Annotated in this window: 40 protein-coding genes (1 of these 40 running past the window's edge); 17 read left to right on the forward strand and 23 right to left on the reverse strand. The window is 59.2% G+C overall.

Annotated features, from left to right (window positions below):
• The 6 genes from BKD70_RS05520 to BKD70_RS05540 all read right to left on the reverse strand — a co-directional run.
• Positions 1-2615 (reverse strand): DUF6531 domain-containing protein (locus tag BKD70_RS05520; protein WP_139145776.1); only part of this gene is annotated, 2615 nt, incomplete at its 3' end.
• The gene (locus BKD70_RS25005; protein ID WP_156466849.1) at positions 2612-2764 is read right to left on the reverse strand and encodes a hypothetical protein; all 153 of its coding nucleotides are present in this window, start codon (positions 2762-2764) and stop codon (positions 2612-2614) included. The genes BKD70_RS05520 and BKD70_RS25005, both read right to left, overlap by 4 nt.
• A gap of 126 nt (positions 2765-2890) precedes the next feature.
• On the reverse strand, positions 2891-3409 hold the full coding sequence (locus tag BKD70_RS05525; RefSeq protein ID WP_047274249.1) for an Hcp family type VI secretion system effector: 519 nt from the start codon (positions 3407-3409) through the stop codon (positions 2891-2893).
• 769 nt (positions 3410-4178) lie between these two features.
• Positions 4179-5513, reverse strand: a complete 1335-nt coding sequence (locus tag BKD70_RS05530) for a dicarboxylate/amino acid:cation symporter (protein ID WP_047274246.1) — start codon at positions 5511-5513, stop codon at positions 4179-4181.
• A gap of 285 nt (positions 5514-5798) precedes the next feature.
• On the reverse strand, positions 5799-7145 hold the full coding sequence (locus BKD70_RS05535; protein ID WP_047274244.1) for an ATP-binding protein: 1347 nt from the start codon (positions 7143-7145) through the stop codon (positions 5799-5801).
• Positions 7142-7819 carry a response regulator gene (locus BKD70_RS05540; RefSeq protein WP_047274242.1) on the reverse strand — a complete coding sequence of 226 codons (678 nt, stop codon included), beginning with the start codon at positions 7817-7819 and terminating at the stop codon, positions 7142-7144. The genes BKD70_RS05535 and BKD70_RS05540 overlap by 4 nt, the downstream gene beginning before the upstream one ends.
• Positions 7820-7963: 144 nt before the next feature.
• Here BKD70_RS05540 and BKD70_RS05545 point away from each other — a divergent pair, with 144 nt between their 5' ends.
• Positions 7964-8689, forward strand: a complete 726-nt coding sequence (locus BKD70_RS05545; RefSeq protein ID WP_047274323.1) for a 4'-phosphopantetheinyl transferase — start codon at positions 7964-7966, stop codon at positions 8687-8689.
• A gap of 58 nt (positions 8690-8747) precedes the next feature.
• Here the strand turns inward: BKD70_RS05545 and BKD70_RS05550 are convergent, their stop codons facing one another.
• A complete protein-coding gene (locus tag BKD70_RS05550) occupies positions 8748-15275 on the reverse strand; it encodes an NEL-type E3 ubiquitin ligase domain-containing protein (protein WP_047274239.1) in 6528 nt (2175 codons plus the stop codon).
• A gap of 201 nt (positions 15276-15476) precedes the next feature.
• Complete coding sequence (locus BKD70_RS05555; protein WP_047274237.1) at positions 15477-22010, reverse strand: NEL-type E3 ubiquitin ligase domain-containing protein; 6534 nt, start codon at positions 22008-22010, stop codon at positions 15477-15479.
• Between the two features lie 247 nt (positions 22011-22257).
• Here BKD70_RS05555 and BKD70_RS05560 point away from each other — a divergent pair, with 247 nt between their 5' ends.
• The 5 genes from BKD70_RS05560 to BKD70_RS05585 all read left to right on the forward strand — a co-directional run bounded on the left by BKD70_RS05560 (position 22258) and on the right by BKD70_RS05585 (position 28475).
• Entirely contained in the window at positions 22258-24012 is a 1755-nt protein-coding gene (locus tag BKD70_RS05560) for an ATP-binding protein (RefSeq protein ID WP_047274321.1), read from the forward strand.
• Positions 24013-24015: 3 nt separating this feature from the next.
• The gene (locus tag BKD70_RS05565; protein ID WP_047274235.1) at positions 24016-25350 is read left to right on the forward strand and encodes a sigma-54 dependent transcriptional regulator; all 1335 of its coding nucleotides are present in this window, start codon (positions 24016-24018) and stop codon (positions 25348-25350) included.
• A gap of 217 nt (positions 25351-25567) precedes the next feature.
• A complete protein-coding gene (locus BKD70_RS05570) occupies positions 25568-26890 on the forward strand; it encodes an MFS transporter (protein ID WP_047274233.1) in 1323 nt (440 codons plus the stop codon).
• Positions 26891-27326: 436 nt separating this feature from the next.
• Positions 27327-27623 (forward strand): hypothetical protein, encoded by a 297-nt coding sequence (locus BKD70_RS05575; RefSeq protein ID WP_047274231.1) that lies wholly within the window; start codon positions 27327-27329, stop codon positions 27621-27623.
• 231 nt (positions 27624-27854) lie between these two features.
• Positions 27855-28475 carry a flavin reductase family protein gene (locus BKD70_RS05585; RefSeq protein ID WP_047274227.1) on the forward strand — a complete coding sequence of 207 codons (621 nt, stop codon included), beginning with the start codon at positions 27855-27857 and terminating at the stop codon, positions 28473-28475.
• On the opposite strand, the gene BKD70_RS05590 is transcribed toward BKD70_RS05585, so the two are convergent.
• Together BKD70_RS05590 and BKD70_RS05595 are read right to left on the reverse strand one after the other, a co-directional pair.
• Entirely contained in the window at positions 28476-28709 is a 234-nt protein-coding gene (locus tag BKD70_RS05590; RefSeq protein ID WP_047274225.1) for a hypothetical protein, read from the reverse strand.
• 41 nt (positions 28710-28750) lie between these two features.
• A complete protein-coding gene (locus BKD70_RS05595) occupies positions 28751-29080 on the reverse strand; it encodes a putative quinol monooxygenase (RefSeq protein WP_047274224.1) in 330 nt (109 codons plus the stop codon).
• Positions 29081-29401: 321 nt separating this feature from the next.
• On the opposite strand from BKD70_RS05595, the gene BKD70_RS05600 reads away from it, so the two are divergent.
• The gene (locus tag BKD70_RS05600) at positions 29402-30331 is read left to right on the forward strand and encodes an AraC family transcriptional regulator (protein WP_047274222.1); all 930 of its coding nucleotides are present in this window, start codon (positions 29402-29404) and stop codon (positions 30329-30331) included.
• A 41-nt stretch (positions 30332-30372) separates the two neighbouring features.
• Here the strand turns inward: BKD70_RS05600 and BKD70_RS05605 are convergent, their stop codons facing one another.
• Both BKD70_RS05605 and BKD70_RS05610 read right to left on the reverse strand, forming a co-directional pair.
• Positions 30373-30987 (reverse strand): NAD(P)-dependent oxidoreductase, encoded by a 615-nt coding sequence (locus BKD70_RS05605; protein WP_047274221.1) that lies wholly within the window; start codon positions 30985-30987, stop codon positions 30373-30375.
• 43 nt (positions 30988-31030) lie between these two features.
• Positions 31031-31915, reverse strand: a complete 885-nt coding sequence (locus tag BKD70_RS05610; RefSeq protein ID WP_047274220.1) for an MBL fold metallo-hydrolase — start codon at positions 31913-31915, stop codon at positions 31031-31033.
• A 114-nt stretch (positions 31916-32029) separates the two neighbouring features.
• On the opposite strand from BKD70_RS05610, the gene BKD70_RS05615 reads away from it, so the two are divergent.
• Positions 32030-32935: a LysR family transcriptional regulator gene (locus BKD70_RS05615; protein WP_047274217.1), complete on the forward strand. Its 906-nt coding sequence runs from the start codon at positions 32030-32032 to the stop codon at positions 32933-32935.
• A gap of 430 nt (positions 32936-33365) precedes the next feature.
• The gene (locus BKD70_RS05620) at positions 33366-34883 is read left to right on the forward strand and encodes an MDR family MFS transporter (RefSeq protein WP_047274216.1); all 1518 of its coding nucleotides are present in this window, start codon (positions 33366-33368) and stop codon (positions 34881-34883) included.
• A 17-nt stretch (positions 34884-34900) separates the two neighbouring features.
• Here BKD70_RS05620 and BKD70_RS05625 read toward each other — a convergent pair whose 3' ends face one another.
• The 3 genes from BKD70_RS05625 to BKD70_RS05635 all read right to left on the reverse strand — a co-directional run bounded on the left by BKD70_RS05625 (position 34901) and on the right by BKD70_RS05635 (position 37806).
• Entirely contained in the window at positions 34901-35752 is an 852-nt protein-coding gene (locus BKD70_RS05625; RefSeq protein ID WP_047274214.1) for a hypothetical protein, read from the reverse strand.
• A gap of 110 nt (positions 35753-35862) precedes the next feature.
• On the reverse strand, positions 35863-36861 hold the full coding sequence (locus tag BKD70_RS05630) for an NAD(P)-dependent oxidoreductase (RefSeq protein ID WP_047274212.1): 999 nt from the start codon (positions 36859-36861) through the stop codon (positions 35863-35865).
• A 51-nt stretch (positions 36862-36912) separates the two neighbouring features.
• Positions 36913-37806 (reverse strand): LysR family transcriptional regulator ArgP, encoded by an 894-nt coding sequence (locus tag BKD70_RS05635; RefSeq protein ID WP_047274210.1) that lies wholly within the window; start codon positions 37804-37806, stop codon positions 36913-36915.
• Between the two features lie 110 nt (positions 37807-37916).
• On the opposite strand from BKD70_RS05635, the gene BKD70_RS05640 reads away from it, so the two are divergent.
• The 7 genes from BKD70_RS05640 to BKD70_RS05670 all read left to right on the forward strand — a co-directional run bounded on the left by BKD70_RS05640 (position 37917) and on the right by BKD70_RS05670 (position 46948).
• The gene (locus BKD70_RS05640; RefSeq protein ID WP_047274208.1) at positions 37917-38519 is read left to right on the forward strand and encodes a LysE/ArgO family amino acid transporter; all 603 of its coding nucleotides are present in this window, start codon (positions 37917-37919) and stop codon (positions 38517-38519) included.
• A 217-nt stretch (positions 38520-38736) separates the two neighbouring features.
• Positions 38737-39333 (forward strand): superoxide dismutase, encoded by a 597-nt coding sequence (locus BKD70_RS05645; protein WP_047274206.1) that lies wholly within the window; start codon positions 38737-38739, stop codon positions 39331-39333.
• 264 nt (positions 39334-39597) lie between these two features.
• On the forward strand, positions 39598-41649 hold the full coding sequence (locus BKD70_RS05650; protein ID WP_047274204.1) for a bifunctional diguanylate cyclase/phosphodiesterase: 2052 nt from the start codon (positions 39598-39600) through the stop codon (positions 41647-41649).
• Between the two features lie 161 nt (positions 41650-41810).
• Entirely contained in the window at positions 41811-43157 is a 1347-nt protein-coding gene (locus BKD70_RS05655) for an imelysin family protein (RefSeq protein WP_047274202.1), read from the forward strand.
• A gap of 166 nt (positions 43158-43323) precedes the next feature.
• Entirely contained in the window at positions 43324-44745 is a 1422-nt protein-coding gene (locus tag BKD70_RS05660) for a di-heme oxidoredictase family protein (protein WP_047274200.1), read from the forward strand.
• A gap of 26 nt (positions 44746-44771) precedes the next feature.
• Positions 44772-45836 (forward strand): imelysin family protein, encoded by a 1065-nt coding sequence (locus BKD70_RS05665; protein WP_047274198.1) that lies wholly within the window; start codon positions 44772-44774, stop codon positions 45834-45836.
• Between the two features lie 14 nt (positions 45837-45850).
• Positions 45851-46948 carry a DUF1513 domain-containing protein gene (locus BKD70_RS05670; RefSeq protein WP_047274196.1) on the forward strand — a complete coding sequence of 366 codons (1098 nt, stop codon included), beginning with the start codon at positions 45851-45853 and terminating at the stop codon, positions 46946-46948.
• An 85-nt stretch (positions 46949-47033) separates the two neighbouring features.
• Here BKD70_RS05670 and BKD70_RS05675 read toward each other — a convergent pair whose 3' ends face one another.
• The 5 genes from BKD70_RS05675 to colR form a co-directional block, all read right to left on the reverse strand.
• Entirely contained in the window at positions 47034-47261 is a 228-nt protein-coding gene (locus BKD70_RS05675) for a hypothetical protein (protein ID WP_047274194.1), read from the reverse strand.
• A complete protein-coding gene (locus tag BKD70_RS05680) occupies positions 47261-47974 on the reverse strand; it encodes a lipopolysaccharide kinase InaA family protein (RefSeq protein ID WP_047274191.1) in 714 nt (237 codons plus the stop codon). The genes BKD70_RS05675 and BKD70_RS05680 overlap by 1 nt, the downstream gene beginning before the upstream one ends.
• Positions 47975-47977: 3 nt before the next feature.
• Positions 47978-48658, reverse strand: coding sequence for a class I SAM-dependent methyltransferase (locus tag BKD70_RS05685; protein WP_047274189.1), 681 nt, complete (start codon positions 48656-48658; stop codon positions 47978-47980).
• A 202-nt stretch (positions 48659-48860) separates the two neighbouring features.
• Complete coding sequence (locus BKD70_RS05690) at positions 48861-50138, reverse strand: HAMP domain-containing sensor histidine kinase (protein ID WP_047274187.1); 1278 nt, start codon at positions 50136-50138, stop codon at positions 48861-48863.
• Positions 50128-50811: a two-component system response regulator ColR gene (gene colR, locus BKD70_RS05695; RefSeq protein ID WP_047274185.1), complete on the reverse strand. Its 684-nt coding sequence runs from the start codon at positions 50809-50811 to the stop codon at positions 50128-50130. The genes BKD70_RS05690 and colR overlap by 11 nt, the downstream gene beginning before the upstream one ends.
• Positions 50812-51014: 203 nt before the next feature.
• On the opposite strand from colR, the gene BKD70_RS05700 reads away from it, so the two are divergent.
• The gene (locus BKD70_RS05700) at positions 51015-52964 is read left to right on the forward strand and encodes an LTA synthase family protein (protein WP_047274183.1); all 1950 of its coding nucleotides are present in this window, start codon (positions 51015-51017) and stop codon (positions 52962-52964) included.
• A gap of 268 nt (positions 52965-53232) precedes the next feature.
• Here the strand turns inward: BKD70_RS05700 and ltrA are convergent, their stop codons facing one another.
• The 3 genes from ltrA to BKD70_RS05715 all read right to left on the reverse strand — a co-directional run.
• Entirely contained in the window at positions 53233-54924 is a 1692-nt protein-coding gene (gene ltrA, locus BKD70_RS05705; protein ID WP_080960308.1) for a group II intron reverse transcriptase/maturase, read from the reverse strand.
• Between the two features lie 1034 nt (positions 54925-55958).
• Positions 55959-57602: a chaperonin GroEL gene (gene groL / locus BKD70_RS05710; RefSeq protein ID WP_047274181.1), complete on the reverse strand. Its 1644-nt coding sequence runs from the start codon at positions 57600-57602 to the stop codon at positions 55959-55961.
• 49 nt (positions 57603-57651) lie between these two features.
• Positions 57652-57671 carry the 3' portion of a co-chaperone GroES gene (locus BKD70_RS05715; RefSeq protein ID WP_016779794.1) on the reverse strand. The gene runs 274 nt beyond the window's last position, so only the last 20 of its 294 coding nucleotides appear in the window; its start codon lies beyond the right edge, outside the window — the gene reads right to left on this strand; the stop codon is at positions 57652-57654.

The raw sequence follows: 57671 nt of genomic DNA on the forward strand, positions 1-57671 counted from the left end.
GCGAGCAGTTGCCCGAGGCGGTCCCAGCGGTAGCGCAGGGTCTGTTCGGCGGCGTCGATACGTTCGTCGATCAAACCGGCGGCGGTGTAGCGCCAGGTGGTGCAGCGGTTGAGGCCATCGGTGTGGGCCAGCAGTCGGCCTTCGGCGTCGCGGCTGAAGCGTTCTTCGGTGTTATCGGGGTGCTTGATATGGATCAGTTGACCGGCTTTGTAGATGTACTCGGTTGTGTTGCCCGCCGCATCGGTGAAGCAGACCATCTGGCCGAAGTCGTTGTACTCCCAAACGCTGGTTTTGCCGGAGCAGTCGGTGTACTCGATAAGTTGCCCGGCATCGTTGTAAGCAAGGGTCTTTTCGTTGCCGTTGGCGTCTTTGATGGCGCTCGGCAAGCCCGCTGCGGTGTAGGCGTATTCGGTTGTGTTGCCCAACGGGTCGACGGCTTCGATCAGGTTGCCCTGATCGTCGTAATCACGCAGCCACAGGCCACCTTCGGCGTCGCTGATTTTGATCAGTTGATCGTGATCGTCGTAGGCGTAGTGCATGACGCTGTGGTCGGCGCGGGTATGTTCGAGCAGGTTGCTGCGATCGTCGTAGGCGTAGCGGTCGGTGCTGCCGTCGGGATGCACGTGGCGCACGATGTTTTTCGCGTCGTCACGGAACAGCCATTCCGAGCGCCCGTCGGCATGGCGGATGCGGTAGGTGTAGCCGAGGATGTCGTAGTAGTGCCAGGTCTCGTGGCCGTGGGCATCGGTGACGTAGGTCAGGCGGATGTTTTCGTCCCACTCCAGCCGCGTGTCGAAGCTGCCGTCGTCGGCCCATTCACGGACTGCTTTCGCGTCCGGGCCGGTGCCTTGCCATTGCAGGTTCATGCCGCGATTCGTGCGGTCGGTGTAGCGGGTGATCAGGTGGTGCTGGTATTCGTACGTCCAGGCTGCGCCGTTTTCGTCCTGGGCGTTGATCAGGTCGCCGTGGGCATCGTAGTAATAAGCCGCCAGTTGGCGCACCGGCACGCTGTCGCGGATTTCCCACAGGCCTGTGAGGCGCCCGTGTTCGTCCATCATCGTGCCCAGGTGCAGATGGACGTTGTCGAGGTCGCCCTGGTAGGTGATGAGGTCGGACAACACCGGCTGGTCAGCGTGGCGGTATTCGTGGTGCAGCATGACGCCTGCGCCGTTGCGCAGTTCGATTTGCGCGAGCAGGAAGCAGTCGCCGTGGCGCACGTAGCTTTCCTTGCGCTCAAAGCCGCGGCACAGCAACAAGGTGTTTTCCGTGACGCGCACCAGCGTCAGGTTTTCGATGGCGTCGTAGTGCGCCTGGCCGACGGGTTTGAGTGCGTATTTATGCTCACGGCCGTCAGAATCGTGGAACACCAGCCCCTTGTCGTGAAGGTCAAAGCGGGTGGTGAATTCGGTGAGCCAGCGCGCGCCCAGGGCGCCTTGGTCGTAGGCACTCAGGCGTGAGTAATAGGTGCGTGTCCAGTCAATCGGGAACGGGCCGGGCAAGCTGAAATCCGTGTGGCTGAACGTTTCCGCCCCTAAAGAGAAAAGGATGCTGTTACAAGACCCAACACACGGTCCATTTTTCACCGGGTTGGCCGTCTTTTGGGCAGGCACCTCTTTTTTCCGGACTTCCAGCTCACCTTTTCCCTGTATGTAGCGGGCTTTGCTCGTCGTCCCCGTTTTGATGCTACTGCTCAGTGCGTGCGGGTTGCGCAAACGCCATAACTGAACAGCTTTGTTGAGCACGACCAAAAGCGATCCGATGGATCCCTTAAGGGCTGGATCGCTAAGTTTTCTGAGCTGGACGCGCAGCTCGGGCGCCATCGCTATCAAATGCTCAGTCTGCTCGTACACCCGCTTTTTGGCCTGAGCAGGCATCAGAAGTTTGGCCGCCGAGTTGGCCACGCTGGTGCCCGCAGCGACCTGAACATCCCGCAAAGCGCCATAGACATTCGTGAAGATGTGAAACGGGTTGCGCTTGAGCTGCTCGGTGTTGATGGACGTGATGTGTTGCTGCGCGCTGGCAAGACGCCCCTTCACGTCCATGTCACCGTCTACCAGCGCCCTCATTCCTTTGGCGAGGTCCAACACAAGCTCTTCGCCCACCCGCCCTGCCTGCTCCAGCAAATCCGGTAGCTGGCTTTGGGCAATGGTCAGAAAGTGCTCAAGCCGGCCCACAATCGTTGCATTCAGGTGCCCAACCATGACTTCAATCAATGCATCGCCGAGCACTATCTTGCCGGTATGGGCAAGCTCACTACGGGCCAAAGACAAGATTGAGCGCAAGCTCACGCGCGCCGCGGTGGTGCCTGGAAAAGGGGCAACACACACCAGATTGATGCCCAGACTGACCCAGTCGAGCGGGTCGCTGCCACCGTTTTTAATCAGACTCACAATGTCGCCAATGGCATCAGCAAGCGCCATGACATTGCCCACGACCGGAACCAAGCCTGCAACGTGTTGCAGTCGTTCAAGGGTAACCGCCCCGCCGCTGATGTCTTGCAGCCAGGCATCAATGGCGGAAACGTCGCGCCCGACATCTTCGATCTGAACTTCATTGAGCGGAACGATGGCAACTTGGGGCGCACGGGTGTGAGCAACGGCATTTCCAGGGGTCATGAAAGCCTCTCACCCGTCAGCAGGCTGACCAGCTCCAGATCAAAAACAAACGGCCTGCTCAAGGCCTCGCGGCCCTTGAAGGCCACGACCTGAACGTCCGCACCCGCAAGGGTGAGCGTGAAATGGGGCTGATCCGCCGGTGAAAACATCCTGACTCCTCATGCAGTGCTGCAGGCGTGCGTCGCCAAAAAAGAGGCGACGAAAACACATCATTCCGGGGTTGAACCTGCGCACCGACCCACAAGGCGCCCGTGCGCAGAAACACTCAGCCAGCCTTAGCCAGCCACCGGCGAGCGCCAGTCATCGGAACCGGAAGTGCCCGACACTTCGTGGGTCCAGGTGATTTTTCGGTAGGTGAACTCCACGTCTTCCAGGTGCGTGAAGTGCGAATTCGACGGGTCTTGGCAGTTGTGCATGTAGTCTTTGATGTCGACGATGATGGCGTCTTCAAGTTTGGTGGTGAAGTAATGCTCTTGCGTGCCGGCAGCCGAGGTGCGGAACCACTGGATTTCGATTTCGGTCAGGCGCTCGCCCGAGGTCAGTGCGGCCAGCAGCAGCGGCGAGGACTTGTCGAACACCTTGGTGATCTTCACCGGCTTGTGAACACGCTGGCCGGTCGGTTGGCCTGATTGCGGGTCGCGAGGGATGATCACTTCGTGGCTGAAACCCTGCACCATGACCTGGTCTTCATGACCTTCCTGATACGTGTTGCCCACCGAATCCGCGGTGAATGCACCGGCTGTAATCAGACCCTGTTTGGTGCCGGTGATGGACATGTAAGCTGGCGTCGCCATTGATGCTCTCCTTGCTCAAAAATGAGGACTTGAAAGGCCCAAATGCCACTCAAGTGCTGAATGGAGTAACCAAAGTTCGTGCCAGCTTTTATCAAGTCATTTAAAAACAACGAGTTACGCGAAGTAAGAAGTTTTACTGGTTATTTTTTAAACAAAAACCTCTCAAAAGTGCGCAAGAAGTTGCGCAGTACTGTGCAACTTCTTGCGCACTCGTCTACAGCTCACGGTTTATATGGATCGTGGCCATGTATCCACACAGTTATCCACATTTGAGTGCGCAACTTCTTGCGCAGTTGGTGTTTTTTTGAAGTTGGACTTGAGGCCATTTAGAACGTCTGTCAGAGCGCAAACTTGCCCTGTTTTAAAAGGTTTTTACCCTCGCCATTCCTTACTACTGCGTTGTTAACTTAAGGCGCGAAAACGCGAGCAGAAATCAAGCAAACAGCACTGGACCTCAGCCTTCGCGACATCATGGAACAACAACTTCAGATCAGCTGAGGTGAGGTCAATGCGTGCGAACCAATTGCGAACGGCGCGCGTTCGGTCTTTACGACATCTGCGCTGTGGCGGGCATGGCTGTACGAACAACTAAGTTTCCCGCAGCAATACATCCAGGCGCTGATGGACCACGCATACGTGAAGATGACCAAACACGATCAGGAGGGACACGCTGAGAAAGGTATCGAGTACCTTGAGGTGGGGGTTTTGCACATTGCAGACAACCATAAAAAAACCCATCCGAAGATGGGTTTTTTTAATCGCTTGCGGTTTACTTCATCAGCGAAGGCGTCGGGCCTTCAGCCACACCCAGATCGTCTTGCGGCCGGGTTTCTTCCAGCGGGCGACCGCCGGAAGCCAGTTCAACCTGCAGTTTGTCTTCGTCCAGCTCTTTGACCCACTTGGCAACCACCAAAGTGGCCACCGCGTTACCTACGAGGTTGGTCAGGGCGCGGGCTTCGGACATGAAGCGGTCGATACCCAGAATCAGCGCCAGGCCGGCAACCGGCAGGTGGCCCACCGCCGACAAGGTCGCGGCCAGTACGATAAAGCCGCTACCGGTCACGCCCGCAGCGCCTTTGGACGACAGCAGCAGCACCAGCAACAGGGTGATCTGGTGCGTGATGTCCATGTGCGTGTCGGTGGCTTGCGCGATAAACACAGCAGCCATGGTCAGGTAGATCGACGTGCCGTCGAGGTTGAACGAGTAACCGGTCGGGATCACCAGGCCAACCACCGACTTCTTGGCGCCCAGACGTTCCATTTTCACCAGCATGCGTGGCAGCGCGGACTCGGACGAGGACGTGCCCAGTACGATCAGCAGCTCTTCACGGATGTAGCGAATCAGCTTGATCACGCTGAAACCATGAGCGCGCGCGATACCGCCCAATACCACCAGCACGAACAGCACGCAGGTGATGTAGAAGCACAGCATCAGTTGGCCCAACTGCACCAGCGAACCCACGCCGTAGGCGCCGATGGTGAACGCCATGGCACCCAGCGCGCCCAGCGGGGCAAGCTTCATGATCATGTTGATGATGTTGAACATCACGTGGGCGAAGCGGTCGATGAAGTCCAGGATCGGCTTGCCGTAGGCACCCAGGCGATGCAGGGCAAAACCGAACAGCACCGAGAACATCAGCACTTGCAGGATGTCACCGTTGGCGAAGGCGCCGACGATGGTGGACGGGATCACGTTGAGGATGAAGCCCACGATGCTTTGGTCTGCGCCAGCGGTCACATAGGCCGCGACTTTGGAGGCATCCAGCGTGGAGGCGTCAATGTGCATGCCGGCGCCAGGCTGCACCACGTTAACCACGACCAGACCGATCAACAGGGCAATGGTCGATACGATTTCGAAGTAGAGCAGTGCATAACCGCCGGTCTTGCCGACCGATTTCATGCTCTGCATCCCGGCGATACCGCTCACCACCGTACAGAAAATGATCGGGGCAATGACCATCTTGATCAGTTTGATAAAGCCATCACCCAAGGGTTTGAGCGCTACACCGGTTTCCGGGTAGTAGTGGCCCAGCAAAATGCCGATCGTGATCGCTACGATTACTTGCACATACAGGGATTTGTACAGTGGCTGACGAGTCGTCATTGCAAAGTTCCTCAAGTGCATCACTCGGCCATCATTCCATCTGAGACCGGCAACGCCTAAAGCGCGAACCCTCCTGTACTTGGAGGGATTTGTTGTGTCGAGCTGCTCTGTCGGCAGACCTCTCGCACTTATTGCAAGCCACGGGCCAACGTTGGCAAAACACGCCCAAAGCCCGACGCCACTTAGCCTTGTAGGAAATTACAGACAATTTTTGTAGGACAACTTTGGCGGGTTTCCGCCCATTGACTGTGAACGACAGGAGGAAATGGCGGATTTCCGCCTGCTTCACGTCAGCGGGAAGCGTATGCGGAATGCCGCGCCGCCCAGGGAGGAATCATCCAGGGTCAGCTGCGCGTCGTAGCTTTCGATGATGTCCTTGACCACCGCCAGGCCGATCCCCTGCCCCGGATGCTGGCGATCAAGACGTTCGCCACGTTGCAGAATGCGCGCCCGCTGATCGGCGGGCACGCCGGGCCCGTCGTCTTCCACGCACACGTCAATCCCGGCCGCCGTGCGATGCAGGCTGATGCGCACCTGGCTCAAACACAGGCGGTAGGCGTTTTCGAGCAGGTTGCCGAGCAGCTCCAGCAACGCGTTTTGCTCGATCGGCACATGGCTGAGGGGCGCAATGTCCAAACTGACCTTGACCCGCTTGTCGCGATAGACCTTTTCCAAGGTGTTGCACAGGCTTTCAACCACCGGGATCAGCTCGACCTGATGGCGCACCAGGCCACTTTTGCGCAGGCTGGCGCGTTGCAACTGGTAGCTGATTTGCTGGTTCATGCGTTCGATCTGGGTTTGCAGTACCCACGCCTGCTCGCGGTCTTCCGGACGCTGGGCCATGCTTTCGCTGACGCCCTGCAACACCGCCAGCGGGGTTTTCAGACTGTGGGCCAGGTCATCCAGCGAGTCGCGGTAGCGGGTGCGCTGTTCACGCTCGCTTTGCAGCAAGCGGTTCAAGGAGCCGGTCAAGCGCAGCAATTCACGCGGGTGCTGTTCGCTGAGGCTGTCGCGCTCGCCGGTTTCGATCTGGTCCAGTTCCTGACTTAAACGTCGCAAGGCACGCAACCCCCACGTCAATCCAATCCATAGCAGCGCCAGCAACACACACAATGCAGCGCCAAATCCCAGGTAAAGATTTTCACGCAGCCCGGCGAGGGTCATGTTGTATTCGCGCATGGGCTGCAACGCCACGAAGCTGAAGGCCGCGCTTTTGCCGCCCAGCAGCTTGACCTCCACGTCATAGACGAAGAACTCTTCGCCGCTGTCCTCACGAATACTTGCGAACTCGTTACCGCGCCCGTCATAGCGCGGCTTGTAGTTGATGGATTCTTCTTGCGTGGCCCGCGAGCGCCAAACCAGATGGCCCTCGCGGTCATAGATGTAGCCGAGCAGGCGACTGTCCGGCAGGTTGAATTGCTCATCCGGCAACAGGACCGGCATTTTCAGGTGATTCTTTTCGACCCGTGCCGCGGAAATCAGGGTGTTTACATCCGATGCCAAACGCTGCTCGATGGCGCCCTTGAGCGCCAGACTGAATGCCCCTTGCATGGCCGGTAACAGCGCCAGCATGAACAGCACGGCCAGCAAGGTGGCCGCAAGCATCAGTCGAACGCGCAGCGAACGAATCATCGGCAGCGCTCAGTAAACAAATACCCCATGCCGCGCACCGTATCGATTGGCTTAAAGCCGTTTGCCCCCTCCAACTTGCGTCGCAAGCGCCCGACCAGCACCTCGATCACATTCGGATCACGTTCCTCGTCATCCGGGTACAGCTGTTCCATCAGTCGGTCCTTGGCCACCACCTGCTGGTGATGACGCATCAGGTATTCCAGAATCCGGTATTCATAGGCCGTCAGCGCCAGCGGCTCACCCTCCAGCACCGCTTGCTTGCGATTGATGTCGAGCACCAGTTCGCCAGCCACGATGGTGGGCTGGGTAAAACCGCTGGAGCGGCGCAACAAGGCATTCAAACGCGCTTCAAGTTCTTCGAACTGGAACGGCTTGACCACATAGTCGTCAGCGCCCGCTGCCAGCCCTTCGACCTTGTCTTGCCAGTTGCCGCGCGCGGTCAGAATCAGGATCGGGAACGTCTTGCCACGCTGGCGCAACTCACCAATGAGCTCAAGCCCGCCAAGCCCCGGCAGCCCCAAGTCAATCATCGCCAGGTCGTAGTTGAACTGCCCGGCCTGGTACAGCGCTTCTTCAGCATTGGCCACGGCCTCGACCACATGCCCCCCTTCCCTGAGGCGGGTTTGCAAGTGATGGCGCAACAGCGCCTCGTCTTCTACCACCAGCAGTTTCATCGCGCTCTCCCAAGCCTGATCGCGCCTCCATAGGCGTAAAACACGTGGCCACTGTATCGTTACGGCCCTGAACACACTCTGAACGATAGCCCAACCGCCGCAAGCGACTACCCAGCGCGGCGCGGACCCGGCAAAATGCGCGGCATGACTCGATTCCCTGCCTTGCCCGCCTGCTGTACCCCGTTGCGTGCCGACTGGCCTTTGCCTCAACCGCTGCCGGGCAGCGTCTGGCGCAGTACCGACTTCACGCCTGCGCACTTGCTGGCTGACGACTTTGCCCGCAGCGCAATCGAAATGCCCGCCAGTATTCAACGCTCAGTGGCCAAACGCCAAGCCGAATTTCTGGCCGGACGCCTGTGCGCGCGCGCCGCCTTGCTGCACCTGGATGGCACCTGCGCCACGCCGGCCATCGGTGAAGACCGTGCCCCCGTATGGCCCGCCCACATCGCGGGTGCGATCACCCACAGCAACGGCCGGGCGGGCGCCGTGGTAGCGCTCAAAAGTGTGTGGCAAGGGCTGGGCATCGACCTCGAAAACCTCCTCAGCGACGAGCGCGCCCGGCGTCTGGTCAAAGAAATCCTCACGCCGGCTGAGCAATCGCGCATGGCCGATGGCTGCCCTGAGGATGTGGCGTTGGTCGTCACCCTGACCTTTTCAATCAAGGAGAGCCTGTTCAAGGCGTTGTTCCCCCTCGTAGGCCAACGCTTCTACTTTGAACACGCCGAAGTGCTGAGCTGGTCGAAAGACGGCCACGTGCGCCTGCGTCTGCTTACCGACCTGTCGACCGAGTGGCACCACGGCAAGGAAATCGAAGGGCAATTTGCCGTGCATGAAGGGCAGCTCTTGAGCCTGGTGGCCATCGCTGCCTGATAAAAAGCCCTGAAGCCATCGCTTCAGGGCTCACTTCATCATTGGGCAACGCCACGGTTTATCCTGCAAGGCCCGCCGCTGCTTGTTCAAAACGGGTCAGTTCATCAAACAGCGCCTCTCTGGCCTGTTTGTGGCTGGCGGCTGCTTCCTCGCCCTGCTGGATATAGAGCGCCTCCTCCAGGGTTTCACTTTGGCTGGCGAGTTGCTCGCGCTTTTTATCGTAATCGTCCCTGACCGCCTTGAAGCGTGCCTCGTATTTGCGCTTGAGGAACCGGCGCCAGAATTTTTCACGGGTGATCGAGTAGTGCAGCGCCGGGCTGGCGTCCAGACTCAACACGTGCGCCTTGGCAGCGTTAAGCATCTGCGGGGTGACGCCAGCTATTTGTTCATGCTGCATGCTGCGGGTCTTAAGGGGCAGCCCCAGCTCTTCGGCCAGGAAGACCCGGTAATACAGCTGAATTTCAGCGTCGTCGGGGTGGGCGCCGGCCTGATAGCGATCCCGGATGTCCTTGTTCGCAATGTCATCCACCTGACGCAGCCGGAACAGGCTTTTGGCGAACTTCAACAAGTCAGCGGCAATGGTTTCCTCAGTGCTCATGCGCTCGATTTTATGCACCTGCGCGGTCACTTCGAGGTTGCCGAAAATCACCATGACGCCATCAGCGCAGGTCGCCACAAAATTGATTTCATGGAAGATCGCCTGGCGCAGCGCTGTGGATTCCAGCATCAGGTCAATCAACGCCCAGACACGCTCCTGAAGCGGCTGACGGGTGGATGACGTTTCGTATTCCCTGGAACCGGTCATGTCGCGGATGACCCTGAAAAAGTCTTCCGCCACCCGGCCTTCGCGCCTGAGCAAGTCCCATTGGCGGGTTCTGCGGGCCTTCTCGCCGCTGGCCAGACCCGGCGGAAACCACTGGGCTACCAGCCGTTTATGGTCATGCTCCGGCACCGTTCTGTCGGGCAGGATGATGCCGAAACTCCACCCTGTGCGCTGGTGATACACCTCCAACTGCTCCATCGCCTCAGGCATGAGCGGATTGCCAAACAAGCGGATACTGCGCGCCACGGAGCTGTCGGCAGGCAGGTCCAGAATGGCTTGCGGAATGTTGAACAGGTGATTGAAGTCCATGCGCACCGTTTCGAGGTGCGTCAGGCCAACCAGCCCGGACGGCCATTGCAGGAGCTGGTTGCCACGCAGATGCAGTTCTCGCAATTCCGTCATGTGGGTGACATCGGGCACGGCAGACGCTACTTGGGGCCAGCCGCCAGATCCGACGAGGTTGAAGTTGAGGTTCAACACCCGCAGGGACGTGAGCGTGCTCAACCCTTGGGCACTTTCAGGCGTGAGCACGATGCGATTGCCGCTCAGGTCGAGGCGCGTTAGCCCCGTCATGTGGAAGACGCGCTGCGGTACGGCCGCAAGCCGATTGTTGGTGATCGCAAGGTGGCGCAAGCCGGTGAAACGGCTCAAGAAATCACTGGGGTCATTAAATAGCCCCATACCGTCCATGGCCAACGAGCCGATGTGGCTGAAATTCGCGTTGAGCGCCGGTAAGTCGCCGACAACCAGATTGGACAGGTCCAATGTGTACCCGATGAACTGGCCGTCGGGTGAATACAGGGGCTCGGTTTCTGTCCGCCAGGCACTCAAGATCCGCTGCACCGCCTCGCGCCTGGCAGGGTTAGGCGCTGCCTGAGCAGAGCCGGGCGAAACCACTTCCAGCGCCGCCCATGCCTCCAACTGTCGTTTGTTGTTTTCAAACTCAACCCGCAGTTGCTCTACGGCTCTGTAGCGGGACGCTTCGTCATTGCCCAAGCGATTGAGCCAATGGTTGATCTGCTCGCCCGTCAAGCTTGGGTAAAGGAGAACGGCTTTGCGTATCAGGTCATTGGCGTGCGCACCCGCCCCCGTCGGCGGGTACAAGGGATAAGCAACAATCGAGGTATCCATCTTGATTACGGGCTCAATCCAGGGCTTTTCGGTCTCCAGCCCCAGCAAGGTGCGGATATTTGTCCGGTGGGCCAAGGCCAGGTCGCTGATTTTCGCCCCCAGGGTCTGGCTATCCTCCACGCCCTGCAGGCCGATGGCCGCGCGTTCCTCTTCACTGAGCACATGCAGGATGGACGACAGCAGGTTATTGCCCGTCTCCGGCAGCGCATTCAAGACCGATCCGTTGTTTGAATACGCCAGGTACTGATGCTCCTGCTTGACCAACAGCCGGTAATGGCCCGGTTCGGCTGTACCGATACTGTCGAGCACAGGTCCGTCCAGCGTCTGGCTACGCACTTCAATCGCCACCTGCCCCGGCCAGCCCGGCAGAGCCTGCAACAGATGCAGCATGAGTTTTTCACTGTCAGGGGTGGCCGTGGCCTTCAGGTACAACCCTTCGTAGGCGCGGGTCAGGCGCACTTCCCTCGCGGTATGGGCCATCTGTTCTGCCAGTCGAGGCGCTATATCGCCGTTGTCCAGGTACTCGGACTTTTCATGTGCCGTGGCCTGGTGCAGCAGATGGCGGATAACACTCAGGGGCAGTGCAGTCGGATCTTGCTGGATCAGTTGCACGTGCGGATCTGAGCTTTTCTCTTCTTTTTCGTAGAGCGACTTGAACAAATCAGGCATGCGCGCAAGGGCGTGTTCGCCCAGCTTTTTGCCCAGCGCCAGCATGCGTTGCTCAATCATCGGTGCGTATTCGCCCAGCAGTTGCAGGGTGTCAGCCTTGTCCAGACGCATCAGCACCGCGCGCAACAAGCTGCCATTACTGGCGTCTGCACGGGACAACGTGACACGGGGAATCGCACGGCTCAGATCGGCCCCGTATTCGGCCAAGGTGTTGCCGTGCTCGTTCACCACTTGCAGCACTTTATCGCGGGGCCACCCCGGCAGGCTTTGCAGCAACAGCAACTGGATGTCGGCGCGGGCCGTACGCAGGGAGTAATGCTCCTGCATGGCGTTCACAAAACGGTGAATCTCAGCCTCGATATCAAAGCGTTTCCAGGTGTCCATCAACAGGGGTGGAGCCGCACGGTTGTTCACGTGCACATGGCGCAGGCTGCCTTCATCGGTATGGCTGACGCGCATGATCTGCTGGCCCACCGCGTCTTCAAACGAAACGGGCGTCGCACGCAACCGGCGCAGCAGGGACAAGCCTTGCCATTGCAAAGGGTTTTCAGTGCTGACGCGCCACGCACCTTCAAAGTTGTGTTCCAGTACCGGCGCATCGACCCCCACTCTGGAGGGGTGCTTGAGCCGCCAGTGGGCGGTGACTTTGTCGTATTCCACTTGAAACACCCAACCGTACAACGGCACGTATTGTTTGCCGTTGAGGTGGTAAAGCCCCAGTTCATCGGGTTGAAGGTCACGGGGCAGGCGCAGGTCCTGAATGTATGGGCTGGCCGAGTTGTCCCAAAGCCGAACCTCACCGCTCGGTTGGCGCATGGCCGACATGGCATCGCCCAACGCGGTGCGAAACCCCTGGCTGTCGGTGGGGTGCCGCATGCCCAGAAGCGTGCGCTCGTGGGGTTGTAGCACCGAGGCAATCGCCAGATAAAAACTGTCACTGGTCTCGGGGACCGGAATGACGCTGCTGTTTTTGACGTCGTAGGCCTTGTAAATGCCGTTGCCGTAATGCCGCAGTTCCACAGCGGTGTCGTCAGGCCCGGTGCGCACAAGGTACGGGGCGTCATGCTCGGTAATCGCCAGGTATCGGTCCAACTTGTCACTCAGCAGGCCTTTGGCAAACTCGCGTGTCCACTGGTCAATGTCCGGGTTATAGGCCCGGCTGTAATAAATGCCATCGAGCGCCTGATCGATACGCAACTGGATTTTCAGACGATCCGCTGCTTCAGAAAACGGAATCGGCTGACGATTGTGCAGCAACGCATCACGGGCCTGATTCCCACTGAAGGGGTACTGCCCCAGCAAGTGTTCAAGGCACGCCACCGACAACGACGAGTTCAGCGCATGCAGTTTGGCGATCAAAGCCGACGTTCGGCTGGAAAACGCTGGATACACCCGCGGCAAGAACTTGCGGGCCGGGTTGCGGCTGGCCACCGGGTCAGAGCGCTGATGCCCCTCCAGCACCGTCAGGGCCTGAAACAACAGCGCCCGTTCGGTTTGGGCCAGTTGGGCGATTTGTTCACGCAGCGTGGCAATCTGCCCGGCTTTGCTGACCGCCGGATTGACGTCACGCCCCAGCTCAGAACCCTCAGGCAGTTGATCGACAATCAGCGTAAACAGTTGCTCGACGCTGGCGGGACCTTGCGTCACATCCTCTTTGGCCACGTAGCGGCCGGTGTCCAGCCGTTTAATGTCAATGCTGTGCGGCTCAACGCCCGGTCGTGGATCGGGCCCATAAGATTCGATCCGCACACCCTGACGGTCGAACACATTGAGTACGGTATCGGCAGGCCAGTGCGGTAACTGGGTGAGCAAGGCGAACACGGCATGATCGGCATTGGCCGGCAGTTCACCGCGCAGGGGCAAGTCATCAATGATCCGGGTGATCTGCTGTTCAACCCGCAACCGGCGAACCCCGTCGGCCAAAGGCCCCGGCAGCGGCTCGCCCAGCCAGACCTGTTCCAGCTGCACCCGCGTGGTCGCGGTGGTGCGCAACATCAACTCAATGTCCTTGATGGCCACGCGCGTCGAATCAAAGGGCAACATGCGTTGCACCAGTTGCACATCGCTCAGGTGGCCGACATCGTCCAGCACCAGCTGCCACATCTGTTTGGCAGGATCGAACTTCACCGGCGGGCGGTACGCGTGCAGGTCCGGGGTGTTGAGCACGTAGCGCTTGTCTTTCGGGTCGTAGACCACCTCGGCAGCGCGCACGGCATCCCCGTCGTACACCTTGACGTAGAGTTTGTCGTTGATTTCATACAGGCCTTGAATGTCAGGCGTCAGGCTGTCCAGTGTGCTGGCTTGCACGAGGGAATACTGATCCAGTTGAGGTCGCCACAGCGCTGTGTTGCCATCGCCCAGGGTGACTTTTCGTGGTTCCCCCAACCGGTTCCACAAGGCATTCATCCGTTTGTCATGCACCCTTGCGCCCGCCCCGATCAACCACCCGGTGAGCAACAGATCGGCCGTGTCGGCCAAGGCACTGGCAAACTCACTGGACTCCCCACGGCTGGCCCCGATGACGCCTTTGGCGAAGCTATAGCCAAGCGAGCCAAACACCACGACTTGCATCACCCGGGTCAACCCCGTCACGCCACCGGGGACCGGGGTCAAGAGCAGGCTCAGTAGTTCATTGCCAATGGCCAGCATGGCGTCCTTGAGCGCTTGCCAGTCGGCTGCAGAGCGCGAAGACGCCATCAGCGTGAGGTTGGTCTTGTAACGCTTGACCTGACGCCTGCTCAGCACATCGACCAGCTTTCGCCGTGGGTAGCCAACCGGCTCCACTTTGAACTTCAGGGTGTTGAGGGTCGGCTCCGCAAACGCCAGGTGAAAACCGTCATACAGCGCCCCGGCCAGCCAGCTCAAGCCCGGCGGACGCGGTTCATCACTGAGCAGCTTTTGAAATTCGTTCAACGCCGGCAGGGGTAATTGAGCGGCGAACCAACCAAGGTCCTTCTCGCGGTGGGACTGCTTCAATTGCCGCCTGAAATGCTCGGTGAAACTCGTGCGAGGGGGATGGTACAAGAGCGCGCCGCCGGGCCGGTTCGGAAAGTAGCTGTACACCCCTTTTACATCCTCGAATTCAAGGACCACCAACGACGTTTCCATGGGGTCGTCAAAAATCGCGCGCGCCGAACGATAGACCGACACTGGCCGCACATCGCAGGCTTTGGGGTCGTTGAACACCTTGAGCAAGCGCTGATAGTCCTCGCGCTGGATACCACTGACAGCGGCATTGCGGTACGCCTCCAGCAGGTCAAATTCAAAGCTGGCACGGGTGGCCTTGCCAATCAGAATGTTCAAGATGCCGTCAGGCCCCATCGCCTGTACCAGGTCTTGTGCCAGAGCACCGCCCATGTCCAGCTTTCGAACAATGGCGATAAACCCGCGCACATCCATCGGTTTTCTGGCCGGGCCATAGTGAATGAAGCTGGCTTCAACGAAGCTGAACGGCTTGAGGAAGATCGAGTCGGTGCTGAAACCAAAATTGGCGCACGCGGCCTCCCACAACGTCATGGAGCGCACGTGCTCGACGGTTTTGGACTCATCCAGCGCGCGCCGCCGTCGCATCGGTTGCTCTTGGACTTTGGACGAGGGATTGACCCACTCGCTTAACAGGTCCAGCGGCGTACGGCCTTCCTTGAACTCCAGATAACGGGTGTAAATTCGGGTTTGCTCAGGGTCGACGTCGTCCCCGGTCAGGGTTTTCAGCGCCTGCTTGAGCCGGGCCATGTGTGTGGTTTTGAAGGCTTCCCTGAAACGTGTGGTTTCTGTTTCGGCCTCTTTCACGCTGCTCTGGGCCGCGCGCTGTACGTCGATGTAGCGCTTGATCAGATCATTGTCGAAGTTGGCAAATCGGGCACGCATGTTGGCCGCCATAAAGGCCAGTGCTTCCTGCTGGGCAAGCAGCTTGGCCGTCAGGAGGGCCGGTGGACGCTCAGGTCCATCTGAAGAGAGGGTCATGTCAGGTAATCCAGTGAAGGGAAAAACTCACCCTAAACAGGATCAGCACGGTAGATGCGGTAGTTATTTAACCACCCCTGACTGAGGCAAAACGCTGCTATTGCGTCGCCGCAGTGGTGGCGCGAGTTGGAAACCGGCTCGAAAAAAGGCCCTGATGCACACGCTTCAGGGCCTGAAAACAGCAGACAAACGTGCAACCGATTAGAAGAGGTTGACCTCAACGCCTGCGGTCTCCGCTTGCGCTTGGCGGGTCAGTTCATCGAACAGGGCTTCGATCGCCTGATCCTTGCGGGTCACGGCCTCCTGCGCCTGGCGTTCATAGTCTGTTTCACCCAAGGCCTCACTTTGCTCGGTCAGCGCTTCGTAGGTCGTTTTGAACTCATCCTCAATCGCCTGAAAGCGCTCCTCATGCGTACGCAGCAGAAACTGTCGCCAAAACTTCTCTGTGGTGATGGCGTATTGCTGTGCGGGTGAGCCTTCCATGCTCAGGATTCGGGCCTTGATGAGTTCGATTTGAACCGGGGTGACGGCTGCAATCGCCTCAAAGTGCATGCCTTGGGTTTGTGTGGGCAATGCCAGGTCCCGGGCCAGTTTGATGCGGTAAGCCAGTTGTATTTCCGCTTCATCCGGCATCCCGCCCGACCTGTAACGCTCGGCAATATCCTGACGGGCGGCCTCATCCACCTGTCGCAAACGAAACATGCTCTTGGCCAGCGCCAGCAAATACGCGGCACTCAAGGTCTGCGTGTCCTGCTGCTCAGCCTTGTGCACGAGGGTCAGCACTTGCAGGTTGTCGAAAATAAACATGACCCCATCGGAGCACGTGCGCTCGTGATTGATCTCATTGAACACGCTGGTGCGCAGCTCGGTGGACTCCAGCATTCGTTCGATCAGGGTCCAGACGCGCGTCTTCAGGCGCTCTTGCGTGACACTGGTGCGGTAGTCTTTGGAGTCGGTCATGTCATGCAACAGCCTGAAAAAGTCTTCGGCCACCTGGCCTTCACGCTTGAGCAAGAGCCACTGCGAGGATTTGCTCATCAGGTCAGCGTCGGTCAATTCATCCGAAAGCCAGGCTTCCAGCTCGATCAGGTCTGACTCAGGGCCCTCGAGGTGCTCGCGATGGACCGCAATGCCCAGTCCCAAACCTGTGCGCTCGCGGTAAGCCTGCAGACGCTCCAGGCTTTGCGCGCTCAGGGGGTTATCGTGCAGCACCGTGTGGCGATTGACCGGGCTGTCATCCGGCACCTCAAACACGGCCTGGGGAATGTCGGTGATCTGGTTGTTACGCAGGTCCAACCGCTCGATGTGGGTCAACTCAAGCACCCCCGTGGGCCATGTCGAAATTCGGGCATGGCGCAAGTACAGGCCCCGCAGATCACTCATAAGGCTGACATCAGGCGCCAGCCCCAGGCGGTTGTACTTGAGGTTGAGAATTTTCAGCAGACGCAGATTTCGCAGACTTTGCACGGTTTGAGGCGTGAGGACGATGAGGTTGTTGTTTAAAATCAGCCGGGTCAGCCCCGTCATCCTCAAGACCCCGGCCGGCACCTCCGGTAGCAGGTTGTTGGCCATCGACAACCAGCGCAGCCGGGTGAAGCTGTTCAGAAACTCGTTGGAGCCGCTGTACAGCCCCATGCTGTCCATGTCCAGCGACCCAATGTGGCTGAAATCCCCCGCCAGCGCCGGAAGATCCCCGACCACCCAACTGGACAGGTCCAGCTTGTGGCCGATGAAGTGCCCATCGTGGGCGTAGATTCTGGGGGTTTCTTTACGCCATGCGCTCAAGATGCGCTGAACAACCTGCTCGCGGTCCTCTCTGGAAACGGGCAACACATACCCCGGCGACACGGTACGAATCAGCGTGTGTGACCAGACCTCCAGTTGCAACTTCATCGTTTCGTACTCGACCCTCTTGCGCTCCAGCGCCACCAGCCGGCTGGCCTCATTGGCACCCAGCGTATTGAGGAGCAAGTTGATCTCATCCGCATTCAGGCTGGGGTACAGCCGCACGGCCTTGCGGATCAAGTTGTTGGAATGAATGCCTTGGCCCTGCCGCCCAAACAAGGGATAGGCCAGGAAGGACACGTCGATGTTCATCGGTGGCCTGAGCCAGGGTTTATCGGCATCGAGCCCCAACAGGGTTTTGACGTTGGCCCGGTGCGCGAGGGCCAGGTCACTGATTTTTGCGGCCAGTACCTGGCTTTCATCAACCCCCTGAATACCGATGGCATTGCGCTCGTCCTCGCTGAGCACATGCAGGATGGAGGGCAGCAGGTTGTTGCCCGTTTCAGGCAAGGTATTCAAGGGCTGGCCCTCTGGCGAATAGGCCAGGTACTGATGCTCGCGCTTGACCAGCCGCCGCACACTGACCGCGTAGGTACTCGATATCCGGTCAAGCACGGCGCCGTCCAGCGTGTTGCTGCGCACCTCGATCGCCACGTGACCCGGCCATCCCGGCAGCGCCTGAAGCATGTGCAAGGTCAGCTTTTCACTGTCCGCTGTGGCCGTGGCTCCCAGAAACAGCCCTTCATAGGCGCGGGTCAGGCGCACTTCCCGGGCGGACCAGGGCAGTTGTTCAGCCACACGCGGTGGCATGACGCCCTTATCCAGATAATCGGTTTTTTCACGGGTGGTGGTATGGCGCAGCACGGTTTTTATAACGCTCAGGGGCAACTGGGACGGGTGTTTCTGGATTAATTGAATGTGCGGGTCGCTGCTGTGCTCGGCTTTCTCGTAGAGCGATTTGAACAGTTGCGCATGCCGCGTGAGTGCGTGCCCGGCGATTTTTTTGCCCAGGCGCAACATCCGTTGCTCAATCACCGGGTCATAGTGCCCCAGCAGCGCCTGAGTATCGGCCCGGTCGAGTTTCATGAGCACCGCCCGCAGCAAGCTGCCGTTACTGGCGTCTTCACGCGAAAGCCTGATCCGAGGCACAGCGGGGCTTAAATCGGCACCGTATTCGGCCAGCGTGTTGCCCTGCGCGTCCACCACGTGCAGCACCTTGTCGCGTGGCCAGCCGGGCAGGCTTTGCAGTAGCAGCAATTGAATGTCTGCCCGGGCAGTGCGCAAGGCGTAATGCTCCTGCATGGACTGCACGAAGTGCTTGATCTGCGCCTCGATGTCAAAGCGTTTCCAGGTGTCCATCAGCAAGGGCGGTGGCGCGCCGTTGTTGAGGTGTACCTGACGTAAAACCCCCTCATCGGTGTTGCTGATCTGCATGATCTGCCTGCCCACCGTCTCCTCGAACGAAACCGGGGTGGCGCGCAGTCGGCGCAACAGGGTCAGGCCCTGCCACTGCAAGGGATTTTCGGTGTTGACCCGCCACGCCCCCTCGCCATTGTGCTCAAGCACGGGCGCATCGACCCCCACGTTGGTGGGGTGTTTGAAGCGCCAATGCTTGAGGCTGGCGTCCCATTCGACTTGAAACACGAAACCATAGAGCGGCAGGTAGTGTTTGCCGTTCACGTCGTACAGACCGATCTCGTCCGGCATCGCGTCATGGGGCAAACGCAGGTCCTGCGCAAACTGGCTGGCGGTGTTTTCCCAAAGCCTGACCTCGCCATTGGGCTGGCGCATCGCCGACATCATGTCCCCCAGGGTTTGGCGCAACCCGGCGGCATCACTCGCCGTGCGCATGCCCAGGGAAAGCCGCTCGTCGAAGCGCAAAATTGAGCCAATGGCCAGATAGAAGCTGTCACTGCTGACGGGAACGGGCACCACCACATCCCTCTGAAAATCGTAGGCCTTGTAAATACCGTTGCCGTAATGACGTAACACCACGGCGTTGTCTTCGGGGCCGGTGGGCACGTACGGGGTGATGTTCTGCGGGTCGCCATATTCCGTAATAACCAATGAGCGATCCAGCTTCTCACTCAGCAGCCCCTTGGCAAACTCACGGGTCCACAGGTCGGTGTCGTGGCTGTGAGCCCGTGTGTGGTAGATGCCGTCCAGCGTCTGATCGATCCGTAACTGAATTTTGAGCCGTTGCGCGGCCTCGGCAAACGCAACAGGCAGCCGGTCATGGGTCAGCGCCTCGTCGATCTGGGCGGCAGTGAACGGGTACTCGTCCAGCAACTGCTCCAGGCATTCGACCGACAACTGCGGGTCCAGCCCATGCAACTTGGCAATCAACGCCGTGGTGGTGGCCGTTAACGGCGGGTACACCAACGGCAAAAATCCACGGGCTGGGTGCTGGCTGGCGACGGCATCCGAACGCTGATGCCCCTCCAGCACCGTCAGCGCCTGAAACAACACCGTGTATTCACGCTTGGCCAACTGCGCGATCTGTTCCCGAATAGTGGCAATCCGACTGGTCGTGCTCGCCTGTGGCCGCCCTTCTCGCCCCAGTTCGCAGGTCTCAGGCAACTGATCGACGATCAGGGTGAACAATTGTTCAACACCTGCCACGGTATGCGTCACCTCTTGGCGGGCCACATAGCGGCCATAGTCGAGCCGCTTGATTTCGATGGCGTGCCTGGCCGCGCCCGGCCGTGGCGCCTGCCCGTACGACTCCACCCGCACGCCCTGCTGATCGAAGACGTCCAGCACGGTGTCCGCAGGCCAGTGGGGCAACTGTGTCAGCAAAGCAAAGACAGCGTGATCGCTATTGGCCGGCATTTCACCGCGCAACGGCAGGTCATCGATAATGCGCGTGATCAACCTATCCACCCGCAAGCGCCGCACACCGTCGGCCAAAGGGCCTGGAATGCGCTGGCCGTGCCAGGTACGTTCAAGCTGCTCGCGCGTGGTCGCTGTAATCCGCAGCATCAAATCGATAGCGTTGAGGTCGAGCTGCGCGTCGTCAAAAGGCAGCATCCGTTGCACTAACCGGGCGTCACTCAACAGATCAATGTCGTCCAGCGCCAGACGCCAGACTTGGCGGGCCAAATCAAACTTCACCACGGGCCGGTACGCATGGGCCTGCGTGGTGTTCATCACGTAGTGCTTGCCCTGGGCGTCGTAGATGATTTCCACGGCACGGTGTACTTCGCCGTCATAGACCTTGGCATACAGCTTGTCATTGACCTCATAGATACCCTCAGCGTTGGGCGTCAGGCTGTCCAGCGCGCTGGCGTCCACCTGGGAGTAACGGTTCAGATCGGGGTGCCAGAGATCGGTTTTGCCGTCGGCATAGACCACTTTTCGCGGCCGGCCCAACTGGTTCCAGAGTGCAGTCATGCGCGTGCGGTGAACGTGGCTACCGACCCCGATGAGCCATCCGCTGAGCAGCATGTCCGCTGTATCGGCCAACGCCCCGGCAAACTCATTGGTCGCGCCTTTGCTCGCCTCCCAAAATCCTTTGACCACGCTGTAGCTCAAAGACCCGAACACGGCCGCCTGCATCACCCGGTTCAGCCCCGTGACGCCCCCAGGCACCGGCGTGGTCAGCAAGCTCAGGACTTCCTGCCCGATGGCCAGCATGGCCTCTTTTAGCGCCTGCCAATCGGCCTCGGAGCGGGAAGTGGCCAACAGGCTCAAATCCGCTTTGAATCGAGTTTCGTGAAACGCGCTCAGCATCTCGAGCATGGATTTGCGGGGCGAAGCCAAGGGGTTGGCGTATAGGCTCACCGTGTCCAGCGACGGTTCCGGGAATGCCGCATGAAACCCGTCATACAGCACCCCTGCCAACCAGCTCAGGCCCGCAGGACGCGGTTCGGCATTCAATAATTTTTGAAAGCGCCGCAGATGGGTCAACGGCAGTTGCGAAGCAAACCAACCCATTTCACCGTCGCGATGGGCCTGTTTGAGTTGGGCCAGGAAGTGCTCTTTGTAGGCTTCCCCTTGCGCGTGATACTGCAGCGCGCCGCCGGGCCGGTTGGGAAAATAACTGTACCCGCCCACCTCTGCCGGGAAGTGCATGAAGAGCAGCCCAACGGGGATTTGATCGGCCACTGCCAGAATGGAGCGGGCCATTTCCACCGAGTGCACATGCCAGGGCAGCTCACCCTTGAAGGCTTTAAGCAGTTGTTCGTAACGCTCGCGGGTGACACCGCTCACCGCCGACGTGCGATAAGCCTCCAGCAGGTCAAAAGCAAAAACGGAGGTGGCGGCCTCTGAAATGAGCTTGTTTAACGTGCCGTCGGGGCCCATTGCCTGTAACAGCGTGGTGGACAGCCACGTGCCGAAATCCAGCTCGCGAACGATGGCAATGAAGGCCCTGACGTCCATCTCCTTGTTCGTCTGCCCGTATCGAATAAAACTGGCCTCAACGAAGCTGAACGGCTTGAGAAAGATCGAGTCGGTGCCGAAACCGAAATTGGCGCACGCGGCGTCCCATAGGCTGATTGAGAACACGTGATCGACATACTTTGATTCATCGAGGGCGCGGTCAGCCCTGGCAGCACCGTCAGAGACGTCCGGTTTGGGGCTGACCCATCCGCTCAATACCTCCAGCGGCGTGCGCTGCTCTTTGAATTCGCGGTAACGGGTGTAAAGCCAGGCACGTTCGGGGTCCACGTCATCGCCGGTGAGGGTTTTCAGGGCGCGCTTGAGTTGGGCCAGCCGGGTGGATTTGAAGGTGTTGCGAAAACGCATACTTTCAGCGTCCAGCGCCTGCACGCTGGCCAGCGCCTTGCGCTGCAAATCGATGTAATGCTGAATCAGCGCCGTCTCAAAGCCTGCAAAGTTGGCCTTCATGTTGGCGGCCATATAGTTGAAAGCATCGTGCTGCGCCCATTGCTTGGCTGATAACAGCGCGGGCGCGCGATCTATGTTGTTGAGAGAAAAACCGGTCATGGGCCATGTTCCTATGGGAGAAGGGTTCACCCTAAACAGGAACAAAACGCGCCAAGCGGTAGATAGCTATGCCGGGCAACACCCGCCCTACGTGCGCACCTCATCGGTAGATGGTGGTGCGCAAACGCTTCACCTGCCCATGACATAGATCTGCGTCATGCTTTATGACGCTTGGCGCAAACGCCGTTATTGGCCCGACAGCCCCGCATGCTATGGTTTGCGCCCCATAATCGAGCGTATTGCCACTATGCCCGTGACGTCCCGCTATCTGCGTTTGACGCTGTACACCGTGTTGATTTTGGTCGGGGCTGTGGTTGCAGGCGGCTGGGCCATGCAACAGGCCAAACACCATGCGCTGGAAGAAAGCGCCCGACGCGGGCCCGAGCAACTGAGCTTATATGCCAATTCGCTGCACACGCTGATCGAACGCTACCGCGCCCTGCCCGCCGTGCTGGCGCAAGACCCGGAACTGATCGCCGCATTGGCCGGGCACGTCACCCCCGAGGTACAGGCCCAGCTCAATCGCAAACTGGAACGCATCAATGGGGCCGCGCAATCGTCCACGCTGGAGCTGCTCGACAGCACCGGACTGGCCGTGGCCGCCAGTAACTGGAACACCTCCAACAGTTACGTGGGCCATAACTACGGGTTTCGCCCTTATTTCAGCCAGACCCGCAGTCAGGGCACCGGGCGGTTTTATGCCGTGGGCGTGACCAGCGGGATCCCGGGCTACTTTTTGTCCAGCGCCGTCCACGATGGCGGCGGGCGCTTTCTGGGCGCCATTGTGGTCAAGCTTGAGTTCCCGGAACTGGAGCGCGAGTGGAGCCAGGGCAGCGACACCCTGCTGGTCAGCGATGCGCGCGACATCGTGTTTATCGCCAATCAACCCGGCTGGCGCTATCGCCACCTGCGCCCGCTCAATGACAGCGACCGCGACAACATCACGGTGACCCGCCAATACGACAAACAGCCGTTGACCCTGATGCCGACCCGCACCCTGCGCGTGTTTGATGACAACAGCTTCCTGACCCAGGTGGATGGCCCGGACGGCCCGACGGACTATTTGTGGGGGTCGTTGCCACTCAAAGCCGAAGGCTGGACCCTGCACTTGCTGCGCAAACCGCCGACCGCCAGTGAAGACGGGCGCAATGCCGCGCTGGCAGCCGTTGGTTTATGGCTGACGCTGGTGTTTCTGGGGCTGTTTTTGTTCCAACGCTGGCGCATTGGCCGCATGCGCCAACGTAACCGTGAAGAACTTGAACAACTGGTCGAAGCCCGCACCCGTGACCTGCGCACCGCGCAAGATGGCCTGGTGCAATCGGCCAAACTCGCGGCGTTGGGGCAGATGTCGGCGGCGTTGGCCCACGAAATCAATCAGCCGCTCACCGCCCAGCGCATGCAACTGGCCACCTTGCGCCTGTTGCTTGACCACGGTCGCATCGAAGACGCCTATAAAGCCCTTACGCCGCTGGAACATATGTTGACGCGCATGGCGGCGCTCACCGGGCATCTGAAAACCTACGCCCGGCAAAGCCCCAGCGGCCTGCGCGAGCGCCTGGATCTGGCCAGTGTGGTGGACCAGGCCTTACAGTTGGTGGAGCCGCGGCTCAAGGAAGAAGGGGTCGAACTGCACACCCGGCTGGTGCGCCCGGCCTGGGTGCGCGGCGATGCGATTCGTCTGGAGCAGGTCATGATCAACCTGCTGCGCAATGCCCTGGACGCCATGCACGACACACCGCGCAAGCAGTTGGAAATTTGCATCGAAGCCGATCAGCAGTTGTGGCATTTGACCGTCAGCGACAGCGGTGGCGGCATCAGTGACGAACACTTGGGCAAGGTCTTCGACCCCTTTTTCACCACCAAACCGGTGGGCGACGGTTTGGGCTTGGGGCTGGCGGTGTCGTATGCCATCGTTCATGAACTCGGCGGTCGCCTGACTGCCTGTAACCACGCCGATGGCGCACTGTTCACATTGACGCTGCCCATCGCACAGGACGCTTGAAACATGCTTGATTCGGTAATCGTGGTCGATGACGAGGCCAGCATTCGAACCGCCGTTGAGCAATGGCTGAGCCTCAGCGGCTTTGACGTGCAGCTGTACAGTTGCGCCGAAGACTGCCTCAGCCACCTGCCCGCGCATTTTGCCGGGGTGATTGTGAGTGACGTGCGCATGCCCGGCATGGGCGGTCTGGCCCTGCTGACCCGTTTGCAACAACTGGACCCGGACTTGCCGGTGATCCTGCTGACCGGGCATGGCGATGTGCCCATGGCGGTGGAGGCCATGCGCGAAGGCGCTTATGACTTCCTGGAAAAACCCTTCAGCCCCGAGGCCCTGCTCAGCAGCCTGCGCCGCGCGCTGGAGAAACGTCGGCTGGTCCTGGAAAACCGCCGCCTGCATGAACAGGTCGATGTGCGCGAACAGCTTGACGGCCGGTTGCTGGGTGTATCGCGCAGCTTGCAGACGTTGCGCCGGCAGGTGATCGACTTGGCACCGTTGCCGGTCAACGTACTGATCCGTGGAGAAACCGGTAGCGGTAAAGAGCTGGTGGCGCGCTGCCTGCATGATTTCGGGCCGCGGGCCGACCAGCCCTTTGTGGCGCTCAACTGTGCCGCCATCCCCGAACACCTGTTTGAAGCCGAACTGTTTGGCCACGAAAGCGGTGCCTTTACCGGTGCTCAGGGCAAACGCATCGGCAAGCTGGAATACGCCGACGGCGGCACCCTGTTCCTGGATGAAATCGAAAGCATGCCGCTGGCCCAACAAGCCAAATTGCTGCGGGTGCTGCAAGAGCAAAAACTTGAACGGCTGGGTTCCAACCTCAGCATCGCGGTGGATTTGCGCATCATCGCCGCCACCAAGCCTGACCTGCTGGACGAAGCCCGCGCCGGGCGCTTTCGCGAGGATTTGGCCTATCGCCTGACGGTGGCCGAGTTGCGCCTGCCTCCCTTGCGCGAACGCCGTGAAGACATTCCGCTGTTGTACGAGTTCTTTTCCCACAGCGCTGGCGAGCGTCTGGGCCGCAGTGTGCAGCCACTCAGTGGCGCGCAGTTAACCCGCCTGCTGAGCCACGACTGGCCGGGGAACGTGCGCGAGCTGGCCAACGTGGCGGAACGACGGGTATTGGGGCTGGGCGAACCGCAATGGGACGACCCCGACATTGGCCAGTCCTTGGTGGCCCAGCAGGAAGCCTTTGAAGCGCAATGCCTGCGCGCCGCCCTGAGCCGCCACAAAGGCGATATCAAAGCGGTGATGGCCGAGCTGCAACTGCCTCGCCGCACCCTGAACGAAAAAATGCAGCGTCACGGACTGGTGCGCGAAGCGTTCTTGAACACAGACTAGAACGCGGCACCGGCTTCCCCCCCCGGCTGGCGCCACACCCGCAGTGATAGGCGGATTTCCGCTTATCACTTAAGGGGTTTGAGCGAGATTCCGCTCACCCTCATAGGTTTTGCCCTTGTAAACCGGGCATTTACGTCTTGGCACAACTCCTGCTATGTCCCGGTAAGCACGCGTTTTAACGCGCTATAACAAAACCAAAAAAAGAAGGATCCAGTTAATGGATAACTCCAGCACCCTGCCTGCCGGGTCGGTCCCTGCGACCCCGAAAGAAAAGACCACCTCCAGCCGTATCAAATCCATTTTCAGCGGTTCCGTCGGCAACATGGTCGAGTGGTACGACTGGTACGTCTACGCCGCTTTCTCGCTGTATTTCGCCAAGGCCTTTTTCCCGAAGGGCGACACCACGGCTCAATTGCTCAACACCGCCGCGATTTTCGCCGTGGGCTTCCTGATGCGCCCCATCGGCGGCTGGCTGATGGGCCTGTACGCTGACCGCAAAGGCCGTAAAGCTGCGTTGATGGCCTCGGTGTTGCTGATGTGTTTCGGCTCGCTGATCATCGCCCTGTCGCCGGGGTATGAAACCATCGGCGTCGGCGCGCCGATCCTGTTGGTGTTCGCCCGCTTGCTGCAAGGGTTGTCCGTGGGTGGCGAATACGGCACCTCGGCCACCTACCTCAGCGAAATGGCCACCAAGGAGCGTCGCGGCTTCTTCTCCAGCTTCCAGTACGTGACCCTGATCTCGGGCCAGCTCATCGCGCTCGGTGTGTTGATCGTGCTGCAACAGACCCTGACCGAAGAGCAGCTGTACAGCTGGGGCTGGCGCATCCCGTTCGTGATCGGCGCCTTGTGCGCGGTGGTGGCGCTGTTTTTGCGTCGCGGCATGGAAGAGACCGAGTCGTTCAACAAGGTAAAGGTCAAGCCAAAAGAAAGCGCCATGCGCACCTTGCTGCGTCATCCCAAAGAGCTGATGACCGTGGTCGGCCTGACCATGGGCGGCACGCTGGCGTTTTACACCTACACCACGTACATGCAGAAATACCTGGTGAACACGGTGGGCATGAGCATCTCCGATTCCACCACCATTTCGGCCGCGACGCTGTTCCTGTTCATGTGCCTGCAACCGCTGGTAGGCGGGCTGTCGGATAAGGTCGGGCGGCGTCCGATCCTGATTGCCTTCGGCGTGCTGGGCACCCTGTTTACCGTGCCGATCCTGACCACGCTGCACACCATCACCACGTGGTGGGGCGCGTTCTTCCTGATCATGGCAGCGCTGATCATCGTCAGTGGCTACACCTCGATCAACGCCGTGGTCAAAGCCGAACTGTTCCCGACTGAAATTCGTGCACTGGGCGTCGGCCTGCCGTACGCACTGACCGTGTCGATCTTTGGCGGCACCGCTGAATACATCGCGCTGTGGTTCAAAAGTGCGGGCATGGAAACCGGCTATTACTGGTACGTAACCGCCTGTATCGCTTGCTCGCTGTTCGTTTACGCCACCATGAAAGACACCCGTAAACACTCGCGCATCGAGACCGACTAACCGCTGTTACCCCGTGCAGACGCCCGTGAGCGCCTGCACGGGGGGTTCAGTTCACGACAACTCGGCCATTGGCGGCCGGGTTTGTCGGTTTTTCAGCCATCATCCCGCCTCGTTTTTATCCCCTGACTGTCGCCCAGAGTGCCCGTCGTAAAGACGTCGAGTCAATCGAGCCCGCCTACCAGCAAGAATTACCTGAATTAATTGTCAGTTAATTCGCCTCCTGCACACTCTTCTTCACATTCAGCGCTATTCCGATGACCGAAGCCTTCAGGGTTAATCGCCCAGATGTTGCGTGCGGCCTACAGAGAGTCTTGCCTCTATATATCGAATAAAACGATATTTAAGCGCCATTTTTTGCGCTTTTTAATCTATTTGATCGGCGTAATCTGAACCCATCGAGACACAACATCCCCAACACGCAACAAGGAGCACGACCATGAAAACCCGAATGATCCTCGCCACCGCCCTCTCTGTACTGGCATTGAATGCGTTTGCAGCAGACGGTTATGACCGCACCCATTCTTCGAGCTTTGCTGAAGACGGCTACAGCCGCACCGGGTCGGCCACCTTTGCCGCGGATGGTTATGACCGCACTCACTCGGCCACGTTTGCTGAAGATGGCTTCGACCATACGCCTTCCGCCACATTCGCCGAAGATGGCTACGACCGCACTCACTCCGCCACATTTGCCGAAAATGGCTACGACCGCACACAAGGCGCACGTTTCAGCTAATTGACCGCATGCCCACTCCCGCCGCTGACGAGCCTCGCAAGGCTGCGTTCGGCGGCAAGGCTGTGAGCGATGGGCGGGTGAGTGTATTGACGCGCAACAACGTTTCAGGGCTGGGCGAACGCAGGCTCAGGCTGCGACAGGGATTGCAGATCCAGGAGACAAACTTTGTTTTTAAGGGCAATGCCTTGCACTATAGGGCCCTTCTAAATCAGCCGTTTGCGGATGCTTGTGATGCCTGACGATATCCATTTCTACGAACCTTCCCAAGGCCATGGCCTGCCCCACGACCCGTTCAATGCCATTGTCGGGCCGCGTCCGATTGGCTGGATTTCATCGCAGGATGCCCAAGGCCGCCTCAACCTGGCGCCTTACAGCTTTTTCAATGCGTTCAATTACATTCCGCCGATCATTGGGTTTTGCAGCGTGGGGCGCAAAGACAGCCTCAACAACATTGAGCAAACCGGCGAGTTCGTCTGGAACCTGGCCACGCGCCCGCTGGCTGAAGCCATGAACCAGAGCTGTGCCATGGTCGGCCCCGAGGTCAATGAGTTTGAATTGGCAGGCCTGACCACCGCACCTTCGCGGGTGGTGAGTGTGCCGCGCGTGGCGCAGACGCCGGTGTCGTTTGAATGCAAAGTGACGCAGATCGTGCAACTGCAACGCGCCGACCAGCAGTTAGTGCCGAGCTGGCTGATTCTCGGCGAGGTGGTGGCGGTGCATATCGCCAAACACCTGCTTAAAGACGGGGTGTACGACACGGCGGCCGCCGAACCGATTTTGCGCGGTGGCGGCCCGGCGGATTACTTCCAGTTAGGGCCCGAAGCCCTGTTCAAAATGCACCGCCCAACCTGATTACCAGACCAGCTCGGCGTCTGCATTGACGCCTTGCAGGGCGGCCAGTTGTTGCTCGGCAGCAGCATCGGCTGCTGTCGCTGTGGCGAAGGTCTGCTCCGGCAAGATCGTGTGAAAACGCGGTGCTCCGCCTTCATACAACGCTTTGACGGCAATCGCTGCGTGGTAAGTCCCAGGTTTTACAGGGACGACTGCCGATACCGCTTCAAACTTCTCGAATTCTTTGCGCGCCATGGTTCTGATTCCGGCCTGTTAAAAGGCGGCATTCTACCCGCTTACCCGGCGCGTTTCTGCAAGCCGCTAACGGCCGCGTCGCAGTCGCTCTGAAAATCCAGACGGTCGACCACGTGGCTGTGCATGAGCACGCTGTAGACCTGCATCAGCGGGGACTCAAAGTACGCCAGCATCGACGCCTGATCCTGCCAATACCCCACGACATGCCACAGCAGTGGCTCATTGCGCGATTGCTGCAACGCGAAGTGCAGGCAGCCTTGCATCTGTAATGTCGGTTCAATCAGTGGGCTCAGGCAGGCCTCAACCTGACCCGAACAGCCGGCGCGGGCAAGCACCCGGGTCGTATGAATGGCAACAGTGGACTGGGGCATGAAGACCTCCACAAATTTTGGGGGCGTGAGGGGAGGTTCAAAGCGTAAGGCGCAGCCGCGCACAGCCGTTAGTCGATTCCTGCCCTTCCCTTGCACAATCCTGCATACCGTCACGCAACGACCCACCACGCCAACAGCTGCCCCACGCCCCCCAAAAAGCACGCTTTCAAGCAAGCAGGCGCCCGCAGGACGCGAATTTGATCGTTCCTCGCAGGCACCCTGACAGGATCAGGCAAGGCTGCGGCAGAAATCGGCTACCCCTCGGGCTTGCACAAACCTAAGCTATGACGACTTCGTCGCACCCATGAGGACGCGCCTCCCATGTCAACGCTACAACCGCCCATGGCCGCACTCGATGCCGCGCTGGAAGAAAAGCGCATCGAACTGGCCGACCTCATTTATCGTCACACCCGCGAAGACGGCACCTGCGCCACCGGGGTCGACGCGCTGTTCATGTCGCGTTACAGCCAATCCAGCGACTTTTCTCCCAGCCTGCCGCAACCGGCGCTGTGCATCCTTGCCCAGGGCCGCAAGGAAGTGCGCCTGGCCGATGAGTACTTCGCCTACGATCCGCTTAATTATTTGGTGGTGTCGGTGTCGATGCCGATCAGTGGCCGGGTGGTGGAAATCTCCCCACAACACCCGGTACTGGCGTTGCGCCTGGATATTGATCCGATGGACATCACCACCCTGATCAGCGAAGCCGGGCCGATTGGCGTACCGTCGCGGCCTGCAGGGCGCGGGGTGTATGTCGAACCCATCGATCAGGTCATGCTCGATGCCCTTCTGCGCCTGACCCGCCTGTTGGACACGCCACGGGACATCGCCATGCTCGCTCCACTGATTCGACGCGAGATTTTGTACCGCTTGCTGCGCAGCCCCTTGGGCTACCGGCTGTATGAAATTGCGACCGAGAACAGTCAAACCCACCGTGTGAGCCGTGCGATTTCGTGGCTCAACGGCCATTTCCAACAACCGTTGCGCATTGATGACTTGGCCCGCGAAGCCAACCTGAGCGTGTCGACCCTGCACCATCGATTCAAGGCCATGACCGCCATGAGCCCGCTGCAATACCAGAAACAACTGCGCCTCAACGAGGCGCGGCGCCTGATGCTCAGCGAAGGGCTCGATGCGTCGGCGGCAGGGTATCGGGTGGGGTATGAAAGCCCGTCGCAGTTCAGCCGCGAGTACAGCCGCCAGTTTGGCGCGCCCCCGGTGCGGGACCTGGCGCGCCTGCGGATGGGTTTATAGGCCCGGCGACTGCTGCGCTGGGGCCTGATCAGGGTTCAGGATCAGTAGCCGACGGTAAAACGCTGGCGTGAATGCGCCGGGTGCTCGACTTCATCCAGCAGAGCGATGGCGAAGTCAGCAAAGGTGATCCAGCTTTTGCCGTCGGCGCCGATCAGCAGGTGGTCCTTGCCCAGACGGAATTTACCGGTGCGCTCGCCTTCGACAAATTCGGCCGATGGCGACAGGAAGGTCCAGTCCAGGTCCTGTTCTTTGCGCAATGTCTCCAGGTACTGCCCACCCGCTGTAGCTTCTGGTTTGTACTCGTCCGGGAACCCCTCGCTGTCGATGACTTTGGTGCCATCGGGCAGCAATAACGAACCGGCGCCGCCGACAAACAGCAAGCGTTTCACTCCTGCTTTTTTCACCGGTTCGATAATGGCTTCCACGGGCAACGTCGAGAAATGCGCGGCACTCAACACCACGTCACTGCCTGCCACGGCCTCTTGCAGTGCCTGGGCATCGTGGACGTCCACGTCCTTGTTGACCACGTGCTCACGCTGGCCGATTTTTGAGGCATGACGCGCAATGGCGATCACGCTATGACCGCGGCGCAGGGCTTCTTCCAGCAGTTGGCTACCAGCACGTCCGGTAGCACCAATAATCGCAATCTTGCTCATGAGGCTCTCCTGTTGAATGGACTGATGTCACTTAACGTTTGAATCACCACTTCATTTCGCCTTTGGCCACTTTGGCGCTCAGTTCCAGCGAAGACGCTTCGCCCAGATCCGGGTAGCGTTTTTTCATCGCGTCAATCAGCTCAGCCGAGTCCTTGGCCTTGAGGGTTTCTTCATCGAACGCCTTGATGTAATCGCGGGTAAAGTGCACCGCGCTGACTGAGCGGTCGTTCTCACCCACGTAATGCCCGGGCACCACCACTTCGGGTTGCAGGCTGTCGATGCGCTTGAGCGTAGACAACCATTGCTTGTGTGACTGAGGCGTTTGCGTGTCGGCCATCCACACGTGAATGTTATCGGCCACGACCACCCCGCCCACCACGGCTTTGAGCGAAGGAATCCACACAAAACTGCGGTCCGGCTGTTTGCCGTTGAGCCCGATCACTTCCAGATCGCGGCCTTCAAGTTGCAAGCTGTTGCCTTTGAGCACGTGCGGCACAATCAGTGTGCTCGGGACATCCACGCCCATTTGCGGGCCCCAGAACGCCAGCTTGGCGTCCTTGGTCTTGATGATGTGCTCAACCGTGGGCGCGGAGGCCAGCACCTGGGCGTGCGGGAACGCTTCGGTCAGGGTTTGCAGGCCGAAGTAGTAATCCGGATCGCCGTGGCTGATGTAGATGGTGGTCAGGTGCTTGCCGCTGGCGCGGATTTTGTCCACCACGTGTTGGGCCTGAGCTTTGCCGAATTGGGCATCGATCAGAATGGCGTCCTTGTCACCGCTCACCAGCACCGACGACACCGGAAAAATCGCCGCAGCGCCGGGGTTGTACACGTCCAGCGTGAGAGGCGCGGGCGCGGCGCCAGCCTGTGCGGCAAAGCCCAGCGCAACGGCACCGAAGAACAAACGACGCAAGGTTGAAAATACGGTCATGGGCGGAGTCCTGAATCAAAAGGCCGTGAGTGGCGATGAACACATCTTAGTAGCCCGATCAGCGTTAAAAAATGCGATGCTGCGACATAGTTTGTTTCAGAAATCGGGCAGATCATGGACCGTCTTAATGCAATGCGGGTATTCGTCACCGTCGTCGACCTCGGCAGCCAGTCAGCGGCGGCCGATCATCTGGACCTGTCGCGGCCGGTGGTGTCGCGCTACCTGGCCGAGCTTGAAGCGTGGGTGGGCGCGCGGCTGCTGCATCGCACCACGCGCAAACTGAGCCTGACTGCCGCCGGCAATGAAACGCTGCCGCGCTGTCGGCAGATGCTGGAGCTGTCCGAGGACATGCAGGCCGCCGTGGGCGCGGCCGGGGATACGCCACGGGGCCTGCTGCGCATCAGCGTCAGTACGTCATTCGGGCAATCGCAACTGGCAGCAGCCGTGACCGACTATGTGCGCCTCAACCCCGGCGTGACCATTGACCTGCAAATGCTCGACCGCACGGTGAATCTGGTGGATGAACGCATTGACCTCGCCATTCGCACCAGTCGGGAGCTCGACCCCAGCCTGATTGCGCGCCAATTGACCGTTTGTCGCTCGGTGCTGTGTGCCTCGCCCGCTTACCTGCGCGAGCACCCGGCGCCCCGCCGGGTGGATGACTTGAGCCAGCACAACTGCCTGACCCACTCCTATTTCGGCAAAAGCCTGTGGCATTTCACCTGTGATGGCGAAGAACTGTCGGTGCCCGTGCAGGGCAATATCAGCGCCAACGAAGCCAGCACGCTGCTCAGCGCCACGCTGTCTGGCGCGGGGGTTTCTCTCCTGCCCAGCTACCAGGCCGGGGTGCATGTGCAGCGCGGGGACCTGGTGCGTTTGTTGCCCGACGCCGAACCCCGGGTCATGAATATTTATGCGGTCTACGCCTCGCGCAAACACATGCCCGCCGCGTTGCGCAGCATGCTGGACTTTCTGGCGCAACGCTTCACCCCGGAGCCTGCGTGGGACAACGGTTTGTAAGGCCTAGTCCATTTGAGGGATGAAGGCTTACAGGGGCAGTCGTACAACTGGCGTGGCAAGTCCGAGGGTCTGAACTAGCCTCAAAAGTGTGACGTCTAGGTATCAGGAGATGACTGCCATGACCACGAAAACAAAAACCAGATGCATGACCGCGTTTGTTGTGTTTGCTGCCGCTGTACTGTTTGCCAGCGCGTGTTACCGCGCCGAGCAAACGCGCCTCTCCCCTCGATTTACCGCCAGTTGCCAGGGCGAGCATTGCAATTCGTTGAATGCCGCATTCAGCGCGTTGAGATAAACAATCGGTGCAGCCGTTGATGGAGTGACGACTGCGCCTTTTTTTGCGCCTGTTCGTTAGCGAGCTATCCAGTACACTGGGCGGCATTCCGCCACAGGCCATCGCGCCTGTGCCTTTGCGCCTACAGGTGTACTGATGACCAGCCTGAATCAATCCGCCCCGTCCAAACCCGCCATTCGCAGCATCCTCGTGGCCTTGATGCTGGCCATTTTCCTGGGTGCGCTGGATCAAACCATCGTTGCCGTGTCCATGCCTGCCATTTCGGCACAGTTCAAGGATGTCAGCCAACTGGCGTGGGTGATTTCCGGCTACATGGTGGCCATGACCGTGGCCGTGCCGATTTACGGCAAGCTCGGTGATTTGTACGGCAGGCGCCGCCTGATGCTGTTTGGCATGGGCCTGTTCACCCTGGCGTCGTTGTTTTGCGGGGTGGCGCAAAACATGGAGCAACTGGTGCTGGCGCGGATCATTCAGGGCATTGGCGCTGGCGGCATGATCTCGGTGAGCCAGGCGATCATCGGCGACATCGTGCCACCGCGCGAACGCGGCCGTTATCAGGGCTACTTCAGCGGCATGTACGCGTTGGCCAGTGTCGCCGGGCCCGTGTTGGGCGGTTTCATGACGCAATACCTGTCGTGGCGCTGGGTGTTTTGGATCAACCTGCCGCTGGGGCTGGTGTCATGGTGGATTGCCAGTCGCACGCTGGTGGGCCTGCCGATTGCGCAGCGCACGCCGATCATTGATTACCTGGGCACGGTCTTGATGATCGTCGGTCTGACCTCGCTGCTGCTGGGCATCACCTTTATCGGTCAGGGCCACAGCTGGCGCAGCGATCAGGTGCTGATGCTACTGGGCGCGGGAGTGTTCGCCCTGCTGCTGTTTGTGTGGCACGAGCGTCGGGCGCGCGAGCCGCTGCTGCCGATGCATTTATTTGCCAATCGCAATGCCGTGTTGTGCTGGTGCACGGTATTTTTCACCAGCTTTCAGGCCATCTCGCTGGTGGTGTTGATGCCATTGCGTTACCAAAGCATCACCGGTGCCGGGGCAGACAGCGCGGCCCTGCACTTGTTGCCGCTGGCAATGGGCCTGCCCATCGGCGCGTATGTGGCCGGGCGCATGACCTCGGTGACCGGGTATTACAAGCCGATGATTCTGGGCGGCGCCGCGCTGATGCCGTTCGCCATTTTGGGCATGGCCTACAGCCCGCCGGGCGCGGAACTCTTGAGCGGGGTGTTCATGCTGTTGAGCGGAATCGCTTCGGGCATGCAATTTCCCACGTCATTGGTGGGCGCGCAAAATTCGGTGGCGCAACGCGATATCGGCGTGGCCACCAGCACCACCAACCTGTTTCGTTCGCTGGGGGGCGCCGTGGGCGTGGCCTTGATGTCGGCGCTGCTGTTGGCGTTACTGCACGACTCGCTGAGCACCCCGGCCATGGGGAGACCGTTGCTGGGTGAAGGCAGTTCGGGAAATGTGCTGCTCGATGGCCTGAACGCGGTGCAAGGCCCGGCCCTGGATAACCTGCGGGCCGAGCTGCAAATCACCTTCCGCCACCTGCTGAGCATCAGCGCCGCGTTTTCGTTGCTGGGGCTGGGCGCGGCGCTGGCGATGCCCAATCAGGTGCTGCGCGGGCGTGAAGACAAGGCCACGTAGCACCGCCAGCCTTTGGATTATTTGGCGCTGATCTGTTTTTGTAGGTTCTGGATCTGACTTTGCAACGTGTTGATGTTGCGCGTCACCTGCCCGCGGAACAGGTCAAACTCCGCGGTGCTGCCTTGGGCCGGGGCGGCTGCGGGTCGGGTTTCCAGTTCACTTTTAAGCACCAGTAAATCCTGCTCCAGACGCTGGATGGCGGCGGCCGGATTGCCCTGCTTTTTCAGCGTGGCCACGTCGGCGCTCACACTTTTGAGCTGCGCGTCCAGTTTGCCCTGTTCGGCCACGCTGGCTTTGAGGGTCGCCAGTTCTGTGCCCAGCGCTTTCACCTCAGTACTTAACTGGGTGTTGCTCGCCTGCTGCGCCGAGACCTGGGCCACCATGGCCGCATTGATCTGCTCGAAGCGCTTGTCCAGCTCACCTTGCTGACCGGCCACCGCGCCTTGCTGTTGCTGGTGTTGCTCAAGGAGTTTTTCTTCCAGTTGCTTGATCTGCAACTTCAAGGCTTCGCTGCCGCTGTTGATCGTGGACTCGCTGGCCACCACCTTGCCGGAAATAGCCTGCAACCGTCCTGCCGCTTCTTCGCTGATGCGGGCGAAACTTTCCTGGGTCGCCACCAGTTGCTGTTCCATCATCGACAGTTGCTGGAAGCTCCACCACGCCAACCCGGCAAACGCCAACAGCACGGCGCCGAGCAGGGCCCATAACGGGCCGGTGGTGGGTGCTTTGACCTTGATCACAGGCGTGGCGCGCGAATACACCGTGGTGCGCTCGCGGGCTGCTGCGCCCAGGGGCTGTTCATCATGGTCATCGACCGTGGCTCGTAGGGTCGGGACATCATCGAAGTCGTCGCGTGCATCGTTACGCATGGCAAACCTTATTTAAAACCTGAGTGAAAGCTGAATGGCGCGAGTATAAACCTCGGACTCGCGCCCTGATCGTCCTTGAACCTTCGTCAGGCTCATCGGTATTACGGGGGTTAACGGTAAGGCGATTCCTGGGCTTTCCACCAGCCGCAGAATTCATCGAGCGCCGCCCACAGCGAGACTTTGGGGTCGTAGTCCAGATAATGCCGGGCGCGGCTGATATCGAGGGTGAAATCTTTGTTCATTTCCTGGGTGCGCAGGCGCGTGCGCGTTGGCTCGGGCTGGCCGGGCCACAGTTTACAGGCGACTTCACTGAGCGCACTCATGCTGTAGGCCGAGGCGTAGCCCCGATAACGCGTGACCTGAGCCACGTTCATTTGCCGCATCACGTAATTGACCACGTCCCAGAAGGGTATCGGCGTGCCGTTACTGATGTTGTAGGCCTTGCCCAAGGCCGAGCCGGTGGCCAACAAACCACTGAGCAACGCTTCGTTGAGGTTTTGCACGCTGGTGAAGTCAACTTTGTTCAGGCCGTTGCCTATGATCGCCAGACGCCCTTTACGCTGTTGTTGCAGCAGACGCGGGAACAGGCTCATGTCGCCAGCGCCGGTGACCATGCGCGCGCGCAGGGCAATCACTTCCAGTCCGAACTCCTGCGCACCAAAGACTTTTTGCTCGGCCAGGTGTTTGGTCGCGGCATACGTGTGGCTAAAGCGCTTGGGCACCTGTTCTTCTGTCAGGCCCACGTGTGAACGGCCGTCAAAATACAGCGACCCCGAGGACAGGTGCACCAAGCGGCGCACCCGCTGTTTCAAACAGGCTTCGACCACGTTTTCCGTGACCAGCACATTGTCGCGCTGTAACTCTTGCGCGCGCGCCCAGGCACTGACAGCGCCCGCGCAATGCACCACGGCGTCGATATCGACGCACAGGTCACGCACCAGCAAGCCATCGGTCAAATCACCCGGGATAAACTCAGCCCCGCGTCGTACAAGGTGTTCAACACCGTCGGCACGACGCCCGCTGACCCGTACGTCAAAGCCCTGCTCCAGGGCAAAACGCGCAAAGCGTCCGCCAATGAAGCCGCTTGCGCCGGTGACCAGAATCTTCATCAATCGCTCCAAATACTCTATGCGTGCTGCCTGCTGTTTAAACGCCTGATGTCAGGCCAAAGGCACTAACCAGCGTGACGCTGACCGCGATAAATGCTCGGTCAGTTGCCCCAGCAGTTGTCCACCGTTACGCCAATGATGCCAGTACAGTGGCACGTCGATGGGTTTATCTGGCACAAGCTCCACCAGTGTTGCGTTTTCAAGTTGCTCGCGTACCTGCAATTCAGGCACCAGTCCCCAACCCAGCCCTGCTTCGGTCAGGCGGATAAAACCTTCGGAAGACGGGCACAAGTGGTGTTCAAAAACACCGTCCACTCCCAGCGAAGCCAGGTAGCGATGTTGCAGGAAATCGTCCGGGCCAAACACCAGCGCCGGGGCCTTGGGCAATAACGCCGCGCTCACACCGCTGGCAAAGTGCCGGGCAATGAATGCCGGGCTGGCCAGCGCCCGGTAGCGCATGGCGCCCAGCAACACGCTGCGCGCCCCCGCCACCGGCCGTTCGCTGGCACATAAACAGGCGGCCACTTCACCGGCGCGCATGCGTTTGAGGCCCACGGTCTGATCCTCTACCACCAAGTCCAGCAGCAGATGGTGCTCCGCACAAAAATCCCCCACGGCTGGTGCCCACCACGTCGCCAGGCTGTCGGCATTCAAGGCGATGCGCAGACGCTCCGGCAGCCCCTCGTCGTCCAGTGCAGGCACTGCGCTTTGCAGATCGCGCTCCAGCAAACGCACCTGTTGCACATGGTTCAGCAGGCGGCGGCCGATCTCGGTCGGGCTGGGCGGCGTGGCACGCACCAGCACAGGCTGGCCGATGCGCGCCTCCAGCAATTTAATGCGTTGCGAAATCGCCGATTGTGACAGCCCGAGCACCTGCGCCGCACGCTCAAATCCCGCTTGTTCCACCACGGCCGCCAGGGCGGAGAGTAATTTATAGTCGAACATCAGTTTTCCTAATGAGCGATCAGCAATATTGGTTTTTCTTATACCGCTAACACCCCGAGAATAGCCAGCAGCACACCTCTCCTCCCGCTGTAGTTCAACGAGTACTTCTTATGTGGCAAAGCTACCTGAACGGTCTGTTGGTCGCGTTCGGCCTGATTATGGCCATCGGCACCCAAAATGCATTCGTGCTGGCGCAAAGCCTGCGCCGTGAACACCACTTGCCGGTGGCCGCCTTTTGTGTGGTCTGTGATGCCCTGCTGGTAGCGGCCGGGGTGTTTGGGCTAGCCACGATCCTGGCGCAGAACCCGGTGCTGCTCAGCGTTGCCCGCTGGGGCGGCGCGGTGTTTTTGCTGTGGTACGGCACGCAGGCCTTGCGCCGTGCGTTCGCCGCCTCAAGCCTTGAACAATCGGCAGGCCAGACCGCCCGTTCGCTAAAAGCCGTGATGCTCAGCGCACTGGCGGTTACGCTGCTCAACCCCCACGTCTACCTCGATACCGTGCTGCTGATCGGTTCGCTGGGCGCGCAACAAAGTGTGCCGGGCGCTTATGTGATCGGGGCCGCCAGCGCTTCGCTGCTGTGGTTCTTCACCCTGGCCCTCGGCGCTGCATGGCTGGCGCCGTGGCTCGCACGTCCCGGCACCTGGCGCCTGCTCGATTTGCTGGTGGCGGTGATGATGTACACCGTGGCGGTGCAATTGATCGTCGCCGGGTGATGAAAGACCGGGAAATACTTGCCAGACGAAACGCATCGACTTTTTCCATCAATCGCGCTGGAACCTCTATTCCACACAGTTGTTGCGTGGTTAAGCCGCCACCCCGGTGCTATGATCCTGCCCCTGCGCCGCCAAGAGTAAAAACTCATCGGCGCGTGTTTGGCCGCCCGTGATCGGCCTTGCGCTCATCGCAACTGACCTGATTAGGAGAATCACCATGGCTTTCGAATTGCCGCCACTGCCGTACGCACACGATGCCCTGCAGCCGCACATCTCCAAAGAAACCCTGGAATATCACCACGACAAGCACCACAACACCTACGTCGTGAACCTGAACAACCTGGTACCAGGTACAGAATTCGAAGGTAAAACCCTGGAAGAGATCGTCAAGACCTCTTCGGGCGGCATCTTCAACAACGCAGCTCAAGTGTGGAACCACACGTTCTACTGGAACTGCATGACGCCAAACGGTGGCGGCCAGCCAACCGGCGCACTGGCTGACGCGATTAACGCTTCGTTCGGCTCGTTCGACAAGTTCAAAGAAGAATTCAGCAAAACCTCCATCGGCACCTTCGGTTCCGGCTGGGGCTGGCTGGTGAAAAAAGCAGACGGTTCCCTGGCCCTGGCCAGCACCATCGGCGCCGGCAACCCGCTGACCAGCGGCGACACCCCGCTGCTGACCTGCGACGTTTGGGAACACGCTTACTACATCGACTACCGCAACGTACGTCCAAAGTATGTTGAAGCGTTCTGGAACCTCGTTAACTGGACATTCGTGGCTGAGCAGTTCGAAGGCAAAACCTTCACCGCTTAAGTACGGCGCCAGACAAAAAACCCGGCATTGCCGGGTTTTTTTTGGCCACGCGAAAGTTGCGACGTCGCTGGCCCCGAAGCTCACGCGAGCTAGACTCACACCACAGAAATTTTCTTCGCTTGGTGCTCAAGTTCAGCACAGGCCAGACCGACACAGTGTGCACAGCGTTACCGTATTAAAGTTTTAAAGGCGAAGAGTGTCCGCGAGGGATTACCCACAGTCATGGCTACTTGATATCATCCGCCAGAAACAAGGAAGCGCTCTTTGAAGCTGGAACTCAAAAACAGCTTGTCAGTCAAGTTGCTCCGGATCGTGCTGCTGTCGGCACTGATCGTCGGGGTGGTGTTGAGCTGCGCGCAGATTGTGTTCGACGCCTACAAGACCCGGCAGTCGATCAACAACGACGCCGAACGTATTCTCGACATGTTTCGCGACCCCTCCACTCAGGCCGTCTACAGCCTGGACCGAGAGATGGCGATGCAGGTCATCGAAGGCCTGTTTCAGGACGATGCGGTGCGCCAGGCCTCCATTGGCCACCCCAAAGAAACCACGCTGGCTGAAAAATCCAGGCCTTTGCGTGAAGCCACCAGTCGCTGGCTGACGGATGTGTTTCTGGACAAGGAACGGACATTCGTCACCCCGCTGGTGGGTCGCGGGCCTTATAGCGAGTACTACGGCGACCTGACCATCACCCTTGATACCGCCAACTATGGCGACGGTTTTTTGATCAATTCGGGGATTATTTTCATCTCCGGCGTCTTGCGCGCCTTATTGATGGGGCTGGTGCTGTACCTGATCTATCACTGGCTGCTGACCAAGCCCCTGTCACGCATGATCGAGCACCTGAGCACCATCAACCCGGACCGCCCCAGCCAGCATTTGCTGCCTTTGCTCAGGGGCCACGAGAAAAACGAGCTGGGCATCTGGATCAACACGGCCAACCAGTTACTGACCTCCATCGAGCGCAATACCCACCTGCGCCATGAGGCTGAAAACACTCTGCTGCGCATGGCCCAGTACGACTTTCTGACCGGGTTGCCCAATCGCCAGCAACTGCAAACCCAGCTCGCCAAGATCCTGTTCGATGCCGGTCGCTTGCAGCGCCGGGTGGGGGTGTTGTGCGTGGGGCTGGACGATTTCAAAAGCATCAACGAACAGCACGGTTATCAAACCGGCGACCAACTGCTGATGGCCGTGGCTGACCGCCTGCGCTCGCACAGCGGTCGGCTGGGGGCCCTTGCGCGCCTGGGGGGTGATCAGTTTGCACTGGTGCAGGCCGATATCGATCAGCCCTATCAGGTCGCGGAGCTGGCGCAGAGCATTCTCGACGACCTTGAAACCCCGTTCCTGCTGGCCGAACAATCCATCCGGCTGAGGGCCACCGTCGGCATTACCCTGTTCCCGGAAGACGGTGACTCCAGCGAAAAACTGCTGCAAAAAGCGGAACAGACCATGACCCTGGCCAAGTCACGCTCGCGCAGCCGTTATCAGTTCTACATCGCCAGTGTCGACACCGAGATGCGCCGTCGGCGCGAGCTGGAAAAAGACTTGCGCGACGCCCTGCTGAGCAATCAGTTGTACATGGTGTACCAGCCGCAAATCCGCTACAGCGACCATGAGGTGGTGGGGGTCGAGGCGCTCTTGCGTTGGCAGCACCCCGTTCACGGCATGGTGCCGCCTGATTTGTTTATCCCGCTGGCCGAGCAAAACGGCAGCATTATTGCTATCGGGGAATGGGTACTGGATCAGTCCTGCCGCCAATTGCGCGAATGGCACGATCAGGGTTTCACCGAACTGCGCATGGCGGTCAATCTGTCGACCGTGCAATTGCACCACGCGGACTTGCCGCGAATGGTCAACAACCTGCTGCAAATCTACCGTTTGCCCCCCCGCAGCCTTGAACTGGAAGTCACTGAAACCGGCCTGATGGAAGACATCAGCACGGCCGCGCAACACCTGCTCAGTCTGCGCCGCTCCGGTGCCCTGATCGCCATTGATGACTTCGGTACCGGGTATTCATCGCTCAGCTACCTCAAGAGCCTGCCGCTGGACAAGATCAAGATCGATAAGAGCTTTGTGCAAGACCTGATCGATGACGACGACGATGCCACCATCGTGCGGGCCATCATTCAGCTCGGCAGAAGCCTGGGCATGCAGGTGATTGCCGAAGGTGTCGAAACCCTTGAGCAGGAAACGTATGTCATCAACGAGGGCTGCCACGAAGGCCAGGGTTACCTGTACAGCAAACCGTTGCCAGCGCGCGAGTTGAGCGTTTTTCTGAAGCAGGGCCAGCGCAACAATGCCGTCATTATGTAAATCCGTGTTTCAAGGTTTGCGGTGTATCCGGGTGAGAGAGACGTAAATAGGAAATATTTACAACGCTAACCCTTTACACAAAATGCAAATCTTTCGCATCATGTCGCCATTGTTTTGTGCACTCGCACACGTGTCCCACCTCTCGAAGCAGGATGTTCGCCATGATTCGTTTGCCTCTGGCCTCCGCCAGTTTGCTGGCCATTGCTATTTCACTCGCCGGTTGTGGCGACAAAGACCAAGAAAAAAACACAGCAGCTCCAGCCCCTGCCGCCGCAACGACTCAGGCAACACCGGCGGCTGACATCAGCGCGGTGAAAATCGACGAAGCCGCCGCCAAAGCCGTGGTAGCTCATTACGCCGACATGGTTCACGCCGTGTACAGCGACGCGCAAAGCACCGCGAAAAAACTGCAAACCGCCATCGATGCCTTCCTCGCCAACCCCAATGACGACACCCTGAAAGCCGCCAAGGCCGCGTGGGTTGAAGCGCGTGTGCCGTACCTGCAGAGCGAAGTATTCCGCTTCGGCAACACCATCATTGACGACTGGGAAGGTCAGGTGAACGCCTGGCCACTGGACGAAGGCCTGATCGACTACGTTGACGCCAGCTACGCTCACGCACTGGGCAACCCGGGCGCCAACGCCAACATCATCGCCAATACCCAGATCCAGGTGGGCGAAGACAAAGTCGACGTCACCGAAATCACCCCTGAAGTCCTGGCCAGCCTGAATGAACTGGGCGGCTCGGAAGCCAACGTAGCCACCGGCTACCACGCCATTGAATTCCTGCTGTGGGGCCAGGACCTGAACGGCACCGGCCCTGGCGCGGGCAACCGTCCCGCCTCTGACTACCTGGAAGGCCAAGGCGCCACCGGCGGCCACAACGACCGTCGTCGCGCGTACCTCAAAGCCGTGACCCAACTGCTGGTCAACGACCTGGACGAAATGGTCGGCAACTGGGCGCCCAACGTGCCGGACAACTACCGCGCCTCGCTGGAAGCCGAGCCGGTACAGAACGGTCTGCGCAAAATGCTGTTCGGCATGGGCAGCCTGTCGTTGGGCGAACTGGCGGGCGAGCGCATGAAAGTGTCGCTGGAAGCCAACTCCCCTGAAGACGAGCAAGACTGCTTCAGCGACAACACCCACTACTCGCACTTCTACGACGCCAAAGGCATCCGTAACGTCTACCTGGGTGAGTACCTGCGTGCCGACGGCACCAAGATGACCGGCCCTAGCCTGTCCTCGCTGGTGGTGGTGGTTGACCCGGCGGCTGACGCAACGCTGAAATCCGACCTGGCCGACACCGAAGCCAAGATTCAGGTCATGGTGGATCGCGCTGCCAAGGGCGAGCACTACGACCAACTGATCGCCGCCGGTAACGAATCGGGCAATCAGGTGGTGCGTGATGCCATCGCCGCACTGGTCAAGCAGACCGGCGCCATCGAGCAGGCCGCCGGCAAGCTGGGCATCAGCGACCTGAACCCGGACAACGCCGATCACGATTTCTGATTCGCTGCGTCTGCGCGCATGACAAAAGGCGACCTGCGGGTCGCCTTTTCACGTGATGAGACGCCTTGACTGCCGTAAGTCAAACCAAACGCTAATTCCTCTTATTTCAATTCTCCTTCCCTGCTAGACTTTGTGCCCTCGATTTTGCTCGTAGAACTGGACGCTGATGCCTTCGTTGCCTCTTCGCCTGTCGCTGCTGCTCGTGGCCTTGGGCCTGAACGGTTGTGACGATGCCCCGCGCTTTACCAAACCCGAGCCTGGCGAAGCCCGCTCCGGGGGAGCCACCACGGTGCGCAAAACCGACCAGAACGCCTTTTCCCTGCCGTCTGCCAACCTGGCACCCAGCCGGCGTCTGGACTTCAGTGTCGGTAACAGCTTCTTCCGCAGCCCATGGGTGATCGCGCCTTCAACCACCACCGCGCGCGATGGCCTCGGCCCGCTGTTCAATACCAATGCCTGCCAGAACTGCCATATCAAGGACGGTCGCGGCCATCCGCCCGCTCCCACTGCGAAAAACTCGGTGTCGATGCTGGTACGCCTGTCGATCCCGGATGACCCGACGTTTGCCACCCTGATCGAGCAAGCCGGTATTGTTCCCGAGCCTACCTATGGCGGCCAGTTGCAGGACATGTCGGTGCCCGGCGTCGTCCCGGAAGGCAAAGTGCGCGTCGACTACGAGCCGGTTTCCGTCCGGTTCAAGGACGGCACCGAAGTCGAGCTGCGCAAACCAGCCTTGCAGATCACCCAGTTGGGCTATGGCCCGATGCACCCGGACACCCGTTTTTCGGCACGCATTGCCCCGCCCATGATCGGCCTCGGGCTGCTCGAAGCCATCCCCGAAGCCGCGATCCTGGCCAACGCCAAAGACGACAACGCAGGCGGGGTGTCCGGGCGCCCCAATTGGGTCTGGGATGACGCGCAACAAAAAACGGTGTTGGGCCGATTTGGCTGGAAAGCCGGTCAACCGAACCTCAATCAACAAAATGTTCACGCCTTTTCTGGTGATATGGGGCTCACCACGTCTTTGAGACCCTTCGATGATTGCACCCAGGCCCAAACGGCATGCCTTGAAGCGCCCAATGGCAACGGCGCGGACGGCGAACCCGAAGTCAGCGACAACATTTTGCGCCTCGTGGAGTTCTATACCCGCAACCTCGCCGTGCCGGCACGCCGTGATGTCGGGGCGCCCGAGGTGCTGGCCGGGAAAAACCTGTTCTACAAGGCCGGGTGCGTGGCGTGCCATACGCCCACCTTCACCACCGCACCCGACGCCGCCGAGCCCGAACTGGCCAATCAGGTGATTCACCCCTACAGCGACTTGCTGCTCCACGACATGGGCGAGGGCCTGGCCGACCACCGGACCGAGTTTGCCGCCAGTGGTCGCGAGTGGCGTACGCCGCCGCTGTGGGGGATCGGCTTGACCCAAAACGTCAGCGGCCATACCCAGTTTTTGCATGACGGTCGCGCCCGCAATCTGCTCGAAGCCGTGCTGTGGCATGGCGGCGAAGCCGAACCGGCGCGCCAGAACGTTTTACAGTTCAATGCCGAGCAGCGCGCTGCGTTGCTGGCGTTCCTGAATTCTCTTTAAACGCCTACACGATCGGGGACCCCGACATGTTTCGACCCAAGTTGTTGTTCACCAGCCTTGCCGCGTTAGCCCTGGGCGCGTGCGCCCCCCAGGACCCGCAAGCGGTTACCTCGGCTGCGATCGCCAAACAGGTAATCCTGCCCACCTACAGCCGCTGGGTAGACGCCGACCGTCAACTGGCCGTCAGTGCATTGGCCTATTGCCAGGGCAAGGAAACACTCGACACCGCGCGGGCCGATTACCTGCACGCACAGAAAGCCTGGGCCGAACTGCAACCCTTGCTGATCGGGCCACTGGCTGAAGGCAACCGTTCGTGGCAAGTCCAGTTCTGGCCGGACAAAAAAAATCTGGTCGGCCGTCAGGTCGAGCAACTGGTCATCGCCCAACCGCAAATTGATGCCGCCGCACTGGCCAAATCGAGCGTCGTGGTCCAGGGGTTGTCCGCTTACGAGTACATCCTGTTCGACAGCAAAATCGACCTCGCTGACGAGGCCACCAAAGCCCGTTACTGCCCGCTGCTGAGCGCCATTGGCGAACGTCAGAAGCAACTGGCCGAAGACATTCTGGCGAGCTGGAACAGCACTGACGGCATGTTGGCGCAAATGACCAAGTTCCCGAACCAGCGCTATGCCGACTCCCACGAAGCTATCGCTGACTTGCTGCGGGTTCAGGTCACTGCACTGGACACCCTGAAGAAAAAGCTCGGCACGCCGATGGGCCGCCAGAGCAAAGGCATTCCGCAGCCCTTCCAGGCTGACGCATGGCGCAGCGAGTCGTCGCTCAAAAGCCTGGCCGCCAGCCTCGCCGCTGCCCGGACAGTGTGGGTCGGTGTCGACAACAAGGGCCTGCGCGGCCTGCTGCCTGCCGATCAAAAGCCGCTGGCTGACAAGATCGATGCGGCATACGACGCGTCGCTCAAACTGTTCAATGACAACACCCGGTCGCTCAATGAGTTGCTCGCTGACGACGCCGGCCGCGCTCAACTGGATGCGATCTACGACAGCCTGAACGTGGTTCACCGCCTGCACGAAGGCGAGCTGGCCAAAGCGTTGGGCATCCAGTTGGGCTTTAACGCCAACGACGGCGATTAATGAAGGAAGGTTCGATGATGCGCAGGCAAGCTTTGAAACTTGGCGGTTTACTGCTCAGCGCCGTCACGCTGGGCGGCTGGTCGCTGTTCAAACAGAAGGGCCAAAGCCCGCTGTTGCTCAGTGCCCGTGACGACGTCGACGGCAATCACTTCGCCGTCGGCTACACGCTCGACGGCACCCAGGTGTTCAATACCCAGGTCAAACAACGCTGCCACGACATCATCAACCACCCGACCCAGCCCATTGCGCTGTTCGTCGCCCGCCGCCCAGGCACCGAAAGCTACCTCATCAGCCTCAAGGACGGGGCGTTGCTGCAAACCCTCACGTCGCTGCCCAATCGTCACTTTTATGGCCATGCCGTGATTCACAAGGACGGCGAATGGCTCTACGCCACTGAAAACGACACGACCGATCCGGGCCGCGGATTGCTGGGGGTTTACCGCTTTGAAGGCGAACGCCTGATTCACAGCGGGGAGATCCCGACCCATGGCGTCGGCCCGCATCAGGTGTCGTGGATGCCGGACGGCGAAACCCTGGTGGTGGCCAACGGCGGCATTCGCACCGAAGCCGAAAGCCGCGTCGAGATGAACCTCAACGCCATGGAGCCCAGCCTGGTACTGATGCAACGCGACGGCACCCTGCTGAGCAAAGAGACCTTGAGCCAGCAGATGAACAGTGTGCGGCACTTGGGCATTGCCAGCGATGGCACCGTGGTGGCCTGCCAGCAGTTCATGGGCGATGCCCACGAGTTGTCGGAGTTATTGGCGATCAAACGGCCGGGCCAGCCTTTCGAGCCTTTCCCTGTGGCTGAACAACAGCTGCGCGCCATGGGCCATTACACGGCCAGCGTCGCGGTGCACAGTGATCTGCGGCTGGTGGCCTTGACGGCGCCGAGGGGCAATCGGTTTTTTATCTGGGATCTGGACAGTGGCGCGGTGCGCCTGGATGCGCCATTAGCGGATTGCGCGGGTGTAGCGGCGGTGAAGGACGGTTTTGTGGTGACTTCGGGGCAAGGCCGGTGCCGGTTCTATGATTGCCGACAACCCCAATTGACTGCCCAACCTCTGGATCTGCCAGCCGGGCTTTGGGATAACCATTTACACGTGATGTAAAGCAGACGCCGGGTTAGCAATTGCTGAGGGAGCGCGTCGCCGGGGGTCGGTCCGGCGACTGCTATAGAACGCCTCTGACATGTTTTCAACTCTGTGGACGCAACCCCTGGGACATACCGAACATGAACAGCAGCAAGTCGTGATCGGGCTTGGCCACGCTCTCAACCTTGGCCACCCTCGGCAACGGGCAGTGATTGCCACTGAGGGTGGCGCTCAATACCTGTGGTCTGGGTTGCTCCCAGGCGGCCAGCGCCACTGACGCAATGGCCAGTGCAGCCAGCAAAAACAAACCTCGTGCAATTTCTCGCTTCATCACCGTAAACCTTTGATGGCGCTGCCAAACACCGTTTCGTAAAAGTAGATGAGTTTGCGCCAGTCGGTATCGCTCCACGACGAATGGCGTCGTAACTGTTTCAGATCGTGCGAAGCCGCTTTATACGGCGTCAGACGTTGCCTGCATTTCTCCAGATCCAGCAGCGCGGCATCGACCTGAGCAGCCTGGGCGGTGCCCGTGACCCGCACAAAAACGTGTTTGATATAAAGGCATCCGTGCTGCCAGCGCCCCAAGTGCATGCGCGCCAGGTTCTGTGCAACGGCTTGAAGCACCCGGTCGTGCACCGCTTCGCCGTACTGCTCGCGACCGCCGGCGGCGTACCAGTCTTGAATTTCGATATAACCGTCCAGCGCCGATGTGACCAACAAGGCACGCCATTGTTTGTCTTGCGCCTGTTTGGCGCCGCAAAACACCAACTCCGGCACATTCACCTTCAGTTCGCGCAACCCGAGCAGTGCATCACGTTCGCGCAGCACCGTCGGACGCCCCTGGGGGTAGCGCCAGCTGCGGTAAATATGACCCACTTGACGCTTGGCATAGAGCAACTTGCCATTCTCATGAATCCTTTGTACGCCACTCTCCCCGCCCCGCCGCCGGTTGGGTTCTTCAACCCATTCACCTTCTTGGCGCCAGTAATGTTCAAAGCAATCTTCAGTGGACATCGGGGGTTGCTGTACAAAAAAAACGGTCATGAGCTATCTCTTGCGTAATACGTAAACCCGCCACATCGCGTACAGCGGAATAAAATCCAGATGTTTCTGAATGGTGAAACCGGCCTTCTTGAACTCGTCCTCAACTGTAGCAACAGGTAACACAAATCGATTTTGGTAACCTTCCTGCACAGATGAAGCACCGCGTCGATGCTCAAGGCGCTTGCGTTTCCACGCCTTGAAATTGCCATCGACCCACAGGGAAATAATCACACTGTCGCGGCTAACACGATGAAACTCACGCAATAGAGCCATCCGATGACGGGCATCACCGATATGGTGGAGCAGGCGCATGCAAAAAATACTGTCGACCGCGTTGTCGGGCAGGTCGATGTCGAAAGCAGATGTCTGCAAACGGCGTACCCGTTTGACCACTTCGTCAGGTTGCGCCTTTGAAGCCACATCCAGCATAGACGCTGAATTGTCCGCGCCAATGATTTCACGATTATGTCTTTGCGCCAGCAACGGCCAAAAACGCCCCGCGCCGCAGGGCAAATCCAGCACCACTCCAGGATCACCGGCCAACGCCAGGGCATGGCGGGCCAATTGTTCGTCCCGGGCATGGGACAAGCGCCGTGCCAAACCGTTCTGGTGCTTTAACAGATAATTCGAGGCGTGTTGCGGGTCGTACTTTTCAGAAAATTTGAGTTTGATGGCGGGGCTCATGATGGCTCTCCTGAAGCGTGTAGCCATCACCTTAATCAGGCGGCTGTGAGCTTCAGGTCATCAACGAGTGAAAAAAACGTGGTGTAAACCCCGCAAGGGTTGCAAGGTTTTACAGGCTAGAAATAGTGGCGCAGGGCCACTTATCGACTAAAAGCTCTAGTTTTGCGACAGCCTGCAGGGCGCAACCCGTCGCAAAAAAGGCTCAATCCGAAGGATTGAGTTCAACGCGGAATCGGCAGCCATTGGGCTCCATGGTGGTCAGCGTTACGCGCCAGCCCTGGCTGTCACAGATTCGCTGAACCAGCGACAACCCCAGCCCAAGCCCTTCTCCGCGTTTTTCGCTGCCGCGCACGAAGGGTTGGAACATCGCCTGACGTTTCTCTTCCGGGATCCCTACGCCGCTGTCTTCCACCACAAAACCGGTCGGTTCGAGGGTCAGTCGGATGAAACCGGTGTCGGTGTAATGCAAGGCATTACGCAGCAAGTTGCCCATCACTGCATGCAGAAAAGTCGCGTTGTAGAGCGTATCCAGAGGGTCGCCTGGCTGATAGATCAGTTCCAGCCCTTTGGCTTCGATAGGCCCGCGCCATAAGCTGATGAGGCCTTCAGCCACTGTCGAGAGGTTGACCTTGGGCGACATGCTGGCGTCCTCATGCTGCGCACGCGCCAGCATCAGGAAGGTCTGCACCAGTTCACGCATTTCTTCACACGCGCGGGAAATCCGCTCAACCTGCGAACGACTGCGCTGATCCAAGGCTGGGCTTTCGAGCAACAGCTCGCAGGAGCTGGCCAGTACCATCAAGGGCGTACGCAATTCATGGCTGACGTCACTGGTAAACAGGCGTTCACGCGTGAGGGTGGCCCGCAGCCGGCCCAAGGTAGCGTCAAAAGCCACGGCCAGTTCCCCCACTTCGTCAGCGGCGTAATCGGGCGCCAGCGGCGGTGCCAGCCCAAGGAGCTGGTCGCGGTGACGCACCTGCCGTGCCAGCCTGACAACGGGAGCCATCACCCGGCGTGCCAGCACCCACCCCAGAAACACGGCCAGCGCCAGCGCCAGTACAAAGCCCACCAGCACCACGGCAAACAGCACCCGTTCGCGCTCTTCGAAATCACTCTGGTCTTGCAGCAATACGTAGCGACGCCCGTCCACCACTTCCACCATGGCGTGATACGACAGCTGATCGCGAAATACTTCGTGGAAGCCCGGCTCCAGATGTCGCAAATCCTTGGGCAAGGCGAAATCGCCGCGCCCGCCACTGTAATAAAACAGCTGATCCGGCTCGGGACGGTGGTTCCAATCCGTCACATTGTCCATCAGCAGCAGACGCTGCAAGTCGCCGCCCAGACCCGCCGAAATGAGCTTCTCTTCCACCAGGTGCACGGTGGCCACGATGCCCATGGCGAACGTCCCCGCGACCAGCGCGCTCATCAGCGCAAACGCAATGATGATCCGCTGGGCGAGGCTTTGCTTAAACTCCATCGCGTGCCTCGGCGAGGCGATAGCCCACGCCATGCACGGTTTGCAGCAGCGGCTTGTCGAACGGTTTGTCGATCACTTGACGCAATTGATGAACGTGGCTGCGCAGGCTGTCACTGTCGGGGCAGTCATCGCCCCACAAGGCTTCTTCCAGTACTTCACGGCGCAACACGTGGGGGCTTTTTTGCATCAGCACCGCCAGCAGCTTGAGGCCCACCGGGTTGAGCTTGAGCAGGCGGCCCTGGCGGGTAACCTCAAGGGTGTCGAGGTCGTATTTCAGATCCGCCACTTGCAACTCGCGACGCCCGCCGCCCTGAGCACGGCGCAGCACGGCTTCGATGCGGGCCGCGAGTTCCGACAAGGCGAACGGCTTGAGCAGGTAATCGTCGGCTCCTGACTTGAACCCCTGCAAACGGTCGTCCAACTGATCCCGCGCGGTGAGCATGATGACCGGCGTATCGCGACGCGCATCTTCACGCAGGCGTTTGCACAAGGTGTAGCCATCAATGCCGGGCAACATGATGTCGAGCACGATCAGGTCGTAATGCTCGGTGGCTGCCAGATGCAGGCCTGACAAACCGTCTTGCGCGCAATCCACGGTATAGCCTTTAAGCCCCAGGTAATCAGCCAGATTGGCGAGGATATCGCGGTTGTCTTCAACCAATAGAATTCGCATGGGCACTTTCTCCGTACGCAGTTACGGCCGTCTTGGCCCGCGCAGCTTAGTGCGAACCACGCCGCAGGGCCAGCGCCACAAGGCGTTCTGGCTATTTAGTTGAGTGTCATCAAGGCTTAACATTTTTTTCACCTGCGGTTCACAAGTGGCCGACAGCCCCCTCAGCAGACTTGCGCACCCCACGGGTTTACGGAAAAACAACCATGCGTCTGCTGCACACCGCGCCAATGCGCTATCTCCTTCTGTTGACAGGCTGTTGGCTGGCAACCTTTCTCATGACCCGAAGCCTGTTGCTGGCCACCCATTGGGGGGAAGCGGGACACCAATGGCTGCCGGTAGTGGGCGTTGGCCTGGTCTACGACCTTGGGTTTTTGACTTACGCCGCGTTGCCTCTGGGCCTTTATCTGTTGTTGTGCCCGCCTGCGCTGTGGCGTCGACGGGGGCATCGCTGGTTTCTGCAAGGGTTACTGGGTGTCAGCATATTTGCCATGCTCTTCACGGCCGTGGCGGAGTGGTTGTTCTGGGACGAGTTCGGCGTGCGCTTCAATTTCATCGCTGTCGACTACCTGGTCTATTCAGATGAAGTGCTCAATAACGTGCTGGAGTCCTATCCAATAGGTGCTTTGCTCAGCGCCATTGCAGCGACGGCCATTGCCTTGTGCTTTGCTCTGCGCAAACCCTTCAATGCCGCCATGAATGCGCCACTGCCCACGGTGAGCACCCGCGTGGCCAGCTTCGCCGGTCTGGCGCTGCTTGCTGGCCTGAGCGCGCAACTGCTCGATCAAGACAACCCGCGTGGCCAAGGCGGCAATGCCTACCAGCACGAACTGGCAAGCAACGGGCCTTATCAATTTTTCGCGGCCTTTCGCAACAACGAGCTGGATTACTCGCAGTTCTACACCAGCTTGCCCGCTGAGGTGGTGGCCAAACAATTGCGCGCCGAGCTGACAGAGCCCAACGCGACGTTTGTGGGCAAAGACCCGCTGGATATCCGCCGCACGATCGACAACCCCGGGTCGCCCATCCAGCCCAATATTGTGCTGGTGACCATCGAAAGCTTGAGCGCCAAGTACTTGGGCAGCAACGGCGATGATCGCCAGCTCACTCCGAACCTTGACCGGTTGCGCCAAGAAAGCCTGTATTTCAATAACTTTTATGCCACCGGCACCCGCACCGATCGCGGCCTGGAAGCCATTACGCTGGCCATTCCACCGACACCGGGACGCTCCATCGTCAAACGTATTGGCCGGGAAAGCGGTTTTGCCAGCTTGGGCCAGCAACTCAACGCCGTCGGCTACGACAGTGTGTTTGTGTATGGCGGCCGTGGTTACTTCGACAACATGAATGCGTTTTTCAGCGGTAACGGCTACCGCGTGGTGGACCAAAGCAGCGTGAACGAAGCTGACATTCACTTCAAAAACGCGTGGGGCATGGCCGATGAAGACCTGTACCGCGAAACCCTGAAACTGGCCGATGCTGACTATGCGCAGAACAGGCCGTTTTTGTTGCAATTGATGACCACCTCAAACCACCGTCCTTATACGTACCCGGACAACCGAATCGATATCAAGTCGGGGAATGGCCGTGACGGCGCGGTGAAATACACTGACTACGCTATCGGCCAGTTCCTGAACGATGCCCGCAAGAAACCGTGGTTCGACAACACGATCTTCATCTTCGTGGCCGACCACACGGCGGGGAGCGCCGGCAAAGAAGACCTGCCGATCGCCAATTACCAGATCCCGCTGTTCATCTATGCACCCAAGCTGATCCAGGCCCGGGAAAGCGCACAACTGGCCAGCCAGATCGACCTGGCGCCGACCCTGCTCGGCCTGTTGAACATGGATTATCAGTCCACGTTTTTCGGCCGCAACCTGCTGCAAGATAACCCGCTGCCGCCACGGGTGGTGGTGGGCAACTACCAGCACCTGGGGCTTTTCGACGGCAACGATCTGGCGATTTTGAGCCCGCGCCAAGGCTTGCGTCGCCACGACCAGGCACTGACCGCCAGTGTTGAATCCCGCGTACCGGCCACCGATGCCCTGATTGAGCGGGCAATCACCTATTACCAGACCGCCAGTTATGGCTACAAACAGCAGTTATTGAGCTGGAAACCCGTACAGGCTGTGCCCGAACAGGTCACAAAACGCTAAAGCGAAAACGCAGCTGCGTGCCTTAAACGGCACGCAGCCGTGAGATCGCCAGGCCACGGCGGCAGGTGTTCCCCACTTCAAGAGCATGTTGCGCCGCTAACGACCTGAACACGGAGCCTTCCTAAAACCGCAAACAATAAAAAGCCCCGCCTGATCACTCAGGCGGGGCTTTTGCGTATCGGGGTAAGGCTGGCTGTCGGGTAAGAAACGGCCATTACTGACCGTCCCTCCCCTAAGAACTGTACGTGCGAGTTTCCCCGCATACAGCTCAAGCCTTTGTAAGCCCTTTCTCAGTTGAAAGAGCCGGTGCCGCACTGTGTAACTGTCGATGACAGTTGGGATGCAACAACACCAGATTGCCCAGCTCGTCGCATCCGCCCTTGTGCCGCTCGATAACATGGTGAATGTTCCACCCGCTTTCGAACGTAATCAACTGCTTGCACATCGGGCAGCGCTTGCTCTGGCCAAGCCACAGCTTCAGCGTCTTCCGCTTCCCCTCGTCCGAGCTTCGCCACGCATATTCCAGCCGTTGCTCGAAGTACATCTCGTCCTCTGGGGCGTATGGGTTAGCCTCCGCCTTGATCTTGGTGTGCCGCTTGATCGGCGTATCGCTGGCGTACAACAAGTGGAGCAGTTTGCCGCTGGGGTGTAGCCCGGAGAATACCCAACTACGTGTTCCCACGCGCTTGAAGTATTTTTCCTTGATCCAACGTTTGCAGCGATTCAGATGTCGCCGCCTGCACCATCGCCATAGCAATTTCCAGATCCTGTAATCCACGTAGTTGAAGGTCTGCTTGGCGACAATCGGCCGATGATAATTGGCCCAACCCCGAATAACTGGATTGAGCTGCTTGATCAACAGGCTGGCCGGTGCCGCTTTGTTCGCTTCAACCAACGCCTTAACCTTGGCCAGAAATGCTTTCACGTTCTTGTGGGCTGGCTTTATCAGCAGCTTGTCACCGTACTTGCGAATATTCTGACCGAGGAAATCGAACCCATCCGATACATGCGTGAACAACGTTTTCTCCACCGCAAGGCTCAACCCCCGCTCGGCCATAAAGGCTTCGACGAGTGGCTTCACCTCGTTTTCCAGCAGCTCTTTCGAGATGCCGGTGATGACGAAATCATCTGCGTATCGCACATAGTTGACCTTGGTCTTGTAGCTGGCTTTGGTATTACGCTGCCCGAACCGAGATTCGAGCTCCTTTTCCAGTCCATCAAGGGCCAGGTTGGCCAATACGGGCGAGATGATCCCTCCTTGCGGAGTTCCCGCCCCTGTCGGATTCAATCGACCGGATTCCAAATATCCCGCTTTCAGCCATTTCCTTAGAACCACTTTGTCCATCGGGACGTTAGTGATCAGCCAGTCGTGACTGATGTTGTCGAAACATCCCTTTATATCGCCCTCCATGACCCACTGCGCAGAATGCTTGCGACCGAGATTGACGAACAATTGCTCGATTGCATCTGCCGTGGAACGGTGAGGGCGAAAGCCATAGGAATTTCGGTCGGCTGTGGTCTCAGACACCGGTTCAAGTGCCAGCAGGTATAACGCCTGCATCGCTCGATCCAGCATCGTCGGAATCCCCAGCGGTCTACGCTGGCCATTTGCTTTGGGAATGTAAATCCGCCGCAGTGGCCGGGGCTTGTAGCCCCTGCGCTCTAACCGAAAAACTGCCTTCCATTTGCTTTCAGGCGTGCTCCAGGTTTCCCCATCGACGCCGGGAGTCCTGCGACCCCGGTTTTCAGTGACCCGTTTAACCGCCAATACCTTGGCGGCAAACGAGCGAACCAGCATACGCTGCAAGGTTTTCACCTGCCGCCATTGCTGATTCTTGGCTGCCTTCGCGATCCGTACCTGTAGCCCTCGCACCTGTCGATGACCTGTTTCCCAGTCTATCGAATGCCAACTGATGGCCAGATGGGAGGACGCAGGTACTTCTATTTCAGACGCACTCATCTTGCTTTTCCTCCAGAGAAGATTTCCCCAGAGGGCAGTAGACGCACGTCGCCCTTGTGGGGGAGTGAGTACACTGCCCCGCAAGGGATTTCTATGAGTTAGACGCAGCCGGTCAAACCGACAAACGTCTGTTCTTGATGGCTTTACAGGCCTTCTCGCGATCAAAGACCAGTCGGAAGTCAGCACCGTTTCCAGTCAGGGCAGAGCCCTTATCCAACCCCATTACAGGGAGGCATTCGCTTTTTCCGACATCCTCTACCCGCATTTTCAACAGTCTTCCTCACGGTCGACCTGCCTTGCCATACAGGCCAATGGCGAAAATACGGGCTTACCGAGTTCCATAACCGTCACAAGGATGGGTTAGGCCCTGCCTATTCACCGATGACTCAATGTCAGCGTGCCCCCAGATGTAAAAGGGACAACCAGTCATGCACCATTTTGGTCAAAGCCTATCAGCAACTTTGGCTCCATGCGGTTGACGGTGTTTATCAGCAGTTCACTTACGTTGGCCATACCAACCAGCCTAGCGTCTCACCCGCGTGTTGCTCGCAGGGTCTGCATGGTGCCTCGCGGCGACCACACACCACAGAATCATGGGACTACATTGTCAGGAAGCTTCGCACCCCGCCGTTACCAGCGACGCACTATCCCTAGGCTACTTTTGGCTGAACAAAAGGTCTCGCGCCCCTCTACCTTGCGGTTTCCGGGTGAGACAATGACAGCTATGGCTTGCGCCCTATAGATAGGAGCAGGCCAGCTCTTTGGACACGATTTCCCATACCTCCCTCGCAGTGATTCAAAATCTGCAAGCTCAGTACGCATATCGTTCTGATGATTTCCAGAGAGAAAATCACGATATATAGGCGACATTACGCCGAATTCTAAGCACCTTGTGAGTGCCGGAAATCCGGGTTTTGACGCCCGGACTTCGGGTTTTTTAAGCTGTTTCTGCGGGAAAGTGATCACCGGTTCAACCGGTGATCACCTAAGATGTAGCCCGCTAGGTGCTTCTACCTATAGCGACTCTCGTCGCACTACATCATGCCGCCCATACCACCCATGCCGCCCATGTCTGGCATGCCGCCGCCAGCTGGTTTGTCTTCCTGGATCTCGGCGATCATCGCTTCAGTGGTGATCATCAGGCTGGCAATCGACGAAGCCGCTTGCAGAGCCGAACGGGTCACTTTAGCCGGGTCAAGGATACCCATTTCGATCATGTCGCCGTATTCGCCAGTGGCCGCGTTGTAACCGTAGTTACCCGAACCCTGCTTCACTTTGTCGACCACGACGCTTGGCTCGTCACCGGAGTTGGCAACGATCTGACGCAGAGGCGCTTCTACTGCACGACGCAGCAGCGCGATACCGACGTTTTGATCAGCGTTGTCGCCTTTCAGCTCAGAGATGGCCTGCAGAGCGCGAACCAGTGCCACGCCACCGCCAGGTACCACGCCTTCTTCAACGGCTGCACGGGTAGCGTGCAGGGCGTCTTCAACGCGGGCTTTCTTCTCTTTCATTTCAACTTCAGAACCGGCACCTACCTTGATCACAGCAACACCGCCGGACAGCTTGGCCAGACGCTCTTGCAGTTTTTCACGGTCGTAGTCAGAAGTGGTATCAGCCACTTGTGCACGGATCTGGGTCACACGTGCCTGGATGTCCGCATCGTTGCCAGCACCATCGATGATGGTGGTGTTTTCTTTGGACAGGATCACGCGCTTGGCGTTACCCAGGTGCTCCAGGGTGGTGCTTTCCAGGCTCAGGCCGATCTCTTCGGAGATAACGGTACCGCCCGTCAGAACGGCGATGTCCTGCAGCATGGCTTTGCGACGGTCGCCGAAGCCAGGTGCTTTTACGGCAGCGACTTTCACGATACCGCGCATGTTGTTCACAACCAGCGTCGCGAGGGCTTCGCCTTCAACGTCTTCGGCCACGATCAGCAGTGGACGGCCGGCTTTTGCAACGGCTTCCAGGACTGGCAGCATTTCGCGGATGTTGGAGATCTTTTTGTCAACCAACAGGATCAGCGGACCGTCCAGCTCAGCCACCATGGTGTCTGGCTTGTTCACGAAGTAAGGGGACAGGTAGCCGCGGTCAAACTGCATGCCTTCAACCACAGACAGTTCGTTTTCCAGGCCCGAGCCTTCTTCAACGGTGATCACGCCTTCTTTGCCGACTTTTTCCATGGCTTCGGCAATGATGTCGCCGATGGAGTTGTCGGAGTTGGCAGAGATAGTACCTACCTGAGCAATCGCTTTGCTGTCAGCGCAAGGCTTGGCCAGTTCACGCAGTTCTTTGACGATAGCGATGGTCGCTTTGTCGATACCGCGCTTGAGGTCCATCGGGTTCATGCCGGCAGCGACGGCTTTCAGGCCTTCGTTGACGATCGATTGAGCCAGAACGGTTGCAGTGGTAGTACCGTCACCAGCGTCGTCGTTGGCACGGGAAGCAACGTCTTTAACCAGTTGCGCGCCCATGTTTTCGAAGCGGTCTTTGAGCTCGATTTCTTTAGCAACGGACACGCCGTCCTTGGTGATGGTCGGAGCGCCGAAGCTCTTCTCGATGATCACGTTACGGCCTTTAGGGCCCAAGGTCGCTTTTACTGCGTCAGCCAGGACGTTGACACCGGCGAGCATTTTCTTACGGGCGGAATCGCCAAATTTAACTTCTTTAGCAGCCATGATCGTTCTTCCTTAAATACTGTGTAGTAACGGGAAAATGAGCGGGAAATCAGCCTTCGATAACAGCGA

Source organism: Pseudomonas sp. BS-2016 (assembly GCF_001806145.1).
In the GTDB taxonomy this organism is placed as follows: domain Bacteria; phylum Pseudomonadota; class Gammaproteobacteria; order Pseudomonadales; family Pseudomonadaceae; genus Aquipseudomonas; species Aquipseudomonas lundensis.

Bases quoted from the DNA above. Each gene is read 5' to 3' on its own strand.
- BKD70_RS05630 (WP_047274212.1), bottom strand. From the start codon at position 36,861: ATGAAGATTCTGGTCACCGGCGCAAGCGGCTTCATTGGCGGACGCTTT.
- BKD70_RS05530 (WP_047274246.1), bottom strand. From the start codon at position 5,513: ATGACGACTCGTCAGCCACTGTACAAATCCCTGTATGTGCAAGTAATC.
- BKD70_RS05700 (WP_047274183.1), top strand. From the start codon at position 51,015: ATGCGTCTGCTGCACACCGCGCCAATGCGCTATCTCCTTCTGTTGACA.
- BKD70_RS05610 (WP_047274220.1), bottom strand. From the start codon at position 31,915: ATGACCGTATTTTCAACCTTGCGTCGTTTGTTCTTCGGTGCCGTTGCG.
- BKD70_RS05555 (WP_047274237.1), bottom strand. From the start codon at position 22,010: ATGACCGGTTTTTCTCTCAACAACATAGATCGCGCGCCCGCGCTGTTA.
- BKD70_RS05660 (WP_047274200.1), top strand. From the start codon at position 43,324: ATGCCTTCGTTGCCTCTTCGCCTGTCGCTGCTGCTCGTGGCCTTGGGC.
- BKD70_RS05635 (WP_047274210.1), bottom strand. From the start codon at position 37,806: ATGTTCGACTATAAATTACTCTCCGCCCTGGCGGCCGTGGTGGAACAA.
- BKD70_RS05525 (WP_047274249.1), bottom strand. From the start codon at position 3,409: ATGGCGACGCCAGCTTACATGTCCATCACCGGCACCAAACAGGGTCTG.
- BKD70_RS05565 (WP_047274235.1), top strand. From the start codon at position 24,016: ATGCTTGATTCGGTAATCGTGGTCGATGACGAGGCCAGCATTCGAACC.
- colR (WP_047274185.1), bottom strand. From the start codon at position 50,811: ATGCGAATTCTATTGGTTGAAGACAACCGCGATATCCTCGCCAATCTG.
- BKD70_RS05665 (WP_047274198.1), top strand. From the start codon at position 44,772: ATGTTTCGACCCAAGTTGTTGTTCACCAGCCTTGCCGCGTTAGCCCTG.
- BKD70_RS05690 (WP_047274187.1), bottom strand. From the start codon at position 50,138: ATGGAGTTTAAGCAAAGCCTCGCCCAGCGGATCATCATTGCGTTTGCG.
- BKD70_RS05670 (WP_047274196.1), top strand. From the start codon at position 45,851: ATGATGCGCAGGCAAGCTTTGAAACTTGGCGGTTTACTGCTCAGCGCC.
- BKD70_RS05685 (WP_047274189.1), bottom strand. From the start codon at position 48,658: ATGAGCCCCGCCATCAAACTCAAATTTTCTGAAAAGTACGACCCGCAA.
- BKD70_RS05535 (WP_047274244.1), bottom strand. From the start codon at position 7,145: ATGATTCGTTCGCTGCGCGTTCGACTGATGCTTGCGGCCACCTTGCTG.
- ltrA (WP_080960308.1), bottom strand. From the start codon at position 54,924: ATGAGTGCGTCTGAAATAGAAGTACCTGCGTCCTCCCATCTGGCCATC.
- BKD70_RS05600 (WP_047274222.1), top strand. From the start codon at position 29,402: ATGTCAACGCTACAACCGCCCATGGCCGCACTCGATGCCGCGCTGGAA.
- BKD70_RS05605 (WP_047274221.1), bottom strand. From the start codon at position 30,987: ATGAGCAAGATTGCGATTATTGGTGCTACCGGACGTGCTGGTAGCCAA.
- BKD70_RS05680 (WP_047274191.1), bottom strand. From the start codon at position 47,974: ATGACCGTTTTTTTTGTACAGCAACCCCCGATGTCCACTGAAGATTGC.
- BKD70_RS05620 (WP_047274216.1), top strand. From the start codon at position 33,366: ATGACCAGCCTGAATCAATCCGCCCCGTCCAAACCCGCCATTCGCAGC.
- BKD70_RS05540 (WP_047274242.1), bottom strand. From the start codon at position 7,819: ATGAAACTGCTGGTGGTAGAAGACGAGGCGCTGTTGCGCCATCACTTG.
- groL (WP_047274181.1), bottom strand. From the start codon at position 57,602: ATGGCTGCTAAAGAAGTTAAATTTGGCGATTCCGCCCGTAAGAAAATG.
- BKD70_RS05585 (WP_047274227.1), top strand. From the start codon at position 27,855: ATGCCTGACGATATCCATTTCTACGAACCTTCCCAAGGCCATGGCCTG.
- BKD70_RS05625 (WP_047274214.1), bottom strand. From the start codon at position 35,752: ATGCGTAACGATGCACGCGACGACTTCGATGATGTCCCGACCCTACGA.
- BKD70_RS05590 (WP_047274225.1), bottom strand. From the start codon at position 28,709: ATGGCGCGCAAAGAATTCGAGAAGTTTGAAGCGGTATCGGCAGTCGTC.
- BKD70_RS05560 (WP_047274321.1), top strand. From the start codon at position 22,258: ATGCCCGTGACGTCCCGCTATCTGCGTTTGACGCTGTACACCGTGTTG.
- BKD70_RS05645 (WP_047274206.1), top strand. From the start codon at position 38,737: ATGGCTTTCGAATTGCCGCCACTGCCGTACGCACACGATGCCCTGCAG.
- BKD70_RS05575 (WP_047274231.1), top strand. From the start codon at position 27,327: ATGAAAACCCGAATGATCCTCGCCACCGCCCTCTCTGTACTGGCATTG.
- BKD70_RS25005 (WP_156466849.1), bottom strand. From the start codon at position 2,764: ATGTTTTCACCGGCGGATCAGCCCCATTTCACGCTCACCCTTGCGGGT.
- BKD70_RS05640 (WP_047274208.1), top strand. From the start codon at position 37,917: ATGTGGCAAAGCTACCTGAACGGTCTGTTGGTCGCGTTCGGCCTGATT.
- BKD70_RS05615 (WP_047274217.1), top strand. From the start codon at position 32,030: ATGGACCGTCTTAATGCAATGCGGGTATTCGTCACCGTCGTCGACCTC.
- BKD70_RS05545 (WP_047274323.1), top strand. From the start codon at position 7,964: ATGACTCGATTCCCTGCCTTGCCCGCCTGCTGTACCCCGTTGCGTGCC.
- BKD70_RS05570 (WP_047274233.1), top strand. From the start codon at position 25,568: ATGGATAACTCCAGCACCCTGCCTGCCGGGTCGGTCCCTGCGACCCCG.
- BKD70_RS05675 (WP_047274194.1), bottom strand. From the start codon at position 47,261: ATGAAGCGAGAAATTGCACGAGGTTTGTTTTTGCTGGCTGCACTGGCC.
- BKD70_RS05550 (WP_047274239.1), bottom strand. From the start codon at position 15,275: ATGACCCTCTCTTCAGATGGACCTGAGCGTCCACCGGCCCTCCTGACG.
- BKD70_RS05595 (WP_047274224.1), bottom strand. From the start codon at position 29,080: ATGCCCCAGTCCACTGTTGCCATTCATACGACCCGGGTGCTTGCCCGC.
- BKD70_RS05655 (WP_047274202.1), top strand. From the start codon at position 41,811: ATGATTCGTTTGCCTCTGGCCTCCGCCAGTTTGCTGGCCATTGCTATT.